This window comes from Pseudomonas sp. GL-RE-29 (assembly GCF_019947275.1).
Classification (GTDB): Bacteria; Pseudomonadota; Gammaproteobacteria; order Pseudomonadales; family Pseudomonadaceae; genus Aquipseudomonas; species Aquipseudomonas fluorescens_A.
On the sequence record NZ_JAGYGD010000006.1, the window covers coordinates 55,756 to 111,964 of the forward strand.

General features: G+C 59.7%; 58 protein-coding genes and 1 pseudogene (1 of these 59 cut by a window edge). 17 read left to right on the forward strand and 42 right to left on the reverse strand.

Going from position 1 to position 56,209, the window contains the following annotated elements; translation table 11 throughout:
• From lpdA to sdhC, 7 genes are all read right to left on the reverse strand, one after another.
• Window positions 1–995, reverse strand: the 5' portion of a protein-coding gene (gene lpdA, locus KGB21_RS07385; protein WP_034146350.1) for a dihydrolipoyl dehydrogenase. It extends 442 nt beyond the left edge of the window; 995 of the gene's 1,437 nt are visible here — the first part of the coding sequence; the start codon lies at window positions 993–995; its stop codon lies off the left edge, out of view.
• A gap of 98 nt (window positions 996–1,093) precedes the next feature.
• A complete protein-coding gene (gene odhB, locus KGB21_RS07390) occupies window positions 1,094–2,317 on the reverse strand; it encodes a 2-oxoglutarate dehydrogenase complex dihydrolipoyllysine-residue succinyltransferase (protein WP_223504508.1) in 1,224 nt (407 codons plus the stop codon).
• Window positions 2,318–2,359: 42 nt separating this feature from the next.
• Window positions 2,360–5,191 (reverse strand): 2-oxoglutarate dehydrogenase E1 component, encoded by a 2,832-nt coding sequence (locus KGB21_RS07395; RefSeq protein WP_034146348.1) that lies wholly within the window; start codon window positions 5,189–5,191, stop codon window positions 2,360–2,362.
• A 253-nt stretch (window positions 5,192–5,444) separates the two neighbouring features.
• The gene (locus KGB21_RS07400) at window positions 5,445–6,149 is read right to left on the reverse strand and encodes a succinate dehydrogenase iron-sulfur subunit (protein WP_008063297.1); all 705 of its coding nucleotides are present in this window, start codon (window positions 6,147–6,149) and stop codon (window positions 5,445–5,447) included.
• 11 nt (window positions 6,150–6,160) lie between these two features.
• Window positions 6,161–7,933, reverse strand: a complete 1,773-nt coding sequence (gene sdhA / locus KGB21_RS07405) for a succinate dehydrogenase flavoprotein subunit (protein ID WP_034146347.1) — start codon at window positions 7,931–7,933, stop codon at window positions 6,161–6,163.
• A gap of 3 nt (window positions 7,934–7,936) precedes the next feature.
• Window positions 7,937–8,305, reverse strand: a complete 369-nt coding sequence (sdhD, locus tag KGB21_RS07410; protein ID WP_034146346.1) for a succinate dehydrogenase, hydrophobic membrane anchor protein — start codon at window positions 8,303–8,305, stop codon at window positions 7,937–7,939.
• On the reverse strand, window positions 8,299–8,673 hold the full coding sequence (gene sdhC / locus KGB21_RS07415) for a succinate dehydrogenase, cytochrome b556 subunit (protein ID WP_016773673.1): 375 nt from the start codon (window positions 8,671–8,673) through the stop codon (window positions 8,299–8,301). The genes sdhD and sdhC overlap by 7 nt, the downstream gene beginning before the upstream one ends.
• 363 nt (window positions 8,674–9,036) lie before the next feature.
• Between sdhC and gltA the strand changes: the two genes are divergently transcribed.
• Window positions 9,037–10,326 (forward strand): citrate synthase, encoded by a 1,290-nt coding sequence (gene gltA, locus KGB21_RS07420; protein WP_017337241.1) that lies wholly within the window; start codon window positions 9,037–9,039, stop codon window positions 10,324–10,326.
• A gap of 571 nt (window positions 10,327–10,897) precedes the next feature.
• Here the strand turns inward: gltA and KGB21_RS07425 are convergent.
• The 4 genes from KGB21_RS07425 to KGB21_RS07440 form a co-directional block, all read right to left on the reverse strand.
• Window positions 10,898–12,556: a cation acetate symporter gene (locus KGB21_RS07425; RefSeq protein ID WP_034146345.1), complete on the reverse strand. Its 1,659-nt coding sequence runs from the start codon at window positions 12,554–12,556 to the stop codon at window positions 10,898–10,900.
• Window positions 12,553–12,864 (reverse strand): DUF485 domain-containing protein, encoded by a 312-nt coding sequence (locus KGB21_RS07430; protein ID WP_008061165.1) that lies wholly within the window; start codon window positions 12,862–12,864, stop codon window positions 12,553–12,555. The genes KGB21_RS07425 and KGB21_RS07430 overlap by 4 nt, the downstream gene beginning before the upstream one ends.
• A 251-nt stretch (window positions 12,865–13,115) precedes the next feature.
• Complete coding sequence (locus tag KGB21_RS07435; protein ID WP_034146344.1) at window positions 13,116–13,967, reverse strand: glycine betaine ABC transporter substrate-binding protein; 852 nt, start codon at window positions 13,965–13,967, stop codon at window positions 13,116–13,118.
• A 103-nt stretch (window positions 13,968–14,070) separates the two neighbouring features.
• Window positions 14,071–14,232 (reverse strand): hypothetical protein, encoded by a 162-nt coding sequence (locus KGB21_RS07440; protein ID WP_223504510.1) that lies wholly within the window; start codon window positions 14,230–14,232, stop codon window positions 14,071–14,073.
• A 34-nt stretch (window positions 14,233–14,266) separates the two neighbouring features.
• Here KGB21_RS07440 and KGB21_RS07445 point away from each other — a divergent pair, with 34 nt between their 5' ends.
• Window positions 14,267–15,862, forward strand: coding sequence for a beta-1,6-glucan synthase (locus KGB21_RS07445; protein WP_034146343.1), 1,596 nt, complete (start codon window positions 14,267–14,269; stop codon window positions 15,860–15,862).
• 77 nt (window positions 15,863–15,939) lie between these two features.
• Here KGB21_RS07445 and KGB21_RS07450 read toward each other — a convergent pair whose 3' ends face one another.
• Window positions 15,940–16,308 (reverse strand): hypothetical protein, encoded by a 369-nt coding sequence (locus tag KGB21_RS07450; RefSeq protein ID WP_034146342.1) that lies wholly within the window; start codon window positions 16,306–16,308, stop codon window positions 15,940–15,942.
• A 225-nt stretch (window positions 16,309–16,533) separates the two neighbouring features.
• On the opposite strand from KGB21_RS07450, the gene KGB21_RS07455 reads away from it, so the two are divergent.
• Window positions 16,534–17,832 carry a serine/threonine protein kinase gene (locus tag KGB21_RS07455; protein WP_223504512.1) on the forward strand — a complete coding sequence of 433 codons (1,299 nt, stop codon included), beginning with the start codon at window positions 16,534–16,536 and terminating at the stop codon, window positions 17,830–17,832.
• Window positions 17,825–18,613 carry a VacJ family lipoprotein gene (locus KGB21_RS07460; RefSeq protein ID WP_034146340.1) on the forward strand — a complete coding sequence of 263 codons (789 nt, stop codon included), beginning with the start codon at window positions 17,825–17,827 and terminating at the stop codon, window positions 18,611–18,613. The genes KGB21_RS07455 and KGB21_RS07460 overlap by 8 nt, the downstream gene beginning before the upstream one ends.
• 156 nt (window positions 18,614–18,769) lie before the next feature.
• Here the strand turns inward: KGB21_RS07460 and KGB21_RS07465 are convergent, their stop codons facing one another.
• A complete protein-coding gene (locus KGB21_RS07465) occupies window positions 18,770–19,684 on the reverse strand; it encodes a DUF808 domain-containing protein (RefSeq protein ID WP_223504514.1) in 915 nt (304 codons plus the stop codon).
• A gap of 133 nt (window positions 19,685–19,817) precedes the next feature.
• Here KGB21_RS07465 and KGB21_RS07470 point away from each other — a divergent pair, with 133 nt between their 5' ends.
• On the forward strand, window positions 19,818–20,423 hold the full coding sequence (locus KGB21_RS07470; RefSeq protein ID WP_034146338.1) for a TetR/AcrR family transcriptional regulator: 606 nt from the start codon (window positions 19,818–19,820) through the stop codon (window positions 20,421–20,423).
• Window positions 20,424–20,524: 101 nt separating this feature from the next.
• On the opposite strand, the gene KGB21_RS07475 is transcribed toward KGB21_RS07470, so the two are convergent.
• Complete coding sequence (locus KGB21_RS07475) at window positions 20,525–20,983, reverse strand: REP-associated tyrosine transposase (protein WP_034146337.1); 459 nt, start codon at window positions 20,981–20,983, stop codon at window positions 20,525–20,527.
• A gap of 210 nt (window positions 20,984–21,193) precedes the next feature.
• Window positions 21,194–21,634, reverse strand: coding sequence for a GlcG/HbpS family heme-binding protein (locus KGB21_RS07480; RefSeq protein ID WP_034146336.1), 441 nt, complete (start codon window positions 21,632–21,634; stop codon window positions 21,194–21,196).
• 267 nt (window positions 21,635–21,901) lie between these two features.
• On the opposite strand from KGB21_RS07480, the gene gcl reads away from it, so the two are divergent.
• The 8 genes from gcl to KGB21_RS07520 all read left to right on the forward strand — a co-directional run bounded on the left by gcl (window position 21,902) and on the right by KGB21_RS07520 (window position 31,718).
• Window positions 21,902–23,677 carry a glyoxylate carboligase gene (gene gcl, locus KGB21_RS07485; RefSeq protein ID WP_034146335.1) on the forward strand — a complete coding sequence of 592 codons (1,776 nt, stop codon included), beginning with the start codon at window positions 21,902–21,904 and terminating at the stop codon, window positions 23,675–23,677.
• 174 nt (window positions 23,678–23,851) lie between these two features.
• Window positions 23,852–24,634, forward strand: a complete 783-nt coding sequence (gene hyi, locus KGB21_RS07490) for a hydroxypyruvate isomerase (RefSeq protein WP_008026777.1) — start codon at window positions 23,852–23,854, stop codon at window positions 24,632–24,634.
• A gap of 199 nt (window positions 24,635–24,833) precedes the next feature.
• Entirely contained in the window at window positions 24,834–25,724 is an 891-nt protein-coding gene (locus KGB21_RS07495) for a 2-hydroxy-3-oxopropionate reductase (RefSeq protein WP_223504516.1), read from the forward strand.
• Between the two features lie 165 nt (window positions 25,725–25,889).
• The gene (locus KGB21_RS07500; protein ID WP_223504518.1) at window positions 25,890–27,170 is read left to right on the forward strand and encodes a glycerate kinase; all 1,281 of its coding nucleotides are present in this window, start codon (window positions 25,890–25,892) and stop codon (window positions 27,168–27,170) included.
• Window positions 27,160–28,575, forward strand: a complete 1,416-nt coding sequence (gene pyk, locus KGB21_RS07505) for a pyruvate kinase (RefSeq protein WP_034146332.1) — start codon at window positions 27,160–27,162, stop codon at window positions 28,573–28,575. The genes KGB21_RS07500 and pyk overlap by 11 nt, the downstream gene beginning before the upstream one ends.
• A 186-nt stretch (window positions 28,576–28,761) precedes the next feature.
• Entirely contained in the window at window positions 28,762–29,676 is a 915-nt protein-coding gene (locus KGB21_RS07510) for an urea transporter (RefSeq protein WP_223504520.1), read from the forward strand.
• Window positions 29,677–29,697: 21 nt separating this feature from the next.
• Window positions 29,698–30,531 (forward strand): ion transporter, encoded by an 834-nt coding sequence (locus tag KGB21_RS07515; protein ID WP_223504522.1) that lies wholly within the window; start codon window positions 29,698–29,700, stop codon window positions 30,529–30,531.
• 191 nt (window positions 30,532–30,722) lie between these two features.
• Window positions 30,723–31,718, forward strand: coding sequence for a sulfate ABC transporter substrate-binding protein (locus KGB21_RS07520; RefSeq protein ID WP_223504524.1), 996 nt, complete (start codon window positions 30,723–30,725; stop codon window positions 31,716–31,718).
• 134 nt (window positions 31,719–31,852) lie between these two features.
• On the opposite strand, the gene KGB21_RS07525 is transcribed toward KGB21_RS07520, so the two are convergent.
• On the reverse strand, window positions 31,853–32,296 hold the full coding sequence (locus KGB21_RS07525; protein WP_223504526.1) for a hypothetical protein: 444 nt from the start codon (window positions 32,294–32,296) through the stop codon (window positions 31,853–31,855).
• 229 nt (window positions 32,297–32,525) lie between these two features.
• The gene (locus KGB21_RS07530; RefSeq protein ID WP_223504528.1) at window positions 32,526–33,155 is read right to left on the reverse strand and encodes a hypothetical protein; all 630 of its coding nucleotides are present in this window, start codon (window positions 33,153–33,155) and stop codon (window positions 32,526–32,528) included.
• A gap of 235 nt (window positions 33,156–33,390) precedes the next feature.
• Between KGB21_RS07530 and KGB21_RS07535 the strand changes: the two genes are divergently transcribed.
• Window positions 33,391–34,596, forward strand: a complete 1,206-nt coding sequence (locus KGB21_RS07535) for an MFS transporter (RefSeq protein WP_223504529.1) — start codon at window positions 33,391–33,393, stop codon at window positions 34,594–34,596.
• Window positions 34,597–34,679: 83 nt separating this feature from the next.
• Here KGB21_RS07535 and KGB21_RS07540 read toward each other — a convergent pair whose 3' ends face one another.
• A complete protein-coding gene (locus KGB21_RS07540) occupies window positions 34,680–35,084 on the reverse strand; it encodes a type II toxin-antitoxin system HicB family antitoxin (protein WP_034146326.1) in 405 nt (134 codons plus the stop codon).
• Window positions 35,084–35,297 (reverse strand): annotated as a pseudogene (locus tag KGB21_RS07545) (type II toxin-antitoxin system HicA family toxin). Before KGB21_RS07545 ends, KGB21_RS07540 begins: the two are co-directional and overlap by 1 nt.
• A 228-nt stretch (window positions 35,298–35,525) precedes the next feature.
• On the opposite strand from KGB21_RS07545, the gene KGB21_RS07550 reads away from it, so the two are divergent.
• From KGB21_RS07550 to KGB21_RS07560, 3 genes are all read left to right on the forward strand, one after another.
• On the forward strand, window positions 35,526–36,413 hold the full coding sequence (locus tag KGB21_RS07550) for a LysR family transcriptional regulator (RefSeq protein ID WP_223504531.1): 888 nt from the start codon (window positions 35,526–35,528) through the stop codon (window positions 36,411–36,413).
• Window positions 36,414–36,497: 84 nt separating this feature from the next.
• Window positions 36,498–36,965, forward strand: coding sequence for a helix-turn-helix domain-containing protein (locus KGB21_RS07555; RefSeq protein ID WP_223504533.1), 468 nt, complete (start codon window positions 36,498–36,500; stop codon window positions 36,963–36,965).
• Entirely contained in the window at window positions 36,962–37,537 is a 576-nt protein-coding gene (locus KGB21_RS07560; protein WP_223504535.1) for a PIN domain-containing protein, read from the forward strand. The genes KGB21_RS07555 and KGB21_RS07560 overlap by 4 nt, the downstream gene beginning before the upstream one ends.
• Before the next feature lie 18 nt (window positions 37,538–37,555).
• Here KGB21_RS07560 and phnP read toward each other — a convergent pair whose 3' ends face one another.
• The 23 genes from phnP to ccmA form a co-directional block, all read right to left on the reverse strand.
• A complete protein-coding gene (gene phnP / locus KGB21_RS07565) occupies window positions 37,556–38,305 on the reverse strand; it encodes a phosphonate metabolism protein PhnP (protein WP_223504537.1) in 750 nt (249 codons plus the stop codon).
• Complete coding sequence (phnN, locus tag KGB21_RS07570) at window positions 38,296–38,862, reverse strand: phosphonate metabolism protein/1,5-bisphosphokinase (PRPP-forming) PhnN (RefSeq protein WP_223504539.1); 567 nt, start codon at window positions 38,860–38,862, stop codon at window positions 38,296–38,298. Before phnN ends, phnP begins: the two co-directional genes overlap by 10 nt.
• Window positions 38,862–40,007: an alpha-D-ribose 1-methylphosphonate 5-triphosphate diphosphatase gene (locus KGB21_RS07575; protein WP_223504541.1), complete on the reverse strand. Its 1,146-nt coding sequence runs from the start codon at window positions 40,005–40,007 to the stop codon at window positions 38,862–38,864. Before KGB21_RS07575 ends, phnN begins: the two co-directional genes overlap by 1 nt.
• The gene (gene phnL, locus KGB21_RS07580) at window positions 39,997–40,716 is read right to left on the reverse strand and encodes a phosphonate C-P lyase system protein PhnL (protein ID WP_223504543.1); all 720 of its coding nucleotides are present in this window, start codon (window positions 40,714–40,716) and stop codon (window positions 39,997–39,999) included. The genes KGB21_RS07575 and phnL overlap by 11 nt, the downstream gene beginning before the upstream one ends.
• Window positions 40,717–40,744: 28 nt before the next feature.
• Entirely contained in the window at window positions 40,745–41,551 is an 807-nt protein-coding gene (gene phnK, locus KGB21_RS07585; protein WP_223504544.1) for a phosphonate C-P lyase system protein PhnK, read from the reverse strand.
• Window positions 41,548–42,420, reverse strand: a complete 873-nt coding sequence (locus KGB21_RS07590; RefSeq protein WP_223504546.1) for an alpha-D-ribose 1-methylphosphonate 5-phosphate C-P-lyase PhnJ — start codon at window positions 42,418–42,420, stop codon at window positions 41,548–41,550. The genes phnK and KGB21_RS07590 overlap by 4 nt, the downstream gene beginning before the upstream one ends.
• Complete coding sequence (locus tag KGB21_RS07595; protein WP_223504547.1) at window positions 42,413–43,489, reverse strand: carbon-phosphorus lyase complex subunit PhnI; 1,077 nt, start codon at window positions 43,487–43,489, stop codon at window positions 42,413–42,415. The genes KGB21_RS07590 and KGB21_RS07595 overlap by 8 nt, the downstream gene beginning before the upstream one ends.
• Entirely contained in the window at window positions 43,489–44,079 is a 591-nt protein-coding gene (phnH, locus tag KGB21_RS07600) for a phosphonate C-P lyase system protein PhnH (RefSeq protein WP_223504549.1), read from the reverse strand. Before phnH ends, KGB21_RS07595 begins: the two co-directional genes overlap by 1 nt.
• On the reverse strand, window positions 44,079–44,528 hold the full coding sequence (phnG, locus tag KGB21_RS07605) for a phosphonate C-P lyase system protein PhnG (protein ID WP_223504551.1): 450 nt from the start codon (window positions 44,526–44,528) through the stop codon (window positions 44,079–44,081). The genes phnH and phnG overlap by 1 nt, the downstream gene beginning before the upstream one ends.
• Window positions 44,529–44,539: 11 nt before the next feature.
• On the reverse strand, window positions 44,540–45,244 hold the full coding sequence (gene phnF, locus KGB21_RS07610; RefSeq protein WP_223504553.1) for a phosphonate metabolism transcriptional regulator PhnF: 705 nt from the start codon (window positions 45,242–45,244) through the stop codon (window positions 44,540–44,542).
• 37 nt (window positions 45,245–45,281) lie between these two features.
• Window positions 45,282–46,064: a phosphonate ABC transporter, permease protein PhnE gene (phnE, locus tag KGB21_RS07615; protein ID WP_034146313.1), complete on the reverse strand. Its 783-nt coding sequence runs from the start codon at window positions 46,062–46,064 to the stop codon at window positions 45,282–45,284.
• A gap of 135 nt (window positions 46,065–46,199) precedes the next feature.
• Window positions 46,200–47,213, reverse strand: coding sequence for a phosphonate ABC transporter substrate-binding protein (gene phnD / locus KGB21_RS07620; protein WP_223504555.1), 1,014 nt, complete (start codon window positions 47,211–47,213; stop codon window positions 46,200–46,202).
• A 44-nt stretch (window positions 47,214–47,257) separates the two neighbouring features.
• The gene (gene phnC, locus KGB21_RS07625) at window positions 47,258–48,091 is read right to left on the reverse strand and encodes a phosphonate ABC transporter ATP-binding protein (RefSeq protein WP_034146311.1); all 834 of its coding nucleotides are present in this window, start codon (window positions 48,089–48,091) and stop codon (window positions 47,258–47,260) included.
• 706 nt (window positions 48,092–48,797) lie between these two features.
• The gene (locus KGB21_RS07630) at window positions 48,798–49,205 is read right to left on the reverse strand and encodes a hypothetical protein (protein ID WP_223504557.1); all 408 of its coding nucleotides are present in this window, start codon (window positions 49,203–49,205) and stop codon (window positions 48,798–48,800) included.
• A 13-nt stretch (window positions 49,206–49,218) separates the two neighbouring features.
• The gene (gene ccmI, locus KGB21_RS07635) at window positions 49,219–50,421 is read right to left on the reverse strand and encodes a c-type cytochrome biogenesis protein CcmI (protein WP_223504558.1); all 1,203 of its coding nucleotides are present in this window, start codon (window positions 50,419–50,421) and stop codon (window positions 49,219–49,221) included.
• Complete coding sequence (locus KGB21_RS07640; RefSeq protein ID WP_223504560.1) at window positions 50,418–50,888, reverse strand: cytochrome c-type biogenesis protein; 471 nt, start codon at window positions 50,886–50,888, stop codon at window positions 50,418–50,420. Before KGB21_RS07640 ends, ccmI begins: the two co-directional genes overlap by 4 nt.
• Window positions 50,885–51,421: a DsbE family thiol:disulfide interchange protein gene (locus KGB21_RS07645; protein WP_034146308.1), complete on the reverse strand. Its 537-nt coding sequence runs from the start codon at window positions 51,419–51,421 to the stop codon at window positions 50,885–50,887. The genes KGB21_RS07640 and KGB21_RS07645 overlap by 4 nt, the downstream gene beginning before the upstream one ends.
• Entirely contained in the window at window positions 51,418–53,406 is a 1,989-nt protein-coding gene (locus KGB21_RS07650; RefSeq protein ID WP_034146307.1) for a heme lyase CcmF/NrfE family subunit, read from the reverse strand. The genes KGB21_RS07645 and KGB21_RS07650 overlap by 4 nt, the downstream gene beginning before the upstream one ends.
• 3 nt (window positions 53,407–53,409) lie before the next feature.
• Entirely contained in the window at window positions 53,410–53,865 is a 456-nt protein-coding gene (gene ccmE / locus KGB21_RS07655; protein WP_008052305.1) for a cytochrome c maturation protein CcmE, read from the reverse strand.
• On the reverse strand, window positions 53,862–54,038 hold the full coding sequence (gene ccmD / locus KGB21_RS07660) for a heme exporter protein CcmD (protein WP_007980758.1): 177 nt from the start codon (window positions 54,036–54,038) through the stop codon (window positions 53,862–53,864). The genes ccmE and ccmD overlap by 4 nt, the downstream gene beginning before the upstream one ends.
• Window positions 54,035–54,790 (reverse strand): heme ABC transporter permease, encoded by a 756-nt coding sequence (locus KGB21_RS07665; protein ID WP_223504561.1) that lies wholly within the window; start codon window positions 54,788–54,790, stop codon window positions 54,035–54,037. The genes ccmD and KGB21_RS07665 overlap by 4 nt, the downstream gene beginning before the upstream one ends.
• Before the next feature lie 80 nt (window positions 54,791–54,870).
• On the reverse strand, window positions 54,871–55,539 hold the full coding sequence (gene ccmB / locus KGB21_RS07670) for a heme exporter protein CcmB (protein WP_007980754.1): 669 nt from the start codon (window positions 55,537–55,539) through the stop codon (window positions 54,871–54,873).
• Window positions 55,536–56,171, reverse strand: a complete 636-nt coding sequence (gene ccmA / locus KGB21_RS07675) for a cytochrome c biogenesis heme-transporting ATPase CcmA (protein WP_223504563.1) — start codon at window positions 56,169–56,171, stop codon at window positions 55,536–55,538. The genes ccmB and ccmA overlap by 4 nt, the downstream gene beginning before the upstream one ends.
• Window positions 56,172–56,209 lie beyond the last annotated feature (38 nt).

Below are 56,209 nucleotides of genomic sequence, written 5' to 3' on the forward strand. Positions count from 1 at the left end.
TCCGAGGCCTTGTGCGCCAGCATCATGCCGCGAACCACGTCACCGATGGCGTAAACGCCCGGTACGGTGGTGGCGCAGTGATCATCAACGTGCACGAAACCGCGCTCGTCCAGGGTCACGCCGCAATCAGCGGACAGCAGATCAGTGGTCACCGGACGGCGACCAACGGCTACGATCAGCTTGTCGAAAGTGATGTTCTGTTCGCCGTTGGCATCGGTGTAGTTCACAACGACTTCGTCGCCGTTCACTTTGGAACCGGTCACGCGAGCGCCCAGCTTGATGTCCAGACCCTGTTTGGTCAGGGTTTTCAGCGCTTCCTTGGAAACGGCAGCGTCAGCGGCCATCAGGAAGGTGTCCAGGGCTTCCAGGACAGTCACTTCTGCACCCAGACGCGACCAGACCGAACCCAGTTCCAGACCGATAACGCCAGCGCCGATCACGCCCAGACGCTTAGGTACGGATTGGAATTCCAGTGCGCCAGTCGAATCGACGATCACATTCTGGTCGACCGGAGCCGGTGGAATGTCGATCGGACGCGAACCTGGAGCCAGGATGACGTTTTCGGCTTCGATGATTTCTACCGAACCGTCAGGCTTGGTGACTTCAACTTTCTTGCCAGCCAGCAGCTTGCCGTGACCCTCGATGGAGGTCACGCCGTTGGCTTTGAACAGGGTCGCAACGCCAGAGGTCAGGCCTTTGACGATGGTGGCTTTACGGCCAACCATTGCACCCACGTCCATGGTCACGCCAGCGTGATTGATACCGTGGATCGCGAAGCCTTCTTTCGCTTCCTTGTATTTCCAGGAGCTGTCCAGCAGCGCCTTGGATGGAATGCAGCCGACGTTCAGGCAAGTACCGCCCAGAGCCAGTTTGCCTTCCTTGTCGGTGTACTTCTCGATGCAGGCAGTGGAGAGACCCAGCTGCGCGGCCTTGATGGCAGCAACGTAACCGCCAGGGCCCGCACCGATCACTACTACGTCAAATTTCTGCGACATTAAAAAAATCCTCTTTAGCGAAAAGCTTCAAGCCGCAAGCTGCAAGCCAAGCTGCGGGTTTTCCGACAGCTCGAGCTTGCAGCTCATGGCTGCTTCTATCAGATATCCAGCAGCAAACGAGCCGGATCTTCCAGCAGGTTCTTGATGGTCACCAGGAAGGTCACAGCTTCTTTGCCATCGATCAGACGGTGATCGTAGGACAGAGCCAGGTACATCATCGGACGGATAACGACCTGACCGTTGATCGCCATAGGACGCTGCAGAATGTTGTGCATGCCCAGGATAGCGGCTTGCGGCGGGTTGACGATCGGGGTCGACATCATCGAACCGAAAGTACCACCGTTGGTGATGGTGAAAGTACCACCGGTCATTTCGTCCATCGACAGCTTACCGTCGCGGGCTTTCTTGCCGAAGGTGGCGATGCCGCCTTCGATTTCAGCCAGGCTCATCAGTTCGGCGTTACGCAGAACCGGTACGACCAGGCCGCGATCGCTGGAAACCGCAACGCCGACGTCAGCGTAGCCGTGGTAAACGATGTCGCCGCCGTCGATCGAGGCGTTGACAGCCGGGAAGCGTTTCAGCGCTTCGGTGGCCGCTTTCACGAAGAACGACATGAAGCCCAGGCGCACGCCATTGTGGGACTTCTCGAACAGATCCTTGTACTTCGAACGCAGGGCCATGACTTCGGTCATGTCGACTTCGTTGAAAGTAGTCAGCATCGCCATGTTCGACTGAGCTTCAACCAGACGCTTGGCCACGGTGGCGCGAACGCGGGTCATCGGTACGCGCTTCTCGATGCGGTCGCCAGCGGCGAACACAGGAGCGGCGGCCGAAGGAGCAGCAGCCTTGGCAGGCGCGGCAGCCGGAGCGGCTTTCTTGGCAGCAACAGCTGCAACCACGTCTTCCTTGGTCACACGACCGCCTTTGCCAGTGCCGGCAACGGAAGCGATGTTGATGCCGTTTTCTTCAGCCAGCTTGCGAGCAGCCGGTGCAGCAACAGGATCGTCTTCGCCTTCGGCAGCTGGAGCAGCAGCTTGTGCAGCGGCCGGAGCAGCAGCAGCGGCAGCCGGGGCAGCAGCAGCGCCGCCCGCTTCGATGGAGCCCAGGACTTCGTCGGACAGAACGGTGTCGCCTTCGTTCTTGACGATAGCGCCCAGCACGCCGTCAGCAGTGGCCAACACTTCCAGCACAACCTTGTCGGTTTCGATGTCGACGATCAGGTCATCACGCTTTACAGCGTCGCCCGGTTGTTTGTGCCAGGTGGCAACGGTGCCGTCGGCAACCGATTCCGGGAAAGTGGGGGCTTTGATTTCGATAGCCATTATCTGTGGGTCCTTAAATTCGGTTTCAGGTGCGCGAAGGCGTTAAACAGTAAAGGCGTCTTGCAGCAGTTTTTCCTGCTGCTCAGCGTGCATCGATGCATAACCGCATGCGGGTGCAGCAGAAGCCTCACGGCCCGCGTACTCGAGTACGAGAGACTTGTCGAGGTTGCTGATGCTGCGACGCATGTGGTGTTGGCTGCAGTACCACGCACCCTGGTTCATCGGCTCTTCCTGACACCAAACGGCATGCTTGACGTTGGTATAAGGAGCCAGGACTTCTTTCAAGTCGTCCTCAGGGAATGGGTACAGCTGCTCGATACGCACGATGGCGATGTCATCACGACCTTCGGCACGGCGTTTTTCCAGCAGGTCGTAGTAGACCTTGCCGCTACACAGGACAACGCGCTCGACCTTGGACGGGTCTTGAGCATCGATTTCCGGGATCACGGTCTGGAACGAACCTTCGGCCAGATCTTCCAGGGTCGAAATGGCCAGTTTATGACGCAGCAGCGACTTCGGAGTCAGAACGATCAATGGCTTGCGCAGTGGGCGAATCACCTGACGGCGCAGCAAGTGATAAATCTGAGCCGGCGTTGTCGGTACGGCTACCTGAATGTTGTGCTCGGCGCACAGTTGCAGGTAACGCTCGAGACGAGCCGACGAGTGCTCCGGACCCTGACCTTCATAACCGTGCGGCAGCAGCATGGTCAGACCGCAGAGACGGCCCCACTTGTGCTCGCCACTGGTGATGAACTGGTCAATAACGACCTGGGCGCCGTTGGCGAAGTCGCCGAACTGGGCTTCCCAGATAACCAGCGCATCAGGCGTGGTGGTCGAATAACCGTACTCGAACGCCAGTACCGCTTCTTCGGACAGGAACGAGTCGTACAGGTCGAAACGTGGCTGACCGTCGTACAGGTTCTGCAACGGGATGTAGGTGCCCGCGTCTTTCTGGTTGTGCAACACGGCATGACGGTGCGAGAACGTACCGCGGCCGATGTCCTGGCCGGTCATGCGGATCGGGTGACCTTCGAACGCCAGGGTCGCGTACGCCATGGTTTCGGCGTAACCCCAGTTGATCGGCAGGCCGCCGGCTTGCATCTTCTGACGGTCTTCGTAGATTTTCGAGACCTGGCGCTGTACCACGAAGCCTTCCGGGATTTCCAGCAGCTTGGCGGACAGTTCCTGCAAGGTCTTGAGGTCGAAGCGAGTGTCGTGACGCGCGGTCCAGGCGTGGCCCAGATACGGACGCCAGTCCACGAACAACTCTTTGTTCGGCTCTTTGACCAGGCTTTTCACTACGTGCAGACCGTTGTCCAGCGCGTTGCGGTATTCGTCGACTTTCGCCTGAACACGCTCTGCGTCGATGACACCGCTCTGGGTCAGACGATCGGCATACAGCTCACGGGTGGTGCGCTGTTTGGTGATCTGCTGATACATGATCGGCTGGGTGCCACTTGGCTCGTCGGCCTCGTTGTGGCCGCGACGACGGTAGCAGACCAGGTCGATCACCACGTCACGCTTGAACTGCATGCGGTAGTCGATGGCCAGTTGGGTCACGAACAATACGGCTTCCGGATCATCACCATTCACATGGAGGATCGGCGCCTGGATCATTTTCGCGACGTCGGTGGCGTACTCGGTGGAACGCGAGTCCAGCGGGTTGCTGATGGTGAAACCAACCTGGTTGTTGATCACGATGTGCACGGTACCGCCGGTCTTGAAACCGCGGGTTTGCGACATCTGGAAGGTTTCCATCACCACGCCTTGACCGGCGAATGCCGCGTCACCGTGGATGGAGATCGGCAGAACCTTCTCACCGGTAGGGTCGTTACGACGATCCTGACGGGCACGGACCGAACCCTCGACCACTGGAGAAACGATTTCCAGGTGGGACGGGTTGAAAGCCATGGCCAGGTGAACTTCACCGCCGGTGGTCATGACGTTGGACGAGAAGCCCTGGTGGTATTTAACGTCACCGGAACCCAGCTCGACCTTCTTCTTGCCTTCGAACTCGTCGAACAGCTCGCGCGGGTTCTTGCCGAAGGTGTTGACCAGCACGTTCAGACGGCCACGGTGGGCCATGCCGATGACGATTTCCTTGGTGCCGTAGGAACCGGAACGCTGGATCAATTCGTCGAGCATCGGAATCAGGCTCTCGCCGCCTTCCAGACCGAAACGCTTGGTGCCCGGGTATTTGGTGCCCAGGTATTTTTCCAGGCCTTCACCGGCAGTGACGCGCTCGAGCAAGTGACCCTTGATGTCGGCCGAGTACGTCGGACGGCCGCGCACGCTTTCCAGACGCTGCTGGAACCACTGGCGCTGCTCGGAATCGGTGATGTGCGTAAATTCAGCGCCGATGGTGCGGCAATATGTCTGCTGCAACGCTTCGTGAATTTCGCGTAGGCTCGCTTCCTCTTTGCCGATGAACAGGTCGCCGGCACGGAAGGTCGTATCAAGATCGGCATTGGTCAAGCCGTAATGATTGATTGACAGGTCTGCAGGTGCAGGACGCTGCCACAGCCCCAGCGGGTCAAGCTGGGCTGCCTGGTGGCCACGCATACGGTAGGCCTGGATCAATCGCAGCACTTCAACTTGCTTCTTCTCGTGCTCACTGCTCACGCTGCCGGCGGAAACCGGTTGGGCGCGGCGCTGGTTCTTTGCCAGCAAGACGAAATGATCGCGAATTGTGGAGTGCGAAACATCGGTGGCAGTGTTGCCGTCAGCAGGCAACTTCTGGAAGTAGGTGCGCCACTCTTCTGGCACAGCGTTAGGGTCGTGCAGGTAGAGCTCGTAGAGCTCTTCCACATAGGCAGCGTTACTACCGGATAGGTAGGCGCTGTTCCACATGCGCTGCATCACGCTTTCTTGCATGCTTGGTCACCCTCGGTTAGGGGAACACCACCGGCGTCGACACCGAGCAAACTTGCAGAAGTCCGAATGCAGCGACTAAAACAAGCCACTAGGATCACACTGATAGTCCGGGTACCAGCCCGGATGCCCCTGCTTGTCTCATTTCTTCAAAATAAGAGCTGCAGCCTTTTAAGCTGCTGCTCAGGTTAAAACTACGGCGCCGGTTGAAGCCTGCGCCGCAGCATCTACGGGTACAGCGGTTACAGCAGCTGAATCACACGCCGCTCGAGAGCAACATGTTACGGATGTGACCGATGGCCTTAGTCGGGTTCAGGCCTTTCGGACATACGTTGACGCAGTTCATGATCCCGCGGCAGCGGAATACGCTGAACGGGTCATCCAGCGAAGCCAGACGCTCGGACGTCTTGGTATCACGGCTGTCTGCCAGGAAGCGGTACGCTTGCAGCAGGGCAGCTGGACCCAGGAACTTGTCCGGGTTCCACCAGAAGGACGGGCAAGAGGTCGAGCAGCAAGCGCACAGGATGCACTCGTACAGACCGTCGAGCTTTTCACGCTCTTCAGGGGACTGCAGACGCTCGATGGCCGGAGCCGGAGTATCGTTCTGCAGGTAAGGCTTAACCTTCTCGTATTGCTTGTAGAAGATGCTCATATCGACGACCAGGTCACGGATAACCGGCAAACCTGGCAGAGGACGAACGATCAACTTGTTACCTTTTACAACGGCGGACAGCGGCGTGACGCACGCCAGGCCGTTTTTGCCGTTGATGTTCATGCCGTCGGAACCGCAAACACCTTCACGGCAAGAGCGACGATAGGAGAAACCCTCGTCCTGCTCTTTGATCAGGGCCAGCACGTCCAGCACCATCAGGTCTTTACCACCGGTATCAACCTGGAATTCCTGCATGAACGGCGCGGCGTCCTGATCAGGGTTGTAACGATAAACGCTGACTTGCAACATGGCGGCCACCCTTAATAAGTCCGAATCTTAGGTTCAAAAGTCGGAACCGTCTTCGGCGAGAAGTTCACGGCACGCTTGGCCACGCGCTTCTCACCCGGGAAGTACAGGGTGTGGCACAGCCAGTTTTCGTCGTCACGATCTTCGAAGTCTTCACGGGCGTGAGCGCCGCGGGACTCTTTACGTACTTCGGCAGCGATGGCGGTAGCTTCGGCCACTTCCAGCAGGTTCTGCAGTTCCAGAGCTTCGATACGCGCAGTGTTGAACGCCTGCGACTTGTCGTTGATCTTGACGTTGGCGATGCGCTTGCGCAGATCAGCCAGCTGGGCAATACCCTTCTGCATGTATTCGCCAGTACGGAATACACCGAAGTAGTTCTGCATGCAGTTTTGCAGTTCGCGACGCAGGGTTGCCACGTCTTCGCCATCGGTACGCTCGTTCAGAGCGGACAGACGCGCCAGGGCCGCAGTGATATCGGCGTCGGTGGCGTCGTCGTATTCGATACCGTCGGTCAGCGCCTTTTCCAGGTGCAGGCCGGCAGCACGGCCGAAGACCACCAGGTCGAGCAGCGAGTTGCCGCCCAGACGGTTGGCACCGTGAACCGATACGCAAGCCACTTCGCCTACAGCGAACAGACCAGGGATGATGGTATCTACGCCTTCGGCGTTCTGAGTGATCGCCTGACCATGAATGTTGGTGGCAACGCCGCCCATCATGTAGTGGCAGGTCGGAACAACCGGAACCGGGGCAACAACCGGGTCAACGTGAGCAAACGTCTTCGACAGTTCGCAGATGCCTGGCAGACGGCTGTGCAACACTTCCTCGCCCAAATGGTCGAGTTTCAGCATTACGTGGTCGCCATTCGGGCCACAGCCGTTACCGGCGATGATTTCTTTAACCATCGAACGGGCAACAACGTCACGACCCGCCAGGTCTTTCGCGTTCGGAGCATAACGCTCCATGAAACGCTCGCCGTGCTTGTTGATCAGGTATCCACCTTCACCACGGCAACCTTCTGTTACCAGTACACCGGCGCCGGCGATGCCGGTCGGGTGGAACTGCCACATTTCGATGTCTTGTACCGGTACGCCAGCACGCAGAGCCATGCCGACGCCGTCACCGGTGTTGATCAGGGCGTTGGTGGTGGACGCATAGATACGACCTGCACCGCCGGTGGCCAGAACAGTAGCCTTGGCACGGATGTAGGTGGTTTCGCCGGTTTCGATGCAGATGGCGATCACGCCGACGAAGTCGCCTTGACCGTTTTTCACCAGATCAACAGCGTAGTACTCGTTCAGGAACGTAGTACCGGCTTTCAGGTTGCCCTGATAAAGGGTGTGCAGCAGGGCGTGACCGGTACGGTCGGACGCTGCGCAGGTACGAGCAGCCTGGCCGCCTTTACCGTAGTCCTTGGACTGACCGCCGAACGGACGCTGGTAGATGCGGCCTTGTTCGGTACGGGAGAACGGCAGACCCATGTGGTCCAGTTCGAAAACTGCAGCCGGGCCTTCCTGACACATGTATTCGATAGCGTCCTGGTCACCGATGTAGTCGGAACCCTTGACGGTATCGTACATGTGCCAGCGCCAGTCATCGTTCGGGTCAGCGGACGCGATCGCGCAGGTGATGCCACCCTGTGCCGATACGGTGTGCGAACGAGTCGGGAAAACCTTGGTGATTACGGCAGTCTTGTGACCACCTTGTGCCAGTTGCAGCGCTGCGCGCATGCCGGCACCGCCACCACCAATAATGATGGCGTCGAAAGAAATCGTTGGAATGTTAGCCATGACTCAGATACCCCAGAGAATCTGCACACCCCAGACGAAGTAAGCGAACATCGCAACGCCGCATACTGCCTGGAAAAGGAAACGTATTGCAGTCGCGGACTTGCCGAACGCCATTGGCGTCAGGTAGTCGGTCGCGATGGTCCACATGCCGACCCAGGCGTGAGCGCCGAGGGCAACGAGGGCCAGGAGACTGAAGATACGCATCCAGTTATTGGCGAACAGTTCATGCCATTGGGCGTACTCGAGGCCAGGGTGGGCCACGACGTATCCGATCAGGAAAATGAAGTAAGCCGCGAGAACGACCGCAGACACACGTTGCGCCATCCAGTCATAGAGGCCCGAACGCGACAGGTTCGTGACGTTAGTTACCATATCCAAACTCCTGCCAGAACGATTACCACCACGGAAACGGCGATAACGATTTTCGAGCCCAGCTTGCCGCCTTCCAGCGTCTCACCGATGCCCATGTCCATGATCAAATGGCGCACACCGGCAACCAAGTGATACAGCAGAGCGGACAGGATGCCCCAAATCACTAGCTTGGCTAGCGGACTGGTCAGACACGCTTTCACCTGACCGAAGCCTTCCTCGGAGCTCAGCGACTTGTCCAATGCGTAAAGCATGATGGCAAGGCACACGAAGAGGATGACACCGGAGATACGGTGAAGAATGGACGTGTAAGCAGTGACTGGGAGTTTGATGGTCCTTAGGTCTAGGTTTACAGGTCGTTGGCTTTTCACGGCTTTTTTTTCACACTGAAGAGCCCCTAACAATCAGGGCAAAGTTGTTGGGGAGTGCACTGGTCAGGTAACCACCACCCAGGGAGGCGACCCCCAATAAAGCAAGCCCAAAAGCCCTTGGCGGTCGGCTGCCGAGTATAGACAGTTAGGCTACTAATGACAACGCAAAGACCTCACCCAAACAGCTGATTGCACAACTGACATAAAAGGCGTAAATGGCAGGCAATTTCGAGAAAAAAGTGCGGTTAAAGCCTTCTGGAGCAAGACTTTAGGCAAATTGACATTCGAATTTATCTCACTATAGTGGTGCGGGCCCTGCGTGGGGGGTCTGTCTGATGATTTCAAGCATAAATAGGAGGCCACATGGCTGACAAAAAAGCGCAGTTGATCATCGAGGGCGCAGCCCCCGTCGAGCTGCCCATTTTAACCGGCACCGTTGGTCCCGATGTTATCGATGTTCGGGGTCTGACGGCCACGGGCCGCTTCACCTTTGACCCTGGTTTCATGTCGACCGCTTCCTGCGAGTCGAAGATCACCTATATTGACGGTGACAACGGCATTTTGTTGCACCGGGGTTACCCGATCGAACAGCTGGCTGAAAAGTCGGACTATCTGGAAACCTGCTATCTGCTGCTCAACGGCGAACTGCCGACCGCAGAGCAGAAGGCCCAGTTCGTCAGCACCGTGAAGAACCACACCATGGTTCACGAGCAGCTGAAGACTTTCTTCAACGGCTTCCGTCGTGACGCCCACCCGATGGCTGTCATGTGCGGCGTAGTCGGCGCCCTTTCGGCGTTCTACCACGACTCCCTCGACATCAATAACCCGCAGCATCGCGAAATCTCCGCGATCCGCCTGGTTGCCAAAATGCCGACCCTGGCAGCGATGGTTTACAAGTACTCCATGGGCCAACCCATGATGTACCCGCGCAACGACCTGACGTACGCGGAAAACTTCCTGCACATGATGTTCAACACCCCGTGCGAGATCAAACCGATCAGCCCGGTGCTCGCCAAGGCCATGGACCGGATTTTCATCCTCCACGCCGACCACGAGCAGAACGCATCGACCTCTACCGTTCGTCTGGCGGGCTCTTCGGGTGCCAACCCGTTCGCCTGTATCGCCGCCGGTATCGCTGCACTGTGGGGCCCTGCCCACGGCGGCGCGAACGAAGCTGTTCTGACCATGCTTGACGAAATTGGCGATGTTTCGAACATCGACAAGTACATCGCCAAGGCCAAGGACAAGAACGATCCGTTCAAACTGATGGGCTTCGGTCACCGCGTTTACAAAAACCGCGACCCACGCGCCACCGTAATGAAGCAGACCTGCGACGAAGTGTTGAAGGAACTGGGCATCAACAACGATCCGCAACTCGAACTGGCCATGCGCCTGGAAGAGATCGCCCTGACCGACCCGTACTTCATCGAACGCTCGCTGTACCCGAACGTCGACTTCTACTCGGGGATCATCCTCAAGGCGATCGGCATTCCAACCAGCATGTTCACCGTGATCTTCGCCCTGGCGCGGACCGTTGGCTGGATCTCCCACTGGAAAGAAATGCTCTCCAGCCCGTACAAGATTGGCCGTCCACGCCAGCTGTACACTGGCTACGAGTCGCGTGACATCACCAAGCTGGAAGACCGCAAGTAAGAGTTCTCTTGCTATAGCGTGTTGAGTTGCACCGGAAACGGCCTCCTGCTTTATATAAAGAGCAGGAGGCCGTTTTTGTTTGTGCTGCTTTTGATCTTGCTGTTGCTTTGGCTTTTGCTTTACCCGCCCCTTCGGGAGGCTGAGTGGAGGTGTTCATCCGGGGAGTGGCGCGCAGCGCCGTTCGACGCAGTCGAACACGCTGCATGTAGGTCGTAGCGAAGCAGACCGGAGGGCAGTGCCCCCGGATGAATACCGGAGCGAAGGAACGCCGAGCCTTAGCGAGGGGCCGGACGCTCGGGGCGAGCCTTTTTTTGCTTACTTTTTTTTGGCGCTTGAAAAAAAAGTGAGTCGCCGTAAGGGCGAAACCATAGGTGGCCGTTACCGCAGGAATGGATATGTACACCATAAAAAAACCACCGCCTGATACAAAGCAATCGCGAGCAGGCTCGCTCCCACAGTAGATCGAGTCCTCCCGCCAAATTCAGGTCGATTACCGCCCAATAAAAAATGCCCCGATCTCTCGACCGGGGCACCTTGTACAACTGCGTTACTTATATAAAAGCTTCAAGCCTTAGTGCGAAACCGCCCCACTCGCCCCAAGACCTGTCTGCGAACGAACAAACTGCGGGAAGAACAGCGCCCGCTCGTTATCAGCCGCAGTCGACTTGTCGGTGATCGAGAAGAACCAGATCCCGACAAAAGCAATGATCATCGAGAACAGCGCCGGGTACTCGTACGGGAAGATAGCCTTCTCGTGATGCAGGATCTGCACCCAGATGGTCGGACCGAGCACCATCAAGCCAACGGCACTGATCAAGCCCAGCCAGCCGCCGATCATCGCACCGCGAGTGGTCAGCTTTTTCCAGTACATGGAAAGCAGCAGGACCGGGAAGTTGCAGCTCGCCGCGATGGAGAACGCCAGGCCCACCATGAACGCAATGTTCTGGCTTTCGAACAGGATGCCCAGGCCGATAGCCAGCACCGCCAAAGCGATGGTGGTGATTTTCGAGACGCGGATTTCATCCTTCTCGTTGGCCTTGCCCTTCTTGATCACGCTGGCGTACAGGTCATGGGACACCGCCGAAGCACCGGCCAGGGTCAGACCGGCAACCACTGCCAGGATGGTCGCGAACGCTACCGCCGAGATGAAGCCCAGGAAGATACTGCCACCGACCGCGTTGGCCAGGTGCACCGCCGCCATGTTGTTGCCACCCAACAGCGCGCCAGCCGCATCTTTGAACGCAGGGTTGGTGCTGACAAGCAGGATCGCGCCGAAGCCGATGATGAAGGTCAGGATGTAGAAGTAGCCAATGAAGCCGGTAGCGTACAGCACGCTCTTGCGAGCTTCTTTCGCGTCACTCACGGTGAAGAAGCGCATCAGGATGTGCGGCAGGCCAGCAGTACCGAACATCAGTGCCAGACCAAGGGAGAACGCCGAAATCGGATCTTTCACCAGACCGCCCGGGCTCATGATCGCTTCACCTTTCGGGTGAACCTTGATCGCCTCGGAGAACAGTGCGTTGAAGTCGAAGTTGACGTGCTTCATGACCATCAGCGCCATGAAGGAAGCGCCGGACAGCAGCAGGACAGCCTTGATGATCTGCACCCAAGTGGTCGCCAGCATGCCGCCGAACAACACGTACATGCACATCAGGATACCGACCAGGATTACCGCAACGTGGTAGTCGAGACCGAACAGCAGCTGGATCAGCTTGCCGGCACCGACCATTTGCGCGATCAGGTAGAACGCCACCACCACCAGCGAACCGCAGGCGGACAGCGAGCGGATCTGGGTTTGCCCAAGGCGATAGGACGCCACGTCGGCAAAGGTGTATTTACCCAGGTTACGCAGGCGCTCGGCGATCAGGAACAGAATGATCGGCCAGCCCACCAGGAAGCCGATCGAGTAGATCAGGCCGTCGTAGCCGGAGGTGAACACCAGCGCGGAAATACCCAGGAAAGACGCCGCAGACATGTAGTCACCGGCAATCGCCAGACCGTTCTGGAAACCGGTGATCTTGCCGCCCGCCGCGTAGTAGTCGGAGGCCGACTTGTTTTTCTTGGACGCCCAGTAAGTGATGCACAGGGTCGCACCAACGAATGCGACGAACATCAGAATCGCGGACACGTTAAGCGGTTGCTTCTGCACGGCGCCGGTCAGGGCGTCAGCCGCCCAGGCGCCCGGTGCGAAGGCTGCGATGCTCAATAGAGCCATTAGACGCCGGATCATTGCTGAGCCTCCTTGAGAATCGCATTGTTCAGGTCGTCGAATTCGCCGTTGGCGCGTCGCACGTAGATACCGGTCAGTATGAAGGCCGAAACAATCAGCCCGACACCGATCGGTATGCCCCAGGTAATCGATGACTCAGGGCTGATTTTCGCCCCCAGTACATGCGGCCCGTAAGCAATCAAAAGGATGAATCCGGAGTAAAGCCCTAGCATGATCGCCGAAAGAATCCAGGCGAATCGTTCCCTCTTGCTAACCAGCTCCTTGAAGCGCGGGCTGTTTTGAATCGAGAGGTAAATGCTGTCGTTCATTGTTTTTATCCTCGCAGCACAGATTTAGTTGGAACGGTATCCACTCTATGCGGCTGCGGGGCAGGTTCCAGACGACCTTAGTCTTAGAACCACATGACGTATTTGCCAATTATCAGCAGGAAACAATTTCCCGACCTTCCACATGACTGTAGGAGCTGCCACAGGCTGCGATTTTTTGATCTGGCTTTTTAAAGCGAAGATCAAAAAATCGCAGCCTGCGGCAGCTCCTACAGGGTCAAGCGCGGTGCCTGTTATTTGATCCAGTCAGCCACACGCTCCGGGTGTTTGGCGACCCAATCCTTCGCCGCTGCATCAGGCTTGGCGCCTTCCTGGATCGCCAGCATGACTTCGCCGATTTCGTCTTTCGAAGCCCACTGGAAGTTCTTCAGGAACTTGGCCACTTCGGGTGCCTTGGTGGCCAGTTCTTTGCTGCCGATGCTGTTCACGGTTTCAGCCGCGCCATACACGCCTTTCGGATCGTCGAGGAAGCGCAGTTTCCACTTGGCGAACATCCAGTGCGGCACCCAACCGGTGACGGCAATGGATTCGTTTTTCTTTTCGGCACGGGTCAGCTCGGCAATCATGCCGGCGCCGGAACTGGCCTTGAGTTGATAGCCGGTCAGGTCGTAATCCTTGATGGCCTGCTCGGTCTTGATCATCACGCCTGAACCGGCGTCAATGCCAACGATGCGTTTTTTGAAGCTGTCATCGGTTTTCAGGTCTTCAAGCGACTTGGCCTTGACGTAGTCCGGCACGATCAAGCCGATTTTCGCATCCTTGAAGTTAGGGCCGAAGTCGACGACCTGGTCTTTGTTCTTGGCCCAGTAATCGCCGTGGGTCACCGGCAGCCAGGCCGACAGCATGGCGTCCAGTTTACCGGTGGCCACGCCCTGCCACATGATCCCGGTAGCGACGGCTTGCAGCTTCACGTCGTATCCGAGTTTCTGCTTGATTACTTCAGCCGCAACGTGAGTGGTCGCAACGCTGTCGGACCAGCCGTCAACGTAACCGATGCTCAGGGTTTTGTTCTCGGCATTGGCGAATGTGGAGCCAATCGCAAGCACCAGAGCGGCACCTGCGCCTAAAAGTCGTCGCATCTTCATCGTTACTTCCCCGAAAGTGCTGCGCTCGACGGATGCCGAGTCGCGTCAACGTATAGTTATGGTGCACAGCGCCCCCATCACGCCCCACCCGCAAACTCGATCATCAGCGCGATTTATCAACGAGGGTACTGACGCCTCCGATAATCAACCTGACGCCCATGGCGACCTGCTCTGCCAGCGACCTCAAGGCATCGAGAAACGACATCAGAACGCCATGAGTCAGCAACAGCGCCAACGCACCGGCCGATCCGCCCGAACTTTGCATGTCAAAATCATGCAGCGCACCAAGCGCGGGACAAATGCAGGTAACATGCGCCGCTTTGCTCCCAGACGGCCTGATCATGCCCGCGACATCGCGCTTTCCTTTTTCTGCTTATCTATTCGCCTGCCTCCTGGGGCTGTTTGCCCTCGGCGGGTTCTGGTACGGCCTCGGTAAACCGGTGATTCTGCCGGACGCCGCCAGCGCCACGCACAAGCTGCAATGTGCCTCCTATACCCCGTTCGACAAGGACCAATCGCCGTTCGACGTGCCGTTCAACTTGCGCCCCGAGCGCATGGACGCCGACCTTGGGTTGCTGTCGAAAAGTTTCGAGTGCATTCGCACCTACTCCATGACCGGCCTCGAAGCCCTGCCCGACCTGGCGCGAAAACACGGTTTGAAGTTGATGATCGGCGCTTGGGTCAACAGCAATCCGGTGGACACCGCGAAGGAAGTCGACCTGCTGATTGCGTCGGCCAACGCCAACGCCGACGTGGTGACCGCCGTCATCGTCGGCAACGAAACACTGCTGCGCAAGGAAGTCACCGGCGCACAATTGGCGAAGCTGATTAATAAAGTCAAAAGCCAGGTCAAACAGCCTGTCACTTATGCCGACGTCTGGGAGTTCTGGCTCAAGCATCCTGAAATCGCACCGGCCGTGGATTTCCTGACTATCCATTTGCTGCCGTACTGGGAAGATGATCCGTCGAACATCGACGCGGCGCTGCAACATGTGGCGGAAGTGCGCCAGGTGTTCGGCAACAAGTTCGCACCCAAGGACGTGATGATCGGCGAAACCGGCTGGCCGAGCGAAGGCCGCCAGCGTGAAACTGCGCTGCCGAGCCGGGTCAACGAAGCTAAATTCATTCGTGGATTTGTCGCCATGGCCGAGCAGCAAGGCTGGCACTACAACCTGATCGAAGCCTTCGACCAACCGTGGAAACGCGCCAGCGAAGGTGCCGTCGGCGGTTACTGGGGGCTGTTCGATGCCGACCGACAGGACAAAGGCGTGCTGGCTGGTCCGGTAACAAACGTGCCGTACTGGTCGCAGTGGCTGGTGGTCGGCGGGTTTATCTTCTTTGGCACACTGATTCTCGGTGGACGTGTGCGCAACACTCGCTCCGCGTTGGTTCTACCGCTGCTGGGTGCCTTGGCCGCGTGCTCGATTGGCGCCTGGGGTGATCTGGCGCGGGTCACCACACGCTTTACCAGCGAGTGGCTGTGGGTCGCTTTGCTGACCGCATTGAATGTGTTGGTGCTGGCCCACGCCGCACTGACTTTGAGTCCGCGTACTGGTTGGCGTGGCTGGGCGTTCAATGCGTTGGAACGTCGGGCGGGCTGGATACTGGCAGTGGCCGGTTTTGCTGCTGCGGTGATGATGCTGGAATTGGTGTTCGATCCGCGCTATCGCAGCTTCCCGAGTGTCGCCTTCATCGTGCCGGCACTGGTGTATCTGTGCCGCCCGGTGAGCGTGCCACGTCGGGAAATTGCACTACTGACCTTCATCATCGGTGCCGGCATTGCGCCGCAGTTGTTCCGTGAAGGCTTGCAAAACCAGCAGGCCTGGGGTTGGGCGCTGGTGAGTGTGTTGATGGTGGCCGCGTTGTGGCGGTGTTTGCGGGTTCGCAAAAGGTAAAAATCAAAAGATCGCAGCCTGCGGCAGCTCCTACACTGATCTCTGCAGGAGCTGCCGCAGGCTGCGATCTTTTTCCATCAGGCGCGTCGGCCTTCTCGAACCAACCGCAACCCCGCAATCACCACCGCAAACACCGCCATCGTCGTGTTGTACAACGCCAGCGCCGGAAACCCGAACACCAGTGCCAGCACCGCCAGCCACCACCCTGCCCGGCCCGGCAACACAAAGCCGATCACGGCAGCCGCCAATGCTCCCCAGCCCAATACCTGGAAGTGAATCATCAGGCCCAGACTCGAGCGGACCTGGCATTCCCAGCGACTCGCCTCATCCACGCAGATGCCAACCCATTGCGCATCTTCCATGAAGCCATAACGCGCGCCATAACTGGCGGCCAGCCACAATGGCAGCAAAACAAGCAGCAGAATCACGGGCAAACGGCGGGACATGGAGCACTCCAAAAAGCGAAAAACGGCGGCCAGCTTAATCGCCCGGCAAGCTTACGCAAGCGCTAACAACACTTAACTAGTCATTCAATCACTGCAAAGTGTATCGTCCAGCTACTATTACTTCGAAATTAGGCCTGTTTGGTGCCGATGCGTTGCACTTTGGCGCAAATCCGGTGGTCATAGCCTGCGAACTTTATTCGGCACCTTTTTCTAAGGGATTTAGTCATGCTCCGATCCTTGCGCTTCGCCGCCATGTTTGGCGGCCTTATATTGAGTGCGTCCGCACTGGCGGTCGATATCGACGCCGACAGTTATGGCTATCCCTTGACCAACCCGTTTGAGGCGACCATTGCCACGACGCCGCCGGACCTGCGTCCGGAGTTGCCGCTGGACGATGACATCGAACAGTCGGACCGCAGCCTAACCTTGCGACCGGAGCGGGCCTTCGAATTGCCGGACAACTTTTGGGCGGTAAAGAAACTCACCTACCGTATCGCCACTCAGGATAAACCCGCACCGCTGATCTTCCTGATCGCCGGCACCGGCGCGCGTTATGACAGCAGCCTCAACGAATACCTGAAAAAGCTCTACTACAAGGCCGGCTATCACGTGGTGCAGCTGTCGTCGCCCACCAGCTTCGACTTCGTCAGCTCCGCCTCACGCTTTGCCACGCCCGGCATCACCAAGGACGACGCCGAAGACATGTACCGTGTGATGCAGGCCGTGCGGGCGCAAAACCCGAAACTGCCGGTCACCGATTACTACCTGACGGGCTACAGCCTGGGTGCACTGGATGCAGCATTCGTCGCGCATCTGGACGAAACCCGCCGCAGCTTCAACTTCAAGAAAGTGCTGTTGCTCAACCCTCCGGTCAACCTCTACACCTCGATCACCAACCTGGACAGACTGGTCCAGACCGAGGTCAAGGGCATCAACAACTCCACCACCTTCTATGAGTTGGTGCTGAACAAACTGACCCGCTACTTCCAGCAGAAGGGCTACATCGATCTCAACGACGCACTGCTCTACGACTTCCAGCACTCCAAGCAGCACCTGACCAATGAACAGATGGCCATGTTGATCGGCACCTCGTTCCGCTTTTCGGCGGCCGATATTGCCTTCACCTCGGACCTGATCAATCGTCGTGGCCTGATCACGCCACCGAAAACGCCCATTACCGAAGGCACCAGCCTCACGCCGTACCTCAAGCGTGCGCTGCAGTGCGATTTCGACTGCTACATCACCGAACAAGTAATCCCGATGTGGCGCGCCCGTACCGATGGCGGCAGCCTGCTGCAACTGATTGACCAAGTGAGCCTGTATGCGTTGGAGGATTACCTGCACAACAGCCCGAAAATCGCCGTCATGCACAACGCCGACGACGTGATTCTCGGCCCGGGCGACCTCGGTTTCCTGCGCAAGACTTTCGGCAATCGCCTGACCGTTTACCCGCTGGGCGGCCACTGCGGCAACCTTAACTACCGCGTCAACAGCGACGCCATGCTGGAGTTCTTCCGTGGCTAAATACCTCCTGCTTATCGCCGCGTTACTCTGTGCAGGCGTGGCCAACGCCGACAACAGCAAGGCCAATGCTCCGGTGGTCGTCGACAGTGACGGCTTCAAGGAGCCACTGAGCAAACTCAAATTCAACCCGGGCCTGGATCAGCGCGAATTCGAACGCTCGACGCTCAGCGCCCTGAACGTCTACGACCCGCTGGAAGAGTGGAACCGCCGTGTTTACCACTTCAACTACCGGTTCGACCAATGGGTGTTCCTTCCGGTGGTCGACGGTTATCGCTACATCACGCCGAGCTTCTTGCGCACCGGTGTCAGCAACTTTTTCAACAACCTCGGCGACGTACCGAACCTGCTGAACAGCCTGTTGCAGTTCAAAGGCCAGCGTTCGTTGGAAATCACCGGTCGACTGTTGCTCAACACCACCATCGGCATCGCCGGTCTGTGGGACCCGGCCACCGCCATGGGCCTGCCGCGCCAGAGCGAAGACTTCGGCCAGACCCTTGGCTTCTATGGTGTTCCGGGCGGCGCCTACTTCGTGCTGCCGATCCTCGGCCCGTCGAACCTGCGTGATACCGGCGGCCTGCTGGTGGATTACAGCGCCGAGAATGCGATCAACTTCCTCAACGTGGCCGAAGTCAGCTCCAACCATCCGGAAGTCTGGATCCTGCGTGGCATCGACAAGCGCTACCAGACCAGTTTCCGCTACGGCCAGCTGAACTCGCCGTTCGAGTACGAGAAGGTGCGTTACGTGTACACAGAGTCACGCAAGTTGCAGATTGCCGAGTAATTTCGGCGGCAACAAAAAAGGCCATTCGATGCGAATCGAATGGCCTTTTTCATACCTTGTAGAAATCACCTGTAGGAGCTGGCTTGCCAGCGATGGCGTTCGTAAGAACCACGCAAGACTCAAGCCCCATCGCCAGCAAGCCGGCTCCTACAATTTTTAGCCTTTGATCGCGCGCCAGATCTTGCTGACAACCATCACCACCGCCAACACCACCGCCCCTGCCACAATCCCCGCCACCCCATTAAGTAACGTCGGCACGATGAATCCGGCACCGCCCGCCCCTGCGCTGACACTTTCAATCCAGTGATGCACCACCGGTACGCCGTGGGTGAGAATCCCGCCACCGACCAGGAACATCGCCGCCGTGCCGATTACCGACAGGCTTTTCATCATGTACGGCGCCGCGCGCAAAATCCCGCTGCCGATGCTTTTGGCCACTTGCCCAGGCTTCTGGGTCAGCCACAGGCCCAGGTCATCGAGCTTGACGATGCCCGCCACCAGCCCATAAACGCCGATGGTCATGACGATCGCGATACCCGAGAGCACCACGACTTGTTGGGTCAGCGCCGAGTCGGCCACGACGCCGAGGGTGATCGCGATGATTTCCGCCGAGAGAATGAAATCGGTGCGAATGGCACCCTTGATCTTTTCTTTTTCAAACGCCACCAGATCGACCGCCGGATCCGCCACTGCCTCGACCAATTCGGCATGTTCGGCCTGATCTTCAGCCTTGCTGTGCAGGAACTTGTGAGCGAGTTTCTCGAAGCCCTCGAAACACAGGTAAGCGCCGCCGAGCATCAACAAGGGCGTGACCAGCCACGGAATGAACGCGCTGATGGCCAATGCCGACGGCACCAGGATCAGCTTGTTGATAAATGAGCCCTTGGCGACCGCCCAGACCACCGGGATTTCCCGCTCGGCGCGCACACCGCTGACCTGCTGGGCATTGAGCGCCAGATCATCGCCGAGCACGCCGGCAGTCTTCTTGGCGGCCATTTTGGTCATCAACGCCACATCGTCCAGCACGGCGGCGATGTCGTCGATCAGCACCAGCAAACTGCTTCCTGCCATGAATCGGGTTCCTTCTTGAATGAATGCCGTGCAGCATAGCGCGGCCGAGCGCCGCACGGCGCATTCTTGAGCGCTGCCGAAGGCCGGTGATACCATGCGCAACCGCCAGAACAGGCAAGGAACCACCTGGTTTATGAGCACTATCCGCGAGCGCAACAAACAACTGATCCTGCGTGCCGCCAGTGAAGAATTTGCCGACAAGGGCTTCGCTGCGACCAAAACCAGCGATATCGCAGCCAAGGCGGGATTGCCCAAGCCGAATGTCTACTACTACTTCAAATCCAAGGAAAACCTCTACCGCGAGGTCCTGGAAAGTATCATCGAGCCAATCCTGCAGGCATCGACGCCGTTCAACCCGGACGGCGTGCCCAGTGAAGTGCTGAGCGGCTACATCCGCTCGAAAATCCGCATCTCCCGCGACTTGCCGTTCGCCTCCAAAGTGTTCGCCAGCGAAATCATGCACGGCGCCCCGCACCTGAGCACCGACCTGGTCGATCAGCTCAACGGCCAGGCCAAGCACAACATCGACTGCATCCAGACCTGGATCGACCGCGGCCAGATCGCCCCGATCGACCCCAATCACCTGATGTTCAGCATCTGGGCCGCCACCCAGACCTACGCCGACTTCGACTGGCAAATCAGCGCCATCACCGGCAAGGCCAAGCTCGATGAAGAGGACTATGAAGCGGCGGCGCAGACGATTATTCGGTTGGTGTTGAAGGGGTGTGAGGCGGACTGATACACCGCGGTGCGGCTTTTCGCGAGCAGCCTCACTCCTACATTGAAATGCGTTCCCTGTAGGAGTGAGCCTGCTCGCGAGGAAGGCCACTCGGTTCCAGCTCAAACCCAAACTGCATCCCACAACGGATAGTCGCCAAGCTTATCCACCAGTCCAGCCCGCAAAGGGTTGGCCACCACGTACCGAGCCATCTTCACCAAATCCTCCTCCCGCCGCAGTGCCCGGTCATGAAAGCCTCTCTGCCAGAAAAAGTTGCTTTGACCGTTAACCTGCCTAACCGCCTTGGTACTCATTGACTTGGTCTTTTGCATCAGCTCACTCAAAGATCCCTGCTGCAATTCAATCAACCAGTGAAAGTGGTCGGGCATGACAACCCATGCCAATGAATGCGCCAGCCCAAGATTCTGTGCATTTCGAAACTGATCGACCACTAACCTGCCCAAGGTGAAATCCCTGAAAGCCGGGGTCCTGTGAAGAGTGTTGGTGGTTAACAGATAGATTCGATTGGCTTCGGCATAGCGTCCGACTCGCAATCGGTGTGCAGCAGGTAGATCGGGCATTCCTTTGCCTCCCAAGATCAGGTCATGAGAAGGCTAGCTCTGCGGATTCAAGTGGGTAGGGCAAACCTTTGGCGAGATGTGTCTGGTAGATTGCTATCGCGAGCAGGCTCACTCCTACAGGGGATTTGTGGTGTTCAGACATTTTGTGTCCAACCCCGATCCTTGTAGGAGTGAGCCTGCTCGCGATGACATTAGATCGGGCGACGCAGATCAAGCCACAACCCCAGCATCCGCCCTCAACCCCAACGCCTCGATCGCATTGATCGCGCACTGTTCATCAACATCCGACAAATCCCCGCTGATCCCCACCGCTCCCAGCACATTTCCATCCTGATCCCGAATCAGCACACCGCCCGGTGCCGGCACCACGCTGCCCTGCCCCAGGCTGTTCAACGCCGCGATGAATGCCGGGCGTTGTTGGGCGTCCAGGGCCAGCAGGCGTGAGCCTTTGCCCAAGGCGATGGCGCCCCAGGCTTTGCCGATGGCGACGTGCGGGCGCAGCAGGCTGGCGCCGTCTTCGCGTTGCAGGGTGATCAGGTGCCCGCCGGCATCCAGTACCGCGATGGTCAGCGGTGCTGCGCCGATTGCACGCCCCGCGGTGATGGCCTCGTTGACCAGGTTGACTGCGACTTTCAAGGTTAAAGCGCTCATGGTGCCGTCCTCATTTTGTTTTTCGGAAAGCCGTTGGGCTGCGCGTTTGTGCCGCAGCCCGATGCAACAAATAGAACACAATGAGTTATTTTTTTGTATACAATAATTCTCGAAAAGCGTCACATGCGACGAAAAGCCACAGCAGATAGGGCTTCAGACGAATGAAACGAGCGCTTGAGAAAATGGATTGACCTGCGCCGTCCGCCGTGAATACACTCTGCGCAAAGCCACTTGTATACAATTACAAAACGTAAGAGGCACAAAACCATGAGCAAAATGAGAGCAATCGAAGCCGCCGTTCTGGTGATGCGCCGTGAAGGGGTTGATACCGCTTTTGGCATCCCAGGTGCCGCCATCAACCCGCTGTACTCCGCCCTGCAAAAGGTCGGCGGCATCGATCACGTCCTCGCTCGCCACGTTGAAGGCGCGTCGCACATGGCCGAGGGTTACACCCGCACCAAGGCCGGCAACATTGGCGTGTGCATCGGCACTTCCGGCCCGGCCGGTACTGACATGGTCACCGGGCTCTACAGCGCCTCGGCCGACTCGATTCCAATCCTCTGCATCACAGGGCAAGCACCCCGCGCCCGTATGCACAAGGAAGACTTCCAGGCTGTCGACATCACCAGCATCGTCAAGCCGGTGACCAAGTGGGCGACCACGGTACTGGAACCGGGCCAAGTGCCTTACGCGTTTCAGAAAGCGTTCTTTGAAATGCGCTCCGGCCGCCCAGGCCCGGTGCTGATCGACCTGCCGTTCGACGTGCAGATGGCCGAAATCGAATTCGACATCGACGCTTACCAGCCACTGCCGCTGGCCAAGCCGACCGCCAGCCGCGTTCAAGTCGAGAAAGCTCTGGCCTTGCTCGATCAAGCCGAGCGCCCATTGCTGGTGGCCGGTGGCGGCATCATCAATGCCGACGCCAGCGATTTGCTGGTCGAGTTCGCCGAGCTGACCGGTATTCCGGTTATCCCGACCCTGATGGGCTGGGGCACCATTCCCGACGATCACCCGCTGATGGTGGGCATGGTCGGCCTGCAAACTTCGCATCGTTATGGCAACGCCACCCTGTTGAAATCCGACGTGGTGCTGGGTATCGGTAACCGTTGGGCCAACCGTCACACCGGTTCGGTTGACGTGTATACCGAAGGCCGCAAGTTCATTCACGTCGACATCGAAGGCACGCAGATCGGCCGTGTGTTCACCCCGGACCTGGGCATCGTGTCCGACGCCGCTGCCGCGCTGACCGTGTTCATCGAAGTCGCTCGTGAATGGCAAGCCGCCGGCAAGCTGAAAAACCGCAGTGCCTGGCTGCAAGACTGCCAGCAGCGCAAAGCCAGCCTGCAGCGCAAGACTCACTTCGACAACGTGCCGGTCAAGCCTCAGCGCGTTTACGAAGAGATGAACCAGGTGTTCGGCAAAGACACTTGCTACGTCAGCACCATCGGTTTGTCGCAGATTGCCGGCGCGCAGTTCCTGCACGTCTACAAGCCGCGTCACTGGATCAACTGCGGTCAGGCCGGCCCGTTGGGCTGGACCATTCCGGCGGCGCTGGGCGTGGTCAAGGCTGATCCGAACCGTAAAGTCGTGGCCCTGTCGGGGGACTATGACTTCCAGTTCATGATCGAAGAATTGGCAGTGGGCGCGCAGTTCAAGCTGCCGTACATTCACGTTGTGGTGAACAACTCGTACTTGGGGCTGATCCGTCAGGCGCAGCGCGGTTTCGAAATGGACTACTGCGTGCAGCTGTCCTTCGATAACCTCAACGCGCCGGAACTCAACGGTTACGGTGTTGACCACGTCGCGGTGGCCGAAGGCCTCGGTTGCAAGGCGCTGCGTGTGTTCGAACCGGCCCAGATCCAGCCTGCCCTGCGCAAGGCCCAGGAGCTGATCGAAGAGTTCAAGGTTCCGGTGATCGTCGAGATTATCCTGGAACGCGTGACCAACATTTCCATGGGTACCGAGATCAACGCCGTCAACGAATTCGAAGACCTGGCGCTGGTCGGCAACGACGCACCGACGGCGATTTCGTTGCTTGATTAACGGTTGATCGCTCCCTTTTGTGGGAGCGAGCCTGTGTGGCGAGGGAGCTTGCTCCCGCTGGGACGCGAAGCGGCCCCAAAAGCTTTGCGACTGCTTCGCAGCCGAGCGGGAGCAAGCTCCCTCGCCACACAGCTCGCTCCTACAGGGGAACTCATACAAATTCTGGAGACCACCATGCCGCGTTTCGCAGCCAACCTGTCCATGCTGTTCACCGAACAGGACTTCCTCGCCCGTTTCGAAGCGGCCGCCAAGGCCGGTTTCAGTGGTGTCGAGTACCTGTTCCCCTACGACTTCAGCTCGGCCGAAATCAAGGCCAAGCTCGACGCCAACGGTCTGACCCAAGTGCTGTTCAACCTGCCGGCCGGTGACTGGGCCAAGGGCGAGCGCGGTATCGCGTGCCTGCCGGACCGGGTTGAAGAATTCCGCGCGGGTGTCGATCTGGCGATTGCTTACGCGCAAGTGCTGGGCAACACCCAGGTCAACTGCCTGGCCGGCATCCGCCCACAAGGCGTCGACGATGCCACCGTGGAAAAAACCTTCGTTGCCAACCTCAAGTACGCGGCCGACAAGCTGCAAGCGGCGGGTATCAAACTGGTGATGGAAGCGATCAACACCCGTGACATCCCGGGCTTCTACCTGAACAACACGGCGCAAGCCCTGTCGATTCGCGAGCAGGTCGGCAGCGCCAATCTGTTCCTGCAATACGACATCTATCACATGCAAATCATGGAAGGCGATCTGGCCCGCACCCTGCAATCGCATCTGGGCGAGATCAACCATGTGCAGCTCGCGGACAACCCGGGGCGCAACGAGCCAGGTACCGGTGAAATCAACTACCGCTTCCTGTTCGAACACCTTGACCGTATTGGTTATCAAGGTTGGGTTGGCTGCGAATACAAACCGCTGACCACCACCGAAGCAGGCCTGGGCTGGCTGAAAACCCATAACGCAATCTGATAATGACACCGGCTTATTGTGGCGAGGGAGCTTGCTCCCGCTCGGCTGCGAAGCAGTCGTAAACCTGCGAAACGGTTTGGCTTGATGCACCGCAGTGAATGGCTTTAGGGGGGCTTCGCCCCCCAGCGGGAGCAAGCTCCCTCGCCACAAGGTGTGCCAGGTTCATTAATTGGCAACACAAAAACAAGAGGATTTTCTCATGGCTAAAATCGGATTTATCGGCACCGGCATCATGGGCCACCCAATGGCGGCGAACCTGCAGAAAGCCGGTCACAGCCTGTTCCTTTCGCAACACCACGACGCCGCGCCTGCCGACCTGATCGCCGCTGGCGCAGTCGCCCTGGCGAACCCGAAAGAAGTCGCGCAAGAAGCCGAATTCATCATCGTCATGGTCCCGGATACCCCGCAGGTCGATGACGTGCTGTTCCGCGCCGATGGTATTGCGGCCGGTGTTGGCAAAGGCAAAGTCGTGATCGACATGAGCTCGATCTCGCCAACCGCCACCAAAGCCTTCGCCGCCAAGATCAACGAAAAAGGTGCGCAGTACCTCGACGCGCCAGTGTCCGGCGGTGAAGTCGGCGCCAAGGCTGCCAGCCTGAGCATCATGGTCGGCGGTGATGCCGATGCCTTCGAACGCGCCCTGCCGCTGTTCCAGGCGATGGGCAAGAACATCACCCTGGTCGGTGGTAACGGCGACGGTCAGACCGCGAAAGTGGCCAACCAGATCATCGTGGCGCTGAACATTCAGGCGGTGGCCGAAGCCCTGCTGTTCGCTTCGAAAAACGGTGCCGATCCTGCCAAGGTCCGTGAAGCGCTGATGGGCGGTTTTGCTTCGTCGAAGATCCTCGAAGTGCACGGCGAGCGCATGATCAAGGGCACCTTCGATCCAGGCTTCCGCATCAGCCTGCACCAGAAGGACCTGAACCTGGCCCTGCAAGGCGCCAAGGAGCTGAACATCAATTTGCCGAACACCGCCAACACCCAGCAAGTGTTCAGCACCTGCGCGGCCATCGGCGGCAGCAACTGGGACCACTCGGCGCTGATCAAGGGCCTGGAACACATGGCGAATTTCTCGATTCGCGATAAATAACATTCGCCGCAATACCTGTGGGAGCTGGCTTGCCAGCGATGGCATCGCCTCGATCTACCTGAACGAGCGCGGCGCCTGAATCGCTGGCAAGCCAGCTCCCACAGGACCGGCGTCGCTACACCTGCTGTCGTCTTATCCCAATAACAAGAATTCCGGGAGCCCGCCATGTCGGTCGATCCGCAACAATTCCTGCGCGAGCTGTTCGCCACAGCCATCGACGCGGCCCATCCGCAGCAAGTCCTCGAAGCCCATTTGCCTGCCGACCGCAGCGGCCGTGTGATCGTCATCGGCGCCGGTAAAGCCGCAGCCGCCATGGCCCAAGTGGTGGAGCGTTGCTGGCAGGGTGAAGTATCCGGTCTGGTAGTGACCCGTTACGGTCACGGCGCCCCGTGCGAAAAAATCGAAGTGGTCGAAGCCGCGCATCCGGTGCCTGATGCTGCCGGTCAGGCCGTTGCCAAGCGTGTCTTTGAACTGGTCAGCGACCTCACGGAAAACGACCGTGTGATCTTCCTGCTTTCCGGCGGCGGCTCGGCCCTGCTGGCATTGCCGGCCGAAGGCATCACCCTGGCCGACAAGCAATCGATCAACAAAGCCCTGCTCAAATCCGGCGCGACCATCGGCGAGATGAACTGCGTGCGCAAGCACCTCTCGGCGATCAAGGGCGGACGTCTGGGCAAAGCCTGCTGGCCTGCCACTGTTTATACCTATGCGATTTCCGATGTGCCGGGCGACCTCGCCACGGTCATCGCCTCCGGCCCCACCGTGGCCGACCCGAGTACCTTGGCCGAAGCGCTGGCGATCCTCAAGCGCTACAACATCGAAATACCGGCCTCCGTGCGCAACTGGTTGCAAAGCCCGGAATCGGAGACGGTCAAACCCGGCGATCCGAGCCTGGCCCGCAGTCATTTCCAATTGATCGCCCGTCCGCAGCAATCCCTCGAAGCGGCGGCGGTGAAATGCCGTCAGGCCGGTTTCAGCCCGTTGATCCTCGGCGACCTGGAAGGCGAATCCCGCGAAGTAGCCAAAGTCCACGCCGGTATCGCCCGCCAAGTGGTGCTACATGGACAGCCGTTGCCGGCGCCGTGCGTGATTCTCTCCGGCGGCGAAACCACCGTGACCGTGCGCGGCAATGGCCGCGGCGGACGCAACGCCGAGTTCCTGCTCAGCCTGACCGACAGCCTCAAGGGCCTGCCTGGCGTTTATGCGCTGGCCGGTGACACCGATGGCATCGACGGCTCCGAAGACAACGCCGGCGCGATCATGACCCCGGACAGCTACGCCCGCGCCGCCGCCCTCGGTTTGAGCGCCAGCGACGAGTTGGACAACAACAATGGCTACGGCTATTTCGAGGCGCTGGATGCACTGATCGTTACCGAGCCGACCCGCACCAACGTCAACGACTTCCGCGCCATTCTGATCCTCGAGAGCCCTAAACATGACGCCTGATAAAAAGGTCAAAATCCTCGCCACCCTCGGCCCGGCCACCAACGGGATCGACGACATCCGCGAGCTGGTGCAGGCCGGGGTCAACATCTTCCGCCTGAACTTCAGCCACGGCGATCACGCCGACCATGCCAAGCGCTATCAGTGGATCCGTGAAGTCGAACGCCAGCTGAATTATCCGCTGGGCATTCTGATGGACCTGCAAGGCCCGAAGCTGCGGGTCGGCAAGTTCGCCGAGGGCAAGGTGCAGTTGCATCGCGGCCAGGCTTTGCGCCTGGACCTCGACGCCACGCCGGGCGATGAGCGCCGGGTCAACCTGCCGCACCCGGAAATCATCGCCGCGCTGGAGCCGGGCATGGACCTGCTGCTCGACGACGGCAAGCTGCGCCTGCGTGTGGTCACCAAATACGCCGACGCCATCGACACCACCGTGCTCAACGGCGGCGAACTCTCGGACCGCAAAGGCGTGAACGTGCCGCAAGCAGTGCTCGACCTCAGCCCGCTGACCGCCAAGGATCGTCGCGATTTGAGCTTTGGTCTGGAACTGGGTGTGGACTGGGTGGCGCTGTCGTTTGTGCAGCGTCCGGACGACATCCGCGAAGCCCGCACGCTGATCGGCGACAAAGCGTTTTTGATGGCCAAGATCGAGAAGCCATCGGCCGTTGAGCAACTGCGCGAGATCGCTGAGTTGAGCGATGCAATCATGGTGGCTCGCGGTGATTTGGGCGTGGAAGTGCCCGCCGAAAGCGTGCCGCAGATCCAGAAAAACATCATCAGCACCTGCCGCCAACTTGGCAAACCGGTGGTGGTGGCGACGCAGATGCTGGAGTCCATGCGCTTCTCACCGGCTCCAACCCGCGCCGAGGTAACCGATGTGGCCAACGCCGTGGCCGAAGGTGCGGACGCGGTGATGCTGTCGGCGGAAACCGCGTCCGGCGAATACCCGCTCGAAGCCGTGCAGATGATGAGCAAGATCATCCGCCAAGTGGAAAACGGACCGGACTATCAAACCCAACTGGACGTCAGCCGACCGAAAGCCGAGGCCACGGTTTCCGATGCCATCAGTTGCGCGATTCGCCGCATCAGCAACGTGCTGCCGGTGGCGGTGCTGGTGAACTACAGCGAGTCAGGCACATCGAGCCTGCGTGCGGCACGGGAACGGCCGACCGTGCCGATCCTCAATCTCACGCCGAACCTGCAAACCGCGCGTCGCCTGACTGTGGCGTGGGGTGTGCACTCGGTGGTCAATGACCGCCTGCGTCAGGTCGATGAAGTGTGTTCCACAGCGTTGGAAATTGCCCAGGCCCAGGGCATGGCGCAGCGTGGCGATACGTTGTTGATCACCGCGGGTGTGCCGTTTGGACAGCCGGGGTCGACTAACTCACTGCGTATCGAGACGTTGATTTAACAAACATTATTTGTGGCGAGGGAGCTTGCTCCCGCTCGGCTGCGCAGCAGTCGTCGCTTTGATGACGGGTTCCACAGAGAAACCGCGTTCAGCGAATTAGGGCTGCTTCGCACCCCAGCGGGAGCAAGCTCCCTCGCCACAGAGTTTGTGCAAGACCTTGGATTTCCCACTGCCCTAGACTTCATCATGCCTGCCAACCATTTCAACACCCACTGCCCCGACTGGGCGGAAGCTTTGCTCAACGGCTTCAGCCAGATATTCCTCCAGCGTCATCCGCTGTTCGGTCTTTTGTGCCTGCTCGCCATCCTGTGTACCGCGCCTGCCTTGCTCGGCGGTGCACTGCTCGGCGGTGTCGCCGGGTTGCTCACCGCGCAGCGTCGTGGCTATGCCAAGGCCGATCGCCAGGCCGGGCTTTTCAGCTACAACGGCGTCTTGCTCGGACTGTTGCTGAGCCTTTATTTTCCCTGGTCGGCGATGATGCCGCCGCTGATTCTGGCTGCCGGCGGCCTGAGTGCGATGATCACGCAACAGTGGCTCAAACGCGTGCGGGTCAGCCAATACCTACCGGCCTACACCGCGCCCTTCGTCGTGCTGAGCTGGTTGCTGCTGTGCTTCGCAACCCCCTCGACCCAGGCGCATATGATCGAAGTCAGCACACTGAACATGCTTGCCGCACCACTCAAAGGGCTCGGCCAGGTGATGTTCCTCGGTCATCCGCTGGCCGGTGCGTTAATTGCCGCCGGTTTGCTGATCGCCGATCGTCGCGCGTTCTGCTGGGCGTTGTTGGCGTCTGTCGCGGGCATGGGTTGGAGCCTGCTGCACCACGACTTCTATACCGCATTGCTCGGCCTCGGTGGCTACAACGCCGTGCTCGCCGCCCTCGCCCTCAGCTCGCAACGCCAGCAGCCATGGCTGCCGCTGGTCGGCATTGCCTTGGCGCTGTTGCTGACGCCGATGTTTGCCGCCATCGGTCTGCCCACGCTGACCGCACCGTTCATTCTTGCCTGCTGGCTGGTTCGCAGTGCTGTGCAAATGTTTGCCAAGGCCACGGTCACCCGTACGCCTTGCACTCTGGAGGAGAATCAACCTAGGCTGCGCTGATCATTGAGTCAGGCGTTATCCATGGACAGCAGCAAAAACTGGCGTGAAGAGCTTTACGTCATGATTTTCCAGAGCGACACCAAGGCGGGTCGGCGTTTCGACGGCATTCTGCTGTTGATCATCCTCGCCAGCCTGGTGATCGTGATGCTCGACAGCATCGACAGCATCGACAGCATTCACAAAAACTACGCCGATGTACTCGCCTACATCGAGTGGGGTTTTACCGTCATTTTCCTCGGCGAATACATTCTTCGGCTGTATTGCTCGCCCAAGCCTTTGCGCTACGCCTTCAGTTTTTACGGGCTGGTGGATTTGCTGGCGATCGTGCCCGGGATCCTCGCGCTGTATTACGCTGATGCGCAGTATTTGCTGATTATCCGGATCATCCGGATGCTGCGGATTTTCCGCGTGCTCAAGCTCAGCCCTTACCTGAAACAAGCCAATTACCTGATGTCCGCCCTGCGCGGCAGCAAGCAGAAGATCGTGGTGTTTCTGGTCAGCGTCTGCACGCTGGTTACGGTGTTCGGCACGTTGATGTATGTGATCGAAGGCCCGGAACATGGCTTTACCAGCATCCCCAAAGGCATCTATTGGGCTATCGTGACCCTGACCACCGTGGGCTTCGGCGACATCGTGCCGAAGACTCCGCTGGGTCAGGTGATTTCGTCGCTGGTGATGATCACCGGTTACTCGATCATCGCCGTGCCCACCGGGATTTTCACCGCCGAACTGGCCAACGCCATGCGCGGCGAACAACTGCAACACGACTGCCCGGTGTGCCGCAAAAGCAACCACGAACATGGCGCCGCTTTCTGTTCCCGTTGCGGCAATGCCCTGTTCAAAAAACTGGAATAAGCAAAGTGCTTTTTAATCTTTAAAGGACTATGCGAGCCCGGCTATAGTCGCTGGCAAAATGGTATCGCTTTCAACACACAAAACCCGTAGGAGCTGCCGCAGGCTGCGATCTTTTGATCTTGCTCTTGAAAATCAAAATCAAAAGAACGCAGCCTGCGGCAGCTCCCACACAACAGAACAAGGAATTCGCAGTGAAAAAAATCTTTGGCGCTTCACTTCTGGCCGCTGGCCTCGCCCTGTCCAGCATGGCTCAGGCCGCACCGACCCTGCTCAACGTTTCCTACGACGTGATGCGCGATTTCTACAAGGACTACAACACTGCGTTCCAAAAGCACTGGCAAGCCGAGCACAACGAAAACATCACCCTGCAGATGTCCTTCGGCGGTTCGAGCAAACAGGCGCGCTCGGTCATCGACGGCCTGCCGGCTGACGTGATCACCATGAACATGGCCACCGACATCAACGCCCTGGCGGACAACGGCAAACTGATCCCGGACAACTGGGTCACCCGCCTGCCAAACAACAGCGCGCCATTCACTTCGGCTACCGTGTTCATCGTCCGCAAAGGCAACCCGAAAGCGCTGAAAGACTGGCCTGACCTGCTCAAGGACGGCGTGCAAGTCATCGTGCCGAACCCGAAAACTTCGGGTAACGGTCGCTACACCTACCTGTCGGCCTGGGGCTACGTGCTGAAAAACGGCGGCGACGAAAACAAGGCTAAGGACTTCGTCGGCAAGCTGTTCAAGCAAGCGCCGGTGCTGGATACCGGTGGTCGCGCCGCTACGACGACCTTCATGACCAACCAGATCGGCGACGTGCTGGTGACCTTCGAGAACGAAGCTGAAATGATCGCCCGCGAGTTCGGCCGTGATCAGTTCGAAGTGATCTACCCAAGCGTCTCCGCCGAAGCTGAGCCGCCGGTGTCGGTGGTCGACAAAACCGTCGACAAGAAAGGCACCCGCGCCGCCGCCGAGGAATATCTGAAGTATCTGTGGTCGCCGGAAGGCCAGGAAATCGCCGCCGCCAACTACCTGCGTCCGCGTGACCCGGCCGTGCTGGCCAAGTACACCGACCGCTTCCCGAAAGTCGAATTCCTGTCGGTAGAGAAGACCTTCGGCGACTGGCGCACCGTGCAGAAGACCCACTTCAATGATGGCGGGATTTTCGATCAGATTTATGCGCAGTAAATATAAGGCTGAGAAAAACGTAACCTTCTGTAGGAGCCGGCTTGCTGGCGATTGCGATTCGTCAGGCGACAACTGTGTCGACTGTACGTACGAGATCGCCAGCAAGCCGGCTCCTACAGGTTTAGCGCTCGCGATCAGCTCAAATTGCCGCAAAAGATAGCCTGATGGCCATCCGCCGGACTTTCCCGCACCACTAACGCATAACCGCCCGCCCGAAGTGTTTCCACGGCTACCGGTGCGCTTTTCCAGAAATATTGCATCGATGCCTGCGAATAAAACCGCGCATTCGGTCCTTCGTTCATGTCATAGGCCGGTTTCGAACCCAGGCTCGCGCAACTACCCGGATAGATGTAGGCCATCAAACGGCCTGGCAATGCGCTGCCCATGGACTCGCCACTGACCGCGAACCAGAACACCGTTGAATGCCCGTCGGGCATCATGATGGGCCGGGCGATATTCCCGGCATTAATGGAAGTAGCGTTCAAGGGAATGTTGGTGACCTGATTGTCAGGCACTGTCGAACACCCGGAGATGCACCCAATCGCTACCACCAACGCCAGCGAAGATACGATTTTCATCGTGGAACTCCCGCTTAACAAGGACGCGTTGAAGTGATTCCCCCTGTAGAGTCTAGCGTTCAGGGGATTACGGGCGGTTCTTCGGATGGTCGGTCATGGTGGTTTTGACTGTGTCCTGTAGGAGCTGCCGCAGGCTCGGGCCACGTTCGGACGATCTTTTGATCTTGATCTTTTAAAGTCAAAAGATCGCAGCCTCGTTGCACTCGACAGCTCCTACAGGGGTACGGCGTTACATCGGGGGGGTGACGCCGTCCTTACCCGCCGAAATGGACTGCGCGGTAAGCGTACCGTCCGCGCTTTGGGTCACGAACGTGACGATTTTCACGCCGACCTTGAGCAAGCTGCGATCGCCAGGCACCAGGTTGACGATTGGCACGTCTTCCGGCACCAGGATTTTCTGTTGGCCGCCCTTGTAGTTGACGGTCAGCACCCGGCCATTGCTCACCACCAGATCCCCGACGCTGCCGTTGGTCATGCTGCTGCCCTTGACCAGGTCGAAAGGCCGATGACCGTCGCCACTGCCGGCCAGCTCCGGCGGGAAAACGTGGACTTCCAGCGCCTTGAGGGTGCCATCCTCTTGAGGAATGGCGGCGGAACCAATGTAGCTGCCGGGCTTGATGTCTTCGATATTGGCCAGGGTGACGGCGCGGACTTTGGTGTCCTTGGTCAGGTTGATGACCACGTTTTCGCCGCTGGTGGCGTGCACTTTCAGCACGTCTGGATTGACGCCGGTGATCTCGCCGCGCACACCGATGCGCATGCCCGGCGCTTCCTGAGCCTGGGCCATGCCTGCGGTAAAGAGGCTGACCAGCGTAGCAACCGAAACACCGCGAATCAGGTGACGAACCATCGTTTTCATGGAGTAGCCTTCCTGTCAGGAAACGTGAAGTGCGAACATAAGCACGCTATCGAACAAGATGTAAGTGAATGTATCATCGATCCCTGAAGTTCTGACGCGACGGCCATCGGCCGACGGCACGCACGTTCGTCACTCATTCCGCAATGGAATGACTGCTATCACTCCAATCCCACTTCCGCCGTTTCAGTCAGCCCTTTAGCCTGCGCGCATTCCCATCTGTTCAGCGAGACACGTTATGAACCCAGCGACTCAGGTGCCCCACGGCACCGCGACAATGACCCGAGGCATGGTGCTGCTGTTCGCCTTCTGCTGCGGCGCCATCGTGGCCAACATCTACTACGCCCAACCGATCATCGGCCTGATCGCGCCAGACATCGGCCTGACCAACACCATGGCCAGCCTGATCGTTTCACTGACCCAGATCGGTTACGCGCTGGGCCTGTTTTTCCTGGTGCCGCTGGGGGATTTACTGGAGAACCGGCGTTTGATGATCATCACCACGCTGGTGGCGATAGCCAGCTTGTTGGGCGCCGCGTTTACCGATCAGCCGAATGTGTTTTTGCTGATTTCGTTGTTGGTCGGATTCAGTTCGGTGTCGGTGCAAATCCTCATCCCGCTGGCGGCACACCTGGCGCCGGAAGAATCTCGCGGTCGGGTGGTCGGCGGGATCATGGGCGGTTTGCTGTTGGGGATTCTGCTGGCGCGGCCGGTGTCCAGCGTCATCGCCGACCACTTCGGCTGGCGCGCAATGTTTGTGATTGCGGCCGTGTTGATGGCGGCTATCAGCATCGTGCTGGCCCTGACGATTCCCAAGCGCCAGCCTGATCACAGTGCTTCCTATGGCCAACTGCTGGGTTCGCTTTGGACCCTGTTGCGTAAACAACCGGTCCTGCGTCAGCGCGCGTTTTACCAAGGTTGCCTGTTCGCCACGTTCAGCCTGTTCTGGACCGCGGTGCCGTTGGAACTGGCGCGCAATCACGGCTTGTCGCAATCGCAGATCGCCATTTTCGCGCTGGTCGGGGCCATCGGCGCCATCGCTGCGCCCATCGCCGGTCGACTGGCCGATGCCGGCCACACACGCATCGCTTCGTTGCTGGCCCTGCTGTTTGCCAGCCTGAGCTTCCTGCCGGCGTTCATCCATCCAGCCTACAGCGTCATCGGCCTGGCGGTGACAGGTGTCGTACTCGATTTCTGCGTGCAAATGAACATGGTCCTCGGCCAACGCGCGGTCTACGCCCTCGACGCAAAAAGCCGCAGCCGCCTGAATGCGCTGTACATGACCAGCATCTTTATCGGCGGCGCGTTCGGCTCGTCGGTGGCCAGCGCGGTATATGAACACGGTGGCTGGTTGTGGATCGTGATCGTCGGCAGTGCGTTTCCACTGTTGGCGCTGTTGCGGTTTTTGAGTGTTTCAGAGAAACCATCGTTGGCGACGGCATAAGAAGCCAAAAGCATCGCGAGCAGGCTCGCTCCCACAGGTCTGATACGAACCTGTGGGAGCGAAGGCGATTAAGCTGACGCGACTCAGTGTCGAACCAGCTTCTCCATCGCCGCATCCGCCAAAAAAGACGAACGACTTTTGACGTTGTGCTCGCGAACGTAACGGTCGATACGCTGGATCACGTACCCAGGCAACGTCACATTGACCTTCTCGGTCTTGCCCATATAGGGCGAGATGTCGATTTCCAGCATGCCCCAGCCCATCCCGATGTAGTCGGGATTGCCGAGATGTTCAGCCGTCGACGTTGGCATCGGAATATCCCGGCCTTCGGCCGCGATTTCCTGCAGCAATAGGTGGGCAATTTCCACGGCGGCGTTATAGGCATCTTCAAACGTATCCCCGGCGGTTGCCGCACCGGGAATATCGGGGATCTGAATACCGATGGCGGTGTTCTCGTCGCCCCACTCGATACAGATGGGATATTGCATTATGGATCTCCTGCGTAACTGGCGGGCGGGCAAAATAGCCCGGCGCGCCTCCTGATGCTCTTGACCGTCCCGATCGGTAAATCCTTTTTCGGATGGGGGGACGGGAATCGTGTGTGGGTTGTATCGGTGAGTGAAGATGTGATGACTGCCCGTGATTCGATCCAGCACCCAACCAGCCTCTTCCAGCTCCTTGATCAATAGCCTGCTCTGCACCAACAGCCTCCTTGCTACGGTCAAACAAAAATAACTCTAGAGTTATCTTTACTCAAGCACAGAAATACCGATCACGACGTCCGGTTGTTTTACAGAGTGTGATTCGTTACGCCGGGATCGACCCGGATTACACTCAACGGCCACGCGGACAGCGCTAATCCTTTGTAGGAGCGAGCCTGCTCCTACAATGGCCCAGCGCCAACTTTCAGAATTGAAAAAGGACCTACGATGGACCGTCTCGCCGCAATGGAAACTTTCGTCTACGTGGTGGAAACAGGTTCATTTTCTGCTGCCGCACGACGCCTGAATATCGGCCAGCCCGCCGTTTCGAAAGCCATCGCGCAGCTTGAGGCGCGGCTTGCGGTTCGGCTGTTGTTGCGTTCGACCCGTGGCCTCACGCCCACCGAAGCCGGGCTGGCATTTTTTGAACGAGCCAAACGCGCCATCGAAGAATCCGACGAAGCTGACAACGCCGCTCGCGGCGCCGCCAGTGGACTGAGTGGCAACCTGCGCATTTGCGCCGCCGTGACCTTCGGCCGACTGCACATCGTGCCGCATCTGGGGCCGTTTCTCGAACAGAACCCGGAACTGAACATCGACCTGATGCTCGATGATCGCAACATCAATCTCGTCGAAGAAGGCGTCGACCTTGCCCTGCGCTTGGGCGCCCTGAGTGACTCTGGCCTCACCGCGCGCAAGATTGCCGAATGCCGGCGCGTAGTACTCGGTACACCCGCTTACTTTGCCAAACACGGCGAGCCCACCTGCCCCGCCGATCTGAGCGAACATCAGGCAATCATCTACAGCCTGGGCGGCAGCGCCAATGGGCCGTTCAAGAAGGCCGATGAAGAACAGCCCGTGATCATCAACGGTCGCATCCGCGTCAGTGCGGCCGAGGGTCTGCGTGCTGCGGTGCTCACCGACCAGGGGCTGGCCTTGGCGTCGGAGTGGATGTTTGCTCCAGAACTCGCCAACGGTACTGTCAGGGAAGCCATGCGGGATTGGACGCTGCCGAATCAAGACCTGTGGGCCGTGTTTCCAACCGGTAGAATGGCCAGTGCCAAGGCTCGGGCGTTCGTGGAGTATGTGCAGGGGTTGCTGACGAAAGAGGTCTGAAATTTCGATTATTTCGTTTATTGCGATTTTCGATTAATTCGAATAGCCTGCCGACATCGATTATTCAGAATATTGGAAACCGTCATGTCGACAGTCATTCATCCACCGACCAACCTGCCCGTAGAACGCGAAGTAAAGGCCGCTATCGAGGGGCAAAGAGCCCTGGCTGCCTATCTCGCCACTCAACTGGAAACCCAGCGCATCCAGATTTTCGACGAGCAGAACGAAGCTCACAGCGTCGAACTGCCCACGTCTGCGTTGCGCTTGCTCGTCGACATCCTGGCAGAGCTTGCAGCGGGCAACGCCGTCAAAGTGGTTCCGGTTCACGCCGAACTGACCACGCAGGAAGCAGCCGACCTGCTCAATGTCTCACGTCCCCACCTGATCAAACTGCTCGAATCCGGCGAATTGTCTTACCACAAAACCGGCAAGCACCGACGTGTGCGTTTTGCCGACTTGATGGACTATAAAAACCGGCGCGATGCAGCCAGCGAACAGGCAATGACGCTCCTCGCCGAGCAGGCACAAGCGTTAAGGACAGGATACGAGTGAGGCACTCCTCTTTTACCGCTGTATATGACGCATGTGTGCTTTACCCCGCGCCCTTGAGGGATTTTCTGATGTGGCTAGCGCTCTCCGGCCGTTTCAGGGCGCGATGGTCCATGGAGATCCATAACGAATGGAAACGCAACCTTCTGAAAAACCGTCCCGACCTGACTGCTACACAACTGGAACGCACCTCCGAGCTGATGGATCTGGCCATACCTGACGCTTGCGTCACCGGTTACGAAATGCTGATTGAAGGACTGTCCCTGCCCGATAACGATGATCGACATGTCCTCGCAGCCGCGATTCGCTGCAATGCCAGTGTCATCGTGACGTTCAATCAGAAAGACTTTCCCAGTGCAGCACTGGCTCCTCTTGGAATCGAGGCTCAGCACCCTGACGAGTTCGTCGTCAATCTTTTTGGCCTGGATCCGGCAGCCGTGATCTCAGCGGCCGAACGGCAACGCAAACAATTAAAAACACCTCCGATGGATGTCAGCACCTATCTCGATCTTTTGTCGCGCCAAAAGTTGGTTCAGTCGGTCAAAGCGCTGAACGAATACCGAGCGATGCTTTAGCTGCAGACGCGCCAGCCGCTACAGCACACACCCATCAAACCCCACACTGACATTACCCGGCAGCTCACCGCGATGCTCCATCAACCACGCATCCAGCGTATGCCCGACATGCGTCAACACCGCCGAAGCCGGTTGTAACTCGCCAATGCACTGCAACGCCAGGTTCAGATCATTATGGTTGCGCGGCGCCTGTGGCTGCGGGGGCATGGAGCAGTCGAGCACCAGCACATCCAGCGGCTGGCGTTGCAGAAACTCCGTGGTGACCGGTGGCAGGCCGACGGTGTCCGTCAGGTAAGCGATATGCCGCCCCTCGCCTTCCAGCAAATAACCGAGGGTCGGTTTGGAGTGCAGCAGAGGCAGCGCGGTCACGCTCAACGTCCCGATGGTTCGGGTTTCGAAAGCCTCGAACGGTTGGCTGAAATCGAGAATGCCGGGATGTTTGTAGACGTCAGCCAACCCTTCCGGGTCCACGGGCCCATGAACCGGAATCACCAGTCCCTGGCCCCAGCGCAGGTGCAGCAATCCTTGGGCATGATCGGCGTGATAGTGGGTCTGGAAAATGCCGTTGAAGCTGCGCGGGGGAAAGCGTTCGGTGAGGTTTGGCAGACCACTGTCGATCAGCCAGCGCTGATCAGCGCATTCGATCAGCGCGCAGCACGGTTGTCGGCGCCAGCGGTCATCGGTGTGCGCCCGAACGCAGGCCGGGCATTCGCAACCGTAGACCGGCACTTGTCTCGCATCACCGGTGCCCAGCAGTGTCAGGCGCATGCGGCTGGCTCTTCAATGCAGGCCAATAGCCGTTCGACCGTGCGTTCGATCGGTCCGGAGTTGTCGAGCAAATGCACATCCGAATTGTCAGCCAGCAGATTTTCACTGAATCGCGCATTGCGCGCCAATCGCTGATCAATCTCCGCGACGGACTCACGCCCGCGCGCCAACAGTCGCTCGCGCAACACGGCTTGATCCACCGTCAGCAACAACACCAGCACATGCGGATAGCGCTCACGTGTTTGCTTCAGATGCCCGCGCGAACCATTGACCAACACGTCCTGACCCGCCGCCAGCCAATCATCGATTTCCAGCGGGATGCCATAGGCCAGACCATTGGCGTGCCAGCTCAGGGCAAACGCGCCCTGAGCTTCCATCCCGGCAAACCGCTCCGGGCTGACGCCTTGCGCCGCTTCACCCACCGCTTCCGCCGAGCGGGTGATGACCCGCCGCACGATGCGGCAACCGCGCTCGGCCAACCGCGCTCGTGCGGCATCCAGCAGGCTGTCCTTGCCCGAACCTGAAGGCCCGATGAGATAGATCAACCTGCCCGCCATCAAAACACCCTCTTCGCTTGTCGCCAGACTTGTTGGACCACCGGCAGGCCGTCCAGGCTCCGTGCTTGCAGCAGATCCGCACGCAAGCCCGGTGCAATTTCACCACGATCACTCAACCCGGCAGCCCTGGCCGGGGCGAGGCTGACCATGCGCACCGCTGCGGCCAGGCCGATGCGGTTATTCTGGGCCGCCAGCGCAAATGCGGCTTGCAGCAGACTCGACGGATAGTAGTCACTGGACAGGATGTCCAGCAGCCCTTCTGCCGCCAGATCAGCGGCGGCCACGTTACCCGAGTGCGAACCGCCGCGCACGATGTTCGGTGCGCCCATCAACACCTTCATGCCCTGCTCCCGGCAACCGCGCGCCGCCTCGACGGTGGTCGGGAATTCGGCGATGGTCATGCCGTAGCGAGCCGATTCCTCGACATGGGCCAGGGTCGCGTCGTCATGGCTGGCCACTGACAGGCCGCGCGCCAGGCAATGCTCGACAATCGCCGCGCGATAGCGGTCGCTGTATTCCCGGGAGTTGGCCATCTGCAAGGTAATGAATTCGTCCATCTGGGTCGTGGTCAGGTGGTATTTGCCCATGTAGTACTCACGGTACTTGGACTCCAGCACGAATTGGCGCTGACCCGGCGAATGGTCCATCACCGACACCAGTTGCACCAACGGATGCTCTACCAGATCGCGGAACACAGTCAGAGTGTCCGGGTGGCACAGTTCGCAGCGCAAGTGCAGACGGTGCTCGGCGCGGGTCAGCCCGGCGTCGGAGGCGCTGGAGATTGCTTCGAGCATCGCCGGCAATTTCTGCATGCGGTTGCCCTTGGGGTTAACGTCGCCGATGGACACGGCGTCGAACACCGTGGTGATGCCAGCCGCGATGATCTGCGCGTCATGGCTGAGCACGGCCGAGCGCGACGGCCAGTCCACGCCGGGGCGCGGGGTCATGTGCTTTTCCAGGTTGTCGGTGTGCAATTCCACCAGGCCGGGCAGCAGATAATCACCGTTGAGATCCTGAGCCTGAGGCAAGCGACTCGGGCCTTCGGCGACCTCCGCGATCAAGCCGTCACGCAGCACCACGGTGCCGTAGAACACACGATCGGCGGTGACCAGTTGGGCATTGCTGAGGATCTGTTCAACGGGCATCGGCGTATTCCTCTTGGCTTGCAACGGCAGGCGTCATGTCCAGATGGCGGTCGGCAACCGCCTCACGGGCGACCCGGTCATGGAAGATGCCGATCAGCGCGGCACCCGCTTCCTTGGCTTCGTTCATCAGTTCCAGCACCACCTGACGATTGTTGTCGTCCAGCGAAGCGGTCGGTTCGTCGAGCAACATTACCGGCCACGCCACCATGAAGCCGCGGGCGATGTTGACCCGCTGCTGCTCGCCCCCGGAGAAGGTGCCGGGCGCCAGTTGCCACAGGCGTTGCGGAATGTTCAGGCGCGTGAGCAGCAATTCGGCGCGCGATTGCGCCAGCTGTTTCGACCACCCCCGGGCCAGCGCTGGCTCCATCACCACGTCCAGGCACGCCACTCGCGGAATCACCCGGAGAAACTGGCTGACGTATCCGAGGGTGCGTTGGCGCACTTGCAGAATGTCCCGAGGCTCGGCGCCCACCAATTCCAGCCACTGGCCGTCGTGCTGCACGCGGATGCTGCCGCCCGCTGGCAGATAGTTGCCATACAACGTGCGCAGCAAGGTGCTTTTTCCGGCGCCGGACTGGCCGTGCAGCACCAGGCATTCTCCGCCCGCCACACTGAAATCCACACCACGCAGCACGTTGAGGACCACGCCGTTCTGCTGATGCAGGGTGAAGGTTTTCGAGAGGTCACGGACCTCGATCAAGGTATTCATCGCTCGGTTTCCACAGTTGGACGGGGCTTCACGGCTGCAACACCGAAGACACCAGCAGTTGCGAATAAGGGTGTTGTGGATCGTCGAGGATCTGGTCGGTCAGGCCGGTTTCCACCACCCGCGAGCGGCGCATCACCATCAAGCGATCGGCCAGCAGACGCGCCACCGCCAGGTCGTGGGTGACGATCACCACCGCCAGATCCAGTTCACGCACCAACCCGCGCAACAGATCGAGCAAGCGCGCCTGCACCGACACATCAAGGCCACCGGTCGGCTCGTCCATGTACACCAGCCGCGGACTCGACACCAGATTGCGGGCGATTTGCAGGCGTTGCTGCATGCCGCCGGAGAAGGTCCGCGGCAAGTCGTCGATGCGCTGCGGATCGATTTCCACCTGACTCAGCCAGTCGAGTCCGGCACCGCGCAGTTGCTGATAATTGCGCACGCCTTGGGCCATCAAGCGCTCGCCGATGTTGGCCCCGGCGGACACGCCCATGCGCAAACCATCACGCGGGTTCTGCTCGACGAAACCCCATTCGGTGCGCAGCAAGGTGCGGCGCTCGGCTTCGCTGGCGCTGTACAGGTCCAGCCATTGGTCCTGTTTGTCGCGGTAACCGATGCGGCCGTTTTGCGGCGGAAGGCGTCCGCTGAGCAGCGAGAGCAAGGTGGATTTGCCCGAGCCGGACTCGCCGACAATCCCCAGCACTTCACCCGGGTACAAATCGAAACTGACGTCCTGACAGCCCTTCTCCGGTCCATACAACAGCGACAAATCACGCACTTGCAACAAAGGCTCGGTGGACACGGACAGTTGGTTTTTCAGCGCCTGGTTCATTGGCCCTGCTCCTGCTGGCTGACGCGCTGGGCGCAGTAATAGGTGTCGGAACAGACGAAGCTCTGGGTGCCGGCATCGTCGAGAATCAGCTCGTCGAGGAACGATTCACGGCTGCCGCAAATGGCGCAGCACTCTTCCCACTTCTGCGCTTCGAACGGATGATCCTCGAAGTCGAGGCTGGTGACTTTGGTGTACGGCGGCACCGCGTACAGACGCTTTTCGCGACCGGCGCCGAACAGCATCAGCGCCGGGCTCATGTCGAGTTTCGGGTTGTCGAATTTAGGGATCGGCGACGGGTCCATCACGTAGCGCTCATCGACCATCACCGGGTAGGCATAGGCCGTGGCGATGTGGCCGAAGGTGGCGATGTCTTCGTAGAGTTTGACGTGCATCACCCCGTAATCGTTGAGGGCGTGCATGGTCCGGGTCTCGGTTTCCGACGGCTCGATGAAGCGCAGCGGCTCGGGAATCGGCACTTGGTAAACCATGATCTGGTCGGCGTGCAGCGGCGTTTCCGGGATGCGGTGACGGGTCTGGATCACCGTCGCGTCCGGGGTACTTTCAGTGGTCGCGACACCCGCCGTGCGAGCGAAGAAACGGCGGATCGACACGGCGTTGGTGGTGTCGTCCGCACCTTGGTCGATGACCTTGAGCACGTCATCGTCGCCGAGGATCGCAGCGGTCAATTGCATGCCGCCGGTACCCCAGCCGTAAGGCAGCGGCATTTCGCGACCACCGAACGGCACCTGGTAACCGGGGATCGCCACGGCCTTGAGCAAGGCGCGACGGATCATGCGCTTGGTCTGTTCATCGAGGTAGGCGAAGTTGTACGCCGCGTCTCGTACCGGCGCCTGGGTCATATCATTCATGGCTTTGCCCCTCGGCGGGTTTGCGCAGTTTGCGGATCAGTTCCAGTTCGGCCTGGAAGTCCACGTAGTGAGGTAATTTCAGGTGCGAAACAAAACCGGCGGCCTCGACGTTGTCGCAGTGCATCAGCACGAACTCTTCCTGCTGCGCCGGGGATTCGATCTCTTCGTTGAACTCCTTGGCGCGCAACGCACGGTCGACCAGCGCCATGCCCATGGCCTTGCGCTCGGCGTGCCCGAAGGCCAGACCGTAGCCACGGGTGAACTGCGCCAGCTCCGTTGCGGAGCCGACGAACTGGTTGACCATCTCGCACTCGGTGACTTCGATGCTGCCCAGATTGATCGGGAAACCCAGCTCTTCAGGCTCGATCCACACCTCGACTTCGCCGATACGAATCTCCCCGGCAAACGGGTGATTGCGCCCGTAACCGCGCTGGGTCGAATAGCCCAGCGCCAACAGGAAACCTTCATCACCACGGGCCAACGCTTGCAGGCGTTCGGCGCGGCTGGCGGGCAGTTCCAGCGGATCGCGGGTGATGTCGGCTACGGTTTCATTGTTGTCGGTTTCGTTCTTGATCAAGCCTTCCTGGGCCAGCAGACCAAGGACTCGCGGGCATGGTTCGAGGCGGGCGTTCGCGGTTGTTTGCGGTCCCGGATATTCGCCTTCGGCAAGCAAGGCAAAATCCAGCAGACGATGGGTGTAATCGAAGGTCGGCCCCAGCAGTTGCCCGCCCGGCACGTCCTTGAAGGTTGCCGACAAGCGCCGGCTGAGCTGCATGTTCGAAGTATCGATCGGCAGACTCGGGCTGAAGCGCGGCAACGTGGTGCGGTAAGCGCGCAGCAGGAAGATCGCTTCCACCAGATCCCCCGCCGCTTGCTTGATCGCCAGCGCAGCCAGTTGTTCGTCGTACAGCGAGCCTTCGCTCATCACCCGCGCCACTGCCAGCGGCAGTTGCTGACGAATCTGCTCGACGCCGAGCTCAGTGACCGAGGTATCGCCCCGGCGTTTTTTCGCCAGCAAACGATGGGCATTGTCGATGGCCTGTTCGCCACCCTTGACGGCTACGTACATCAGACGCGCTCCTGTGCGATGCGGGTGCTGCGTGGCAGACCGATCAGCTCATGGTCGGCGGTGAAAAACAGGTCCAGTCCCCGCGGGAATTCGTTGCGCCGTTCGCGTTCAGTCCAGAAGCCCTCGGCCACTGGCAGCGCCACGCCGTGTTCGGTTTCGATTCCCGGCCCGCGCCACATCAGCCCTGCTCCGCCGTCGAGAGTTGGCAGCTGAACCAGCAGCGTGCAGGACTGATCGGGGTAGCGATCGTTGCCGTGATCGAAGCCGCTCAGGTCGAGCAAATCGTCGGCGGCAAGCAAGGCGAATCGCGCGGCCTCTCTGTTTGCGGTGAGCGGGCAGCCACAGTGGAACGTCAGGTTGGCGCGGATCTGCGGCGTGTCGAAGGACGGTGCCAGCCACAGTGGCGTGTCGACATCCAGCAGCGCGAGACACAAGGCGTAGGTCGCAGGCTCCAGCCCTTCGAGGCTCGGCGAGGCTTGCAGGGTCTGGATCAGACCGGGGCCGGCCAAGGCTTTCAGTGCCGCGCGAAAACCGCGTTGGGCATCCAGCACCGGGTCGGCGAACGCCGGTTGCAACAGCTGTGCGCTCATCAGTTTTCTCCTCGCACGAGGGTGAAGAATTCCACTTTGGTGGCGGCGGTTTCCGCCTCTTTTTGCGCCCGACGTTCGGCCTGAATGGCCGCCAGTGGCGTGATCATTTCCGCCAACCAGTGACGCTGTTGCACACCCTGCAAATGCGCGTCGGCCAAGGCGGCGAGTTCTGCGTGGACCTTGTCGCGCCCGGCCAGATAGCTGTGGCCGGTACGGCCATCAGCCAGGCGCACCACGCAACGGGTCACGCTCATTTCGCCAACGTTGAACGGCGCACCGTTGCCGCCCATGCGGCCACGCACCAGGGTCATGCCGATTTCCGGGGCGCGAATCAGTTGGTACTCGGCGTCGCGCAACGCCGCTTCATGAGGCTGTAATTCGCTGCGACGGGCGCGGGCCAGCACGCCGATCCAGTGCTGGCGTTCGGTGTGAGGAACGGGGTTTTGCATGGAGTTCTCCATCAGGTGACGACCTGGTACTGGAAGCGATCCGAACGGCTGGTGGACTGCGCCAGCTCCACCGCACGGCCATCTCGATCACGGGAAAGGGTGAACACACTCAGCGCCGGCAAATGCCGGGGCATCATCAACAACGCGGCTTCTTCGCGGTTCGGCAGACGTGCGCCGATCAGGCTCTGGGTGCGGGTCAGCGGCAGGTCTCGCTCACTGAGGTACTGGCGCAAAGAGCCGCCGTTGTAGTCCGCCAGCAACGGCGCGTGACTGGCGCAGTAGCGATGGCGAATCAAGCTGACGGGTTGGCCGTCGAGCTTGCGCAGGGTTTGCAATTCGATCATTGGCGCCATCTCGCTCAGGCCCAGGTGCTGGGCTTCTTCACGGCTGGCGAAGCAGTAGCGACGCTTGAGCAACACCGCCTCGACGCCCAAACCCTGGGCCGACAGCGACTGGCTGTAGGCACTGTCGGCGGCCATCGGATAAATCAGTGGCCGTTCCAGGACTTGCGTGCCTTTGCCCTGGCGGCGTAACAGGCTGCCTTCGAACACCAGTTCATCGATGGCACGACGCAGGGTGTGGCGGTTGACGCCGAAGCGTTCAGCCAACTGCACCTCGGCCGGCAGGAAATCTCCGGCGCGGTAATCACCCAGTTCACGGCGCAGGATGTCGGCGAGTTCGCGGTACACCGGTTCATCTTGTCTAGACAACTGCATGCTTTAAAAAAAGCGCCCGCAGGCACCCCTCCGAAAATCAGATGAACTGCTTGCGCAGGCGTTGCGAGAGGATGTCGATCAGGCTGACAACGACGATGATCACCAGCAGCACGGCGCAGGTCTGGACAAACTGGAAGGCGCGGATGTTCTCCCAGAGGATCACGCCGATCCCGCCGGCACCGACCATGCCCACCACCGTCGCCGAGCGCACGTTGGCCTCGAAACGGTACAGCGCGTACGAAACCCACAGCGGCATCACTTGCGGAATCACGCCGTAGATCACCTCTTGCAGCGCGCTGGCACCGGTAGCGCGAACGCCTTCGACCGGGCCTGGATCAATCGCCTCGACCGCTTCGGCGAACAGCTTGGCGAGTACGCCGGTGGTGCTGATCCACAGCGCGAGAACGCCGGCAAACGGACCGAGGCCGACCGCCACCACGAACAACATGGCGAAGACCATTTCATTGATCGAACGGAACGCGTCCATCACCCGACGCAGCGGTTGATGAATCCACCAAGGAGTGATGTTTTCCGAGCAGAGGATGCCCAGCGGCACCGAGCAGACAATCGCCAGCACCGTGCCCCACAGGGCGATTTGTACGGTGACGATCATTTCCTTGAGGTAGGCGCGCCATTCATGGAAGTCAGGCGGGAAGAAATCAGCGGCGAACGTCGCCATGTTTCCCGAGTCGCGGTACAGCGCCATCGGATTCATTTCAGCGCCGTGCCAGGCCCAGGCCAGCAGGACCAGAAACAGGCCCCAACCGGCGTACTGCGGCCAGGTTCGTTTGCCGACGGCTTCAGCGTGGAGAGTGGTCATGAGGGTTCTCTAAATTGCGTTACGCAGAACCTGTAGGAGCGAGCCTGCTCGCGATGGTCGTAAACGATGACGCGGGAAACCGGGAGAAATGCGGTGTCCCTACGTTCATCGCGAGCAGGCTCGCTCCTACAGGGGTTAGCCGTTGGCTGCGGATTTTTTGTCGCCGGTTTTGTCGAGCAAGGTGATGCGCTCTTGCAGCTTCGCCAGCTCAGCATCGATATCGGCGAGCTTCTTGGCCTTGTCTCCCGCTTCAAGCTTGGTGTCGGCAATGATCGTTGTGCGCTGCTTGAACAGTTCCAGCTGACGAATCGGCAGCAACTGGTCGTCGCTCGACTTGAGGAACTTGCCCAGTTGCATACCCGCAAGCACGGCCTTCTGGGCCTCGGTGTCGCCATAGCTGAAGATGAAATCGCGGATCTTCTGCTTCTCGCTGTCGCTCAGCGCCTTGCTCCACACCAGCGGGTCGGCGGGGATCAGCGGCGACTTCCAGATCACTTTCAGCAGCGCGGCTTTATCCGGTTGGGTAACTTCCAGACGATCCCAGCTTTCGGTGTTGAAGGTCGCCACGTCCAGTTGACCCTTGGCCACGCTCAGCGCGTTGACTTCATGGCTGGAGTTGAGGGTGCGCTTGAACGCGGTGGCGGCGTCGACGTTGTTCTTGGCGAACACGTAGTAGCCCGGCACCAGATAGCCCGAAGTGGAGTTAGGGTCGCCGTTGCCGAAGGTCAGGTTCTTGGCGTTTTTCAACATGTCTTCAACGGAGTTGATCGGGCTGTCCTTGCGCGCGATCAACACACTCCAGTAGCCGGCGGCGCCACTGGCGGCTGCGGTCTGGGCGAAAATTTCACCGTTGGAACGGTCCACAGCTTCGATGGCAGCCTTGTTGCCCAGCCACGCGACATCGACCTTGTTGAAGCGCATGCCCTGGATCAGGCCAGCGTAGTCGGAGGCAAACGTGGCGTTGATTTTCAGGCCGGTCTGCTTCTGCATGTCATCCAGGAACGGCTGCCAGATGCTCTTGAGGTTCTGCGAGGACTCGGTGGACATGATGCCGAAGTTGATGGCTTTTTCTTCAGCCTGGGCGGTGCCCATGACGCAACTGGCGAGCAGTGCTGCACCAGCAAAAACGCGACCGATACGGTTCAACATGGAAAGTCTTCCTGAGGGTGAACGGTTGGGAATTGACGGATGTTTTATGCGCGGGCCATTACCAGCCGGGGCGTGGCTTCGTTGGCGCGGATGTGGTCGGAACACATCAGGCTGGTGTCGATGTCGGCACCATACAAATCGTTGAGGAACTGGCCGCTCAGCTCGGCGGCACGACCATCGAAATGGATGCGCCCGCCCTTGAGCGCCACGGCACGCGGGCAATAGCGGGTGGCGTAGTCGACTTGATGCAGGGTAACCACCACGGTCTTGCCGTCGCGGCGGTTGATGTCGGCGAGGATTTCCATGACTTTGCGTGCCGATTCCGGGTCGAGGGAGGCGATCGGCTCATCCGCCAAAATCACTTCGGCTCGTTGGGTCAGTGCACGGGCAATGGCCACGCGTTGCTGCTGACCACCGGAAAGGGTCGACGCTCGTTGCGCCGCCAGATCAGCCAGGCCGACACGGTCCAGGGATTCCATGGCGAACTGTTTTTCTTCGGCATTGAACAGGCTTAAATTGCCACGCCAGCGCGGCATGCGGCCCAGGCAACCGAGCAGCACGTTGTCGAGCACGCTCAGGCGGTTGACCAGGTTGAATTGCTGAAAGATGTAGCCGATGTCCGCCCGCAGGCGCCGCACCTTGCCATTCAAACGACCGGACGCCTGCACCTCACGGCCCAACACCTTGACGCTGCCGCCGTTGTTTTTGTCGCAACAGGCCAGGCCCGCGAGGTGGCGCAGCAAGGTGGATTTGCCGGAGCCGGACGCGCCGATCAGCGCGACCATCTCACCGGCCGCGATGGTCAGCTCGAGGTCGACCAAAGCGGTTTTACGCGCAAAGGTCTTGTTCAGATGATCGACATGGATAGCTGCGTTCATGGGCTTCTCTGTCTGGTTGAACAGCCGTCCGTGGCTGCATTTGAGTTCAACAGACTTTAGGCACGGGCTGTGTCAGCCCTATGACTCGCACATGTCACTGGATTAACTATTTGATGAAGGTTTTGTGAATGGTTGAGCTGGCCATTCGCCCGGTTGGTCCTTGTTTGCACAGCCCTTTGATCACCAGAGATCCTTGTGGGAGCTAGCTTGCCAGCGATGGCATGGCGCCCTGACAGTCGACCAATGTTCCTCCTGATGTCCACGTTCCTCTGTGGGAGCTGGCTTGCCAGCGATTGCGGCCTGACAGCCAACCAATTTCTTTCAGGTGTACATATCCATTCCTGCGGTAACGACCTCTTAGGGTTCCGCCCTTACGGCGGGTCACTTGGAAAAGCCCCAAGTAACCAAGGGCTTTGCCCCTGTCGTTCGGTGCCTCGCTAATGCTCGGCATGCCCTCGCTCCGGTCCTGCTCCGTGGGCCCGCCGCCATCGGCCATCCATGGCCGGGGGCGGCTAAACCGGCATCCATGCCGGTTTGCCCACTGCGCAGAACCTCCACTCGGCCTCTCGAGGGGGCGTAAACCGCAACAACTCCGCGAGGCGAGCTAACGCTCGACCTCGTTGTTGGATGGTGTACGCGTTCACTGTAGGAGCCGGCTCCTACAGCGCAGGCACAAAAAAGGCGACCCCGAAGGTCGCCTTTTGCATCACTGCCCGAATTGCCGTCCCAAACCACCCGGCACCCCGTGGATATCCGTCTCTTCCCACGGACCTTTCGGACTGATCGACCGGCTCCAGCCATTATCCCAACGGTAATACGTGCGCTGGCGATAGAACGTGTTCGGCTGGTCATCCAGCACATACACACCCATCTTCGCATCCCAATGACTATTGCCCCCCGGCGGCGGCGCGAAACTCGCGGAAGTGCGCGGTAGCGGTTTAGCTGGCTTGGCCGGAGTCGTCGGCTTGCTCGGTACCGTCGATGGCGCCGGTTTGGTGCTCGGCTGCGAGGGCGGAATCGGCGGTGGGGTCTGTTGCTCGGGTGGCCGTTGGACCGCACAAGCGCTCAGCCCCAAAACAACGCTGAGCAAGGTGATACGAGCGATGGCGGTCATGATGGCGTTCCTGTTATTTATCCGGGCTGTCGATGGTCAGTGTTTGCGGCGCGGTGGTGCTGCTGGCCAAGGGCTGGCTGCGACCGATCCACTCGCCTGCCGTCGGTTGGCCGGCGCGGGAGATGCGCGCAACCAGTTGGACTTCAGGGAAGTTCGACAGTTTCAACTGCGGCATCATTGCGTCGGCATCGCCCAGTTCGACCGTCGCCGGCAGGTCCGCCACGGTCAGCCGTTTGGCCGCCAGCGGCGCGGGTGGGCCGGAGGTGGCGCGGGCGAAGATAAACACGCTATCGCCCGGCTGGACCTTGGCTTTCAGCTCCGCCGCCAGATCCACCCGAACCTTGAGCAGTGCTGCCGGTTTGGCCGCCGGTGCCTCGGCCACTTTGCCACCGCTGGCCACCAGTTTCTCGGTGGCGCGGATAATGCCGCCCTGCAACGCGACACGGGATTGGTCCTCGGGCGGTAGTTGCTCCAGCAGGCGGTTCCAGTAATCGATCGCTTCCTGATAACGCTGCCCTTCGAAGGCGGCGATGCCCAACAGGCCAAGGCTGGTGACTTCTTTCGGATCAGCTTTCAGCGCCTGGTCAGTCAAGGCCTGAACCTTGTCCGACCACTTCTTGCCATCGGCGAAGTATTGCGCCTGAGCCCATTGGCCGAGCAGTTCCGGCTGACGCCCGGCCAGGTTCACGGTGCGTTCGAAAATCTTCGCCGCGTCGGCGGGACGATCCTGAGTCATGTAAGTGCGACCGAGGAAATACAGCGCTTCAGCGGAATCCGGCTGCGCCGCGACCGCCCGCTCCAGACGCCGGGTCATTTCTTCCATCGACTGCGGCGCCTGGGAGAATTCGCGGGTCAGCTCAACCTTGTCGCTAGCGCCGAAATGCAGGTACAAGCCCAGGCCCAACACCGGCACCAGGACCGCTGCCAGCAACGGCGCCGGCTTGCCCAGGCGCGAAACCCGTGGCGCCGCAACGCCTTCGGTGTCGGCGAGCAATTCACGGGCGGCTTCGGCGCGGCCGGCGTCCATCTGCGCGGCATCGAGAACGCCCTCTTCGCGCTGAACCTGCAACTCGGCCACGCGCTCCTGATACAGCGCCACGTTCAGGGCAGTACGATCCTCTTCGAGCTGGGCGCGACGGCTACGCAGAATGGGGATCAACAAAAAACTCAGGGCAACCAGTAGCAGCAAACCTGCAGCGAGCCAGAAATCAATCATTCTTGGTTTTTATCCAACAGTTGGTCGAGGCGCTCGCGCTCCTCGGCAGAAAGCGAGTCCGGGGTGTCGGTGCGTTGCGCGCGACGACGACGGACGATCACCGCGATGACCACAAAACCACCGAGCAGCAGTCCGGCCGGGCCGAACCAGAGCAACGCGGTTTTGGCGTTGAGAGCGGGTTTGTAGCGGACGAAATCGCCGTAGCGATCCACCATGAAGTCGATGATCTGCTGGTTGTCCTTGCCCTCGCCCAACATGCGGAAAATCTCTTTGCGCAGGTCGGCTGCGATCGGCGCGTTGGAGTCGGCGATGTCCTGGTTCTGGCACTTGGGGCAACGCAGCTCCTTGGTCAGCTCGCGAAAACGCTCGCGATCGCCCTCCTTGGCGAACTCGTAGGTGTCGATGGCCGCGTGAGCCACGCCAGCCATGCTCAGTCCCAGGACAACAGCGGCGATCCAGCGCTTCATGGCTTGGCCTCGTCGACCAGCGCCTGATACTTCGCCGCCAGTTTTTCACGCCAGACTTGCTCGTCAATCACGCCGACGAACTTGTCGCGGATGATGCCTTTGGCGTCGATGAAGAAGGTTTCCGGCGCGCCGTACACGCCGAGGTTCAAGCCCAGGGTGCCAGCGTCGTCGCGGATGTCGAGTTGATACGGATTGTGGAATTCCGCCAGCCACTTCAAGGCATCGGCGTTGATGTCCTTGTAGTTGATGCCGTAGATCACCACGCCCTTCTCGGCCAGTTTGTTCAGCACCGGGTGCTCGACCCGGCAGGAAATGCACCAGGTGCCCCAAACGTTGACCAGCGCCGGTTTACCGACGATGTCAGCGCGGGTCAGGGTCTTGTCGCCCTGCACCGCGGGCAGGGAAAACTCCGGGAACGGTTTGCCGATCATCGCCGAAGGCAACTCGGCCGGGTCCAGGTACAGCCCGCGATAAAGGAAAACAGCGACCACCAGAAAAATCGCCAGTGGCAGCAGCATCAACCAACGTCTCATGCAGTCGCTCCAGACATGCCCAGTGCCTCACGCACGCGGCTTTTCACCTTGACTCGATATCGGCCATCCAGCGCCGCCAGCAACCCGCCGAGACCAGTGAGCAAACCGCCGAACCAGATCCAGCGCACGAACGGCTTCACATGCACGCGCACGGCCCAGGCGCCATCGCCCAGCGGTTCACCGAGGGCGACGTAAAGGTCACGGGTGAAACCGGCGTCGATCCCGGCTTCGGTCATCACCGAGTTCTGCACGGTGTACAGGCGTTTTTCCGGGTGCAGCACGCTGATTTCCTTGCCGTCGCGGATCACTCGAATGGTGCCCTTGTCGGAGGTGAAGTTCGGGCCTTCGAAGTGTTTGGCGCCTTCGAAGACGAATTGGTAACCGCCCAGGGCCATGGATTCGCCCGGCGACAGGCGCAGATCGCGCTCGGCGCTGTTCTGGCTCGACAGCACCACGCCGAGGGCGCAGACCGCGATGCCCAGGTGCGCCACCTGCATGCCCCAATAGCTGCGGGTCAGGGTCGGCAAACCTTTAATCAGCCCTTTGTGGCGAGTCTTGTCGAAGATGTCACGCACGCCGGCCAGCAATACCCAGGCGGCAAGCATGAACGTCGCCAGCACCGCCCAGTTGAAATCGCCGTAGGCGACGCCGGCCACCACTGCCAATGCAGCGCTGCCAAGCAGCACCGGGGTCAACATGCTCAGCAGCCATTTCACCGGGGTATCTTTCCAGCGCACGATCACGCCGACCGCCATCACCATCATCAGCAATGCCATCAACGGAATGAACAGCGCGTTGAAGTACGGCGGGCCGACCGACAGCTTGGCGCCGGTCATCGCATCCAGAATCAATGGGTACAAAGTGCCAAGCAGAATCATCGAAGCCGCCACCACCAGCACCAGGTTGTTGCCCAGCAGCAGGGTTTCCCGGGACCAGAGGTTGAAGCCGACCTGGCTCTTGACCACCGGTGCGCGCAGGGCGAACAGCGTCAACGAACCGCCGACCACAAACAGCAGGAAAATCAGGATGAACACGCCGCGCTCCGGGTCCGACGCAAAGGCATGCACCGAGGTCAGCACGCCGGAACGCACGAGGAAGGTCCCCAGCAGGCTCAGCGAGAACGCAGCAATGGCCAGCAACACGGTCCAGCTCTTGAACACGCCACGTTTTTCCGTGACCGCCAGGGAGTGAATCAACGCGGTGCCCACCAGCCAAGGCATGAAGGAAGCATTTTCCACCGGGTCCCAGAACCACCAGCCGCCCCAGCCGAGTTCGTAGTAAGCCCACCACGAACCGAGGGTGATGCCGATGCCGAGGAACGCCCAGGCGACGATGGTCCACGGACGCGACCAACGGGCCCACGCCGCATCGAGACGACCGCCCATCAACGCGGCGATGGCAAACGCGAACGCCACCGAGAACCCGACGTAGCCCATGTACAGCATCGGCGGGTGAACGATCAGGCCGATGTCTTGCAGCAGCGGATTAAGGTCGGCGCCATCGCTCGGCACTTGCGGCAGGATGCGTTTGAACGGGTTCGAGGTGAGGATCAGGAACAGCAGGAAACCGGTGCTGATCATGCCCATCACTGCCAGTACGCGGGCGAGCATGACTTGCGGTAACTGCCGGGAGAACACCGACACGGCGAAGGTCCAGCCGCCGAGGATCAGGGCCCACAGCAACAGCGAACCTTCGTGCGCGCCCCACACGGCGCTGAACTTGTAGTACCACGGCAAGGCGCTGTTGGAGTTGTTGGCCACATAAGCGACGGAAAAATCGTCGGCCATGAACGCGTAGGTCAGGCAGCCGAAGGCAAACAGCAGGAAGGTGAACTGGCCCCACGCGGCCGGTTGCGCCAGGCTCATCCACAAGCGGTCGCCGCGCCAGGCGCCGAGCAACGGCACCACGGCTTGCACCAGCGCAAAACACAGCGCCAGGATCATGGCCAAGTGGCCGAGTTCAGGAATAAATATGCCGGAAGTCATGGATCAACCCTCCTTCGCAGGTGTTGGAGCGGATTGACCACTGTCTTTCAGCGCTTTGGTCACTTCCGGTGGCATGTACTTTTCATCGTGCTTGGCCAGCACTTCGTCGGCCACCACCACGCCGTCGGCGTTGAGCTTGCCGAGGGCGACGATGCCCTGCCCTTCGCGGAACAGATCCGGGAGGATGCCGCGATAGGTGATGGTCACGGATTTGTTGAAGTCGGTGACGACAAACTTCACGTCCAGCGAATCGCCGGAACGCTGCAAGGAACCAGCCTCAACCATGCCACCGGCACGGATGCGTGTGTCTTGCGGCGCTTCACCGTTGGCGATCTGGGTCGGCGTGTAAAACAGATTGATGTTCTGCTGCAGGGCGCTCAGGGCCAGGCCGACGGCAGCGCCGACCCCGACCAGAATCGCCAGAATGATGATAAGACGCTTTTTACGCAGGGGATTCACTTGCCGTTCTCCCGGCGCAGACGACGCGCCTCTTGTTGCAGATACCGCTTGCGGGCCAGGATCGGCGCCGCCACGTTGAGGGCCAGCACCGCCAGACAGATGCCGTAGGCCGACCAGACATACAGGCCATGATGGCCCATGGCGATGAAGTCGCCGAATGAAGCAAAACTCATCGAGCGACCTCCAGGCTGTTTTCCACTTCGGCTTTCACCCAGCTTGCCCGCGCTTCGCGCTTGAGCACTTCAAGACGCATGCGCAGCAACAGCACCGCGCCGAAGAAACAGTAGAAACCCAGCGCCGTCAGCAGCAATGGCAGCCACATCTCGGCGGGCATCGTCGGCTTTTCCGTGAGGGTAAACGTCGCGCCCTGGTGCAGGGTGTTCCACCACTCCACCGAGTACTTGATGATCGGGATGTTGATCACGCCGACAATCGCCAGCACCGCGCAAGCCTTGGCCGCGCTGTCACGATTGCTGATGGCGTTGCCCAGCGCAATGAGACCGAAGTACAAAAACAGCAGAATCAGCATGGAAGTCAGTCGGGCATCCCAGACCCACCACGAGCCCCAGGTCGGTTTGCCCCAGATGGCGCCGGTGACCAGCGCCACGGCGGTCATCCACGCGCCGATGGGCGCCGCGCATTGCAGCGCGACGTCGGCCAGTTTCATTTTCCACACCAGCCCGACGACACCGCACACCGCCAGCATCACGTAGATGGACTGCGCCAGCATCGCGGCCGGAACGTGAATATAAATGATGCGAAAGCTGTTGCCCTGCTGGTAGTCCGGCGGCGCGAAGGCCAGGCCCCAGACCACGCCAATGGTGATCAGCAACACGGCGGCGATACTCAGCCACGGCAGCATTTTGCCGCTGATCCCGTAAAACCATTTGGGCGAGCCGAGCTTATGAAACCAGGTCCAGTTCATTACTGTTTCCATCACGGTTGCTGTTCGATATTACGAAGCAGCCAAAGGGTCTTTGCTGATCAAATTTTGATCAGACCTCATTATTCGCCGACGCTGATCTTCAGGCCAGCAGCTATTGCAAAGGGTGTCAGGGTTATCGCCAGGGCGGTCAGGCTACCAAGCCACAGCAGATAACCGGTGGCCGGCATGCCTTGCAAGGCTGCCTGCAAGGCGCCACTGCCAAGAATCAACACCGGGATGTACAACGGCAGGATCAGCAACGCCAGCAACAGGCCACCGCGCTTCAAACCGACCGTCAGGGCTGCGCCCACCGCACCGAGCAAGCTCAGCACCGGTGTACCCAGCAACAAAGAAAGCAGCAACACCGGCAGACAAGCGGCAGGCAAACCGAGCATCAACGCCAGCAAGGGTGCGAGCAAAACCAGGGCTAGGCCGGAGAAGGCCCAGTGTGCCAGCACCTTGGCCAAAACCAGAAGAGCCAGGGGGTGCGGCGAAAGGACCCACTGTTCCAGCGATCCGTCTTCGAAATCACTGCGGAAAAGCCCGTCCAGCGAGAGCAAAACCGATAAAAGGGCTGCCACCCAGACCAGTCCCGGAGACAAGGTTTGCAACAATTGAGACTCGGGCCCGACCGCCAACGGGAACAGCGAAACCACGATGGCAAAGAAAACCAGCGGATTGGCCAATTCCGCAGGACGGCGGAACAACAGGCGAGCCTCGCGGGCGACCAACAGGCCGAAAACACTCATACGGCCCATTTCCCCAGATCAATGTCGCGATAGCTGGCCGGCATCCGGGTCAGCGTGTGGTGCGTGGTCAACACCACCATGCCACCGCGTTCGCAGTGCGCGGCCAGGTGCTCTTCAAGCTGCGCCACGCCTTGCTTGTCGAGCGCGGTAAACGGCTCATCGAGAATCCACAGCGGCGGGCTGTCCAGATACAAACGGGCCAGTGCCACGCGGCGTTGCTGACCAGCGGAAAGTGTGTGACAGGGAACGTCCTCGAAACCGCGCAGGCCGACCGCCGCAAGCGCCTGCCAGATCGCTTCGTGAGAGGCCGGTTGATGCAGGGCACACAGCCAGCTCAGGTTCTCTTCCGGCGTCAGCAAATCCTTGATCCCGGCGGCATGGCCGATCCACAACAGGTTGCGCGCCAACTCGGTACGCTGCTCGTGCAATGACTGGCCGTTGAGCAACACTTGACCGGCGGTCGGCTGCATCAGCCCCGACAGCAAACGCAACAGGCTGGTTTTGCCACTGCCGTTGGGGCCGCTGATCTGTACCATTTCGCCACTGGCCAGTCGCAAATCGAGATTTTCGAAGAGCAGCCGAAGGTCTCGCTCACAGGCAAGGGCAACGGTTTGCAGGACAGGACTGGTCAAGGGTTCACGGGCCTTATACGGTTCAAGTCGGCTCTGGC

Bases quoted from the DNA above. Each gene is read 5' to 3' on its own strand.
- KGB21_RS07470 (WP_034146338.1), top strand. From the start codon at position 19,818: ATGAGCACTATCCGCGAGCGCAACAAACAACTGATCCTGCGTGCCGCC.
- phnC (WP_034146311.1), bottom strand. From the start codon at position 48,091: ATGAACGCAGCTATCCATGTCGATCATCTGAACAAGACCTTTGCGCGT.
- ccmD (WP_007980758.1), bottom strand. From the start codon at position 54,038: ATGAGTTTTGCTTCATTCGGCGACTTCATCGCCATGGGCCATCATGGC.
- KGB21_RS07475 (WP_034146337.1), bottom strand. From the start codon at position 20,983: ATGCCCGATCTACCTGCTGCACACCGATTGCGAGTCGGACGCTATGCC.
- phnK (WP_223504544.1), bottom strand. From the start codon at position 41,551: ATGAACCAGGCGCTGAAAAACCAACTGTCCGTGTCCACCGAGCCTTTG.
- KGB21_RS07575 (WP_223504541.1), bottom strand. From the start codon at position 40,007: ATGCCCGTTGAACAGATCCTCAGCAATGCCCAACTGGTCACCGCCGAT.
- sdhD (WP_034146346.1), bottom strand. From the start codon at position 8,305: ATGGTAACTAACGTCACGAACCTGTCGCGTTCGGGCCTCTATGACTGG.
- KGB21_RS07400 (WP_008063297.1), bottom strand. From the start codon at position 6,149: ATGTTGCAAGTCAGCGTTTATCGTTACAACCCTGATCAGGACGCCGCG.
- phnF (WP_223504553.1), bottom strand. From the start codon at position 45,244: ATGCAGTTGTCTAGACAAGATGAACCGGTGTACCGCGAACTCGCCGAC.
- phnD (WP_223504555.1), bottom strand. From the start codon at position 47,213: ATGTTGAACCGTATCGGTCGCGTTTTTGCTGGTGCAGCACTGCTCGCC.
- gltA (WP_017337241.1), top strand. From the start codon at position 9,037: ATGGCTGACAAAAAAGCGCAGTTGATCATCGAGGGCGCAGCCCCCGTC.
- KGB21_RS07550 (WP_223504531.1), top strand. From the start codon at position 35,526: ATGGACCGTCTCGCCGCAATGGAAACTTTCGTCTACGTGGTGGAAACA.
- pyk (WP_034146332.1), top strand. From the start codon at position 27,160: ATGACGCCTGATAAAAAGGTCAAAATCCTCGCCACCCTCGGCCCGGCC.
- KGB21_RS07590 (WP_223504546.1), bottom strand. From the start codon at position 42,420: ATGAATGATATGACCCAGGCGCCGGTACGAGACGCGGCGTACAACTTC.
- KGB21_RS07455 (WP_223504512.1), top strand. From the start codon at position 16,534: ATGCTCCGATCCTTGCGCTTCGCCGCCATGTTTGGCGGCCTTATATTG.
- KGB21_RS07530 (WP_223504528.1), bottom strand. From the start codon at position 33,155: ATGAAAACGATGGTTCGTCACCTGATTCGCGGTGTTTCGGTTGCTACG.
- KGB21_RS07535 (WP_223504529.1), top strand. From the start codon at position 33,391: ATGAACCCAGCGACTCAGGTGCCCCACGGCACCGCGACAATGACCCGA.
- KGB21_RS07480 (WP_034146336.1), bottom strand. From the start codon at position 21,634: ATGAGCGCTTTAACCTTGAAAGTCGCAGTCAACCTGGTCAACGAGGCC.
- ccmI (WP_223504558.1), bottom strand. From the start codon at position 50,421: ATGATTGATTTCTGGCTCGCTGCAGGTTTGCTGCTACTGGTTGCCCTG.
- odhB (WP_223504508.1), bottom strand. From the start codon at position 2,317: ATGGCTATCGAAATCAAAGCCCCCACTTTCCCGGAATCGGTTGCCGAC.
- KGB21_RS07430 (WP_008061165.1), bottom strand. From the start codon at position 12,864: ATGAACGACAGCATTTACCTCTCGATTCAAAACAGCCCGCGCTTCAAG.
- hyi (WP_008026777.1), top strand. From the start codon at position 23,852: ATGCCGCGTTTCGCAGCCAACCTGTCCATGCTGTTCACCGAACAGGAC.
- KGB21_RS07525 (WP_223504526.1), bottom strand. From the start codon at position 32,296: ATGAAAATCGTATCTTCGCTGGCGTTGGTGGTAGCGATTGGGTGCATC.
- phnN (WP_223504539.1), bottom strand. From the start codon at position 38,862: ATGGCGGGCAGGTTGATCTATCTCATCGGGCCTTCAGGTTCGGGCAAG.
- phnH (WP_223504549.1), bottom strand. From the start codon at position 44,079: ATGAGCGCACAGCTGTTGCAACCGGCGTTCGCCGACCCGGTGCTGGAT.
- KGB21_RS07515 (WP_223504522.1), top strand. From the start codon at position 29,698: ATGGACAGCAGCAAAAACTGGCGTGAAGAGCTTTACGTCATGATTTTC.
- KGB21_RS07595 (WP_223504547.1), bottom strand. From the start codon at position 43,489: ATGTACGTAGCCGTCAAGGGTGGCGAACAGGCCATCGACAATGCCCAT.
- KGB21_RS07440 (WP_223504510.1), bottom strand. From the start codon at position 14,232: ATGCAAAGTTCGGGCGGATCGGCCGGTGCGTTGGCGCTGTTGCTGACT.
- KGB21_RS07665 (WP_223504561.1), bottom strand. From the start codon at position 54,790: ATGAACTGGACCTGGTTTCATAAGCTCGGCTCGCCCAAATGGTTTTAC.
- gcl (WP_034146335.1), top strand. From the start codon at position 21,902: ATGAGCAAAATGAGAGCAATCGAAGCCGCCGTTCTGGTGATGCGCCGT.
- phnG (WP_223504551.1), bottom strand. From the start codon at position 44,528: ATGCAAAACCCCGTTCCTCACACCGAACGCCAGCACTGGATCGGCGTG.
- KGB21_RS07435 (WP_034146344.1), bottom strand. From the start codon at position 13,967: ATGAAGATGCGACGACTTTTAGGCGCAGGTGCCGCTCTGGTGCTTGCG.
- KGB21_RS07465 (WP_223504514.1), bottom strand. From the start codon at position 19,684: ATGGCAGGAAGCAGTTTGCTGGTGCTGATCGACGACATCGCCGCCGTG.
- KGB21_RS07630 (WP_223504557.1), bottom strand. From the start codon at position 49,205: ATGACCGCCATCGCTCGTATCACCTTGCTCAGCGTTGTTTTGGGGCTG.
- KGB21_RS07500 (WP_223504518.1), top strand. From the start codon at position 25,890: ATGTCGGTCGATCCGCAACAATTCCTGCGCGAGCTGTTCGCCACAGCC.
- phnP (WP_223504537.1), bottom strand. From the start codon at position 38,305: ATGCGCCTGACACTGCTGGGCACCGGTGATGCGAGACAAGTGCCGGTC.
- KGB21_RS07495 (WP_223504516.1), top strand. From the start codon at position 24,834: ATGGCTAAAATCGGATTTATCGGCACCGGCATCATGGGCCACCCAATG.
- KGB21_RS07425 (WP_034146345.1), bottom strand. From the start codon at position 12,556: ATGATCCGGCGTCTAATGGCTCTATTGAGCATCGCAGCCTTCGCACCG.
- KGB21_RS07445 (WP_034146343.1), top strand. From the start codon at position 14,267: ATGCAGGTAACATGCGCCGCTTTGCTCCCAGACGGCCTGATCATGCCC.
- ccmB (WP_007980754.1), bottom strand. From the start codon at position 55,539: ATGAGTGTTTTCGGCCTGTTGGTCGCCCGCGAGGCTCGCCTGTTGTTC.
- sdhA (WP_034146347.1), bottom strand. From the start codon at position 7,933: ATGGCTAACATTCCAACGATTTCTTTCGACGCCATCATTATTGGTGGT.
- phnE (WP_034146313.1), bottom strand. From the start codon at position 46,064: ATGACCACTCTCCACGCTGAAGCCGTCGGCAAACGAACCTGGCCGCAG.
- KGB21_RS07555 (WP_223504533.1), top strand. From the start codon at position 36,498: ATGTCGACAGTCATTCATCCACCGACCAACCTGCCCGTAGAACGCGAA.
- KGB21_RS07650 (WP_034146307.1), bottom strand. From the start codon at position 53,406: ATGACTTCCGGCATATTTATTCCTGAACTCGGCCACTTGGCCATGATC.
- KGB21_RS07540 (WP_034146326.1), bottom strand. From the start codon at position 35,084: ATGCAATATCCCATCTGTATCGAGTGGGGCGACGAGAACACCGCCATC.
- phnL (WP_223504543.1), bottom strand. From the start codon at position 40,716: ATGAATACCTTGATCGAGGTCCGTGACCTCTCGAAAACCTTCACCCTG.
- KGB21_RS07645 (WP_034146308.1), bottom strand. From the start codon at position 51,421: ATGAGACGTTGGTTGATGCTGCTGCCACTGGCGATTTTTCTGGTGGTC.
- KGB21_RS07640 (WP_223504560.1), bottom strand. From the start codon at position 50,888: ATGAAGCGCTGGATCGCCGCTGTTGTCCTGGGACTGAGCATGGCTGGC.
- KGB21_RS07395 (WP_034146348.1), bottom strand. From the start codon at position 5,191: ATGCAAGAAAGCGTGATGCAGCGCATGTGGAACAGCGCCTACCTATCC.
- KGB21_RS07450 (WP_034146342.1), bottom strand. From the start codon at position 16,308: ATGTCCCGCCGTTTGCCCGTGATTCTGCTGCTTGTTTTGCTGCCATTG.
- KGB21_RS07510 (WP_223504520.1), top strand. From the start codon at position 28,762: ATGCCTGCCAACCATTTCAACACCCACTGCCCCGACTGGGCGGAAGCT.